The organism is Pseudaeromonas sp. HNCC25DJ180, assembly GCF_055413345.1.
The window spans coordinates 1-57,000 of the sequence record NZ_JBVAYF010000002.1 but is presented as its reverse complement, the minus strand read 5'-3'; the positions used below and the strand labels follow the sequence as shown (position 1 = coordinate 57,000).

The 57,000-nt window shown below is 57.1% G+C and carries 55 protein-coding genes (1 of these 55 only partly in view); 22 read left to right on the top strand and 33 right to left on the bottom strand.

Annotated features, from left to right (window positions below; translation table 11 throughout):
- From ACZYTD_RS02190 to ACZYTD_RS02170, 5 genes are all read left to right on the top strand, one after another.
- Positions 1-1,995 carry the 3' portion of a tetratricopeptide repeat protein gene (locus ACZYTD_RS02190; RefSeq protein ID WP_463888623.1) on the top strand. The gene continues 249 nt to the left of window position 1, outside the view, so the window shows 1,995 of its 2,244 coding nt (coding positions 250-2,244); the start codon falls outside the window, past its left edge; it ends in the stop codon at positions 1,993-1,995.
- Positions 1,996-2,051: 56 nt separating this feature from the next.
- Positions 2,052-3,620 carry a GGDEF domain-containing protein gene (locus ACZYTD_RS02185; RefSeq protein ID WP_463888620.1) on the top strand — a complete coding sequence of 523 codons (1,569 nt, stop codon included), beginning with the start codon at positions 2,052-2,054 and terminating at the stop codon, positions 3,618-3,620.
- A 165-nt stretch (positions 3,621-3,785) separates the two neighbouring features.
- Entirely contained in the window at positions 3,786-5,141 is a 1,356-nt protein-coding gene (gene ppnN / locus ACZYTD_RS02180; RefSeq protein WP_463888617.1) for a nucleotide 5'-monophosphate nucleosidase PpnN, read from the top strand.
- An 82-nt stretch (positions 5,142-5,223) separates the two neighbouring features.
- Positions 5,224-6,006, top strand: a complete 783-nt coding sequence (gene xni, locus ACZYTD_RS02175) for a flap endonuclease Xni (RefSeq protein WP_463888614.1) — start codon at positions 5,224-5,226, stop codon at positions 6,004-6,006.
- Positions 6,007-6,094: 88 nt separating this feature from the next.
- A complete protein-coding gene (locus ACZYTD_RS02170) occupies positions 6,095-6,790 on the top strand; it encodes an SDR family oxidoreductase (RefSeq protein ID WP_463888611.1) in 696 nt (231 codons plus the stop codon).
- A gap of 64 nt (positions 6,791-6,854) precedes the next feature.
- Here the strand turns inward: ACZYTD_RS02170 and rlmM are convergent, their stop codons facing one another.
- Entirely contained in the window at positions 6,855-7,955 is a 1,101-nt protein-coding gene (gene rlmM, locus ACZYTD_RS02165) for a 23S rRNA (cytidine(2498)-2'-O)-methyltransferase RlmM (protein WP_463888608.1), read from the bottom strand.
- Between the two features lie 71 nt (positions 7,956-8,026).
- Positions 8,027-8,950: a transcriptional regulator GcvA gene (locus ACZYTD_RS02160; RefSeq protein WP_463888605.1), complete on the bottom strand. Its 924-nt coding sequence runs from the start codon at positions 8,948-8,950 to the stop codon at positions 8,027-8,029.
- Between the two features lie 300 nt (positions 8,951-9,250).
- Here ACZYTD_RS02160 and ACZYTD_RS02155 point away from each other — a divergent pair, with 300 nt between their 5' ends.
- Positions 9,251-9,382 carry a hypothetical protein gene (locus ACZYTD_RS02155; protein WP_463888602.1) on the top strand — a complete coding sequence of 44 codons (132 nt, stop codon included), beginning with the start codon at positions 9,251-9,253 and terminating at the stop codon, positions 9,380-9,382.
- A gap of 237 nt (positions 9,383-9,619) precedes the next feature.
- Here the strand turns inward: ACZYTD_RS02155 and ACZYTD_RS02150 are convergent, their stop codons facing one another.
- From ACZYTD_RS02150 to hemA, 7 genes are all read right to left on the bottom strand, one after another.
- Positions 9,620-10,288, bottom strand: coding sequence for a type 1 glutamine amidotransferase domain-containing protein (locus ACZYTD_RS02150; protein WP_463888599.1), 669 nt, complete (start codon positions 10,286-10,288; stop codon positions 9,620-9,622).
- A gap of 1,502 nt (positions 10,289-11,790) precedes the next feature.
- On the bottom strand, positions 11,791-12,174 hold the full coding sequence (locus tag ACZYTD_RS02145) for a hypothetical protein (protein ID WP_463888596.1): 384 nt from the start codon (positions 12,172-12,174) through the stop codon (positions 11,791-11,793).
- Between the two features lie 114 nt (positions 12,175-12,288).
- Positions 12,289-13,140 carry a 3-deoxy-8-phosphooctulonate synthase gene (gene kdsA / locus ACZYTD_RS02140; RefSeq protein ID WP_463888594.1) on the bottom strand — a complete coding sequence of 284 codons (852 nt, stop codon included), beginning with the start codon at positions 13,138-13,140 and terminating at the stop codon, positions 12,289-12,291.
- Between the two features lie 15 nt (positions 13,141-13,155).
- Positions 13,156-13,977 carry a SirB1 family protein gene (locus ACZYTD_RS02135; RefSeq protein ID WP_463888591.1) on the bottom strand — a complete coding sequence of 274 codons (822 nt, stop codon included), beginning with the start codon at positions 13,975-13,977 and terminating at the stop codon, positions 13,156-13,158.
- The gene (gene prmC, locus ACZYTD_RS02130) at positions 13,956-14,795 is read right to left on the bottom strand and encodes a peptide chain release factor N(5)-glutamine methyltransferase (RefSeq protein WP_463888588.1); all 840 of its coding nucleotides are present in this window, start codon (positions 14,793-14,795) and stop codon (positions 13,956-13,958) included. Before prmC ends, ACZYTD_RS02135 begins: the two co-directional genes overlap by 22 nt.
- Complete coding sequence (gene prfA / locus ACZYTD_RS02125) at positions 14,795-15,883, bottom strand: peptide chain release factor 1 (protein WP_463888585.1); 1,089 nt, start codon at positions 15,881-15,883, stop codon at positions 14,795-14,797. Before prfA ends, prmC begins: the two co-directional genes overlap by 1 nt.
- A gap of 40 nt (positions 15,884-15,923) precedes the next feature.
- The gene (gene hemA, locus ACZYTD_RS02120) at positions 15,924-17,180 is read right to left on the bottom strand and encodes a glutamyl-tRNA reductase (protein WP_463888582.1); all 1,257 of its coding nucleotides are present in this window, start codon (positions 17,178-17,180) and stop codon (positions 15,924-15,926) included.
- 111 nt (positions 17,181-17,291) lie between these two features.
- Here hemA and lolB point away from each other — a divergent pair, with 111 nt between their 5' ends.
- The 3 genes from lolB (at position 17,292) to ACZYTD_RS02105 (ending at position 19,804) form a co-directional block, all read left to right on the top strand.
- Complete coding sequence (gene lolB / locus ACZYTD_RS02115) at positions 17,292-17,897, top strand: lipoprotein insertase outer membrane protein LolB (RefSeq protein WP_463888579.1); 606 nt, start codon at positions 17,292-17,294, stop codon at positions 17,895-17,897.
- Positions 17,898-17,908: 11 nt separating this feature from the next.
- Positions 17,909-18,775 carry a 4-(cytidine 5'-diphospho)-2-C-methyl-D-erythritol kinase gene (gene ispE, locus ACZYTD_RS02110; RefSeq protein WP_463888576.1) on the top strand — a complete coding sequence of 289 codons (867 nt, stop codon included), beginning with the start codon at positions 17,909-17,911 and terminating at the stop codon, positions 18,773-18,775.
- 81 nt (positions 18,776-18,856) lie between these two features.
- Positions 18,857-19,804 carry a ribose-phosphate pyrophosphokinase gene (locus ACZYTD_RS02105; RefSeq protein ID WP_463888574.1) on the top strand — a complete coding sequence of 316 codons (948 nt, stop codon included), beginning with the start codon at positions 18,857-18,859 and terminating at the stop codon, positions 19,802-19,804.
- 607 nt (positions 19,805-20,411) lie between these two features.
- Here the strand turns inward: ACZYTD_RS02105 and ACZYTD_RS02100 are convergent.
- The 3 genes from ACZYTD_RS02100 to hpt form a co-directional block, all read right to left on the bottom strand.
- A complete protein-coding gene (locus tag ACZYTD_RS02100; protein WP_463888571.1) occupies positions 20,412-21,185 on the bottom strand; it encodes an ABC transporter permease in 774 nt (257 codons plus the stop codon).
- The gene (locus ACZYTD_RS02095; RefSeq protein ID WP_463888569.1) at positions 21,182-22,096 is read right to left on the bottom strand and encodes an ABC transporter ATP-binding protein; all 915 of its coding nucleotides are present in this window, start codon (positions 22,094-22,096) and stop codon (positions 21,182-21,184) included. Before ACZYTD_RS02095 ends, ACZYTD_RS02100 begins: the two co-directional genes overlap by 4 nt.
- Before the next feature lie 114 nt (positions 22,097-22,210).
- Complete coding sequence (gene hpt / locus ACZYTD_RS02090) at positions 22,211-22,744, bottom strand: hypoxanthine phosphoribosyltransferase (RefSeq protein WP_463888565.1); 534 nt, start codon at positions 22,742-22,744, stop codon at positions 22,211-22,213.
- A 173-nt stretch (positions 22,745-22,917) separates the two neighbouring features.
- On the opposite strand from hpt, the gene ACZYTD_RS02085 reads away from it, so the two are divergent.
- Positions 22,918-23,532 carry a TetR/AcrR family transcriptional regulator gene (locus ACZYTD_RS02085; RefSeq protein WP_463888562.1) on the top strand — a complete coding sequence of 205 codons (615 nt, stop codon included), beginning with the start codon at positions 22,918-22,920 and terminating at the stop codon, positions 23,530-23,532.
- A 79-nt stretch (positions 23,533-23,611) separates the two neighbouring features.
- Here ACZYTD_RS02085 and ACZYTD_RS02080 read toward each other — a convergent pair whose 3' ends face one another.
- Together ACZYTD_RS02080 and mpl are read right to left on the bottom strand one after the other, a co-directional pair.
- On the bottom strand, positions 23,612-24,223 hold the full coding sequence (locus ACZYTD_RS02080) for a flavin prenyltransferase UbiX (protein ID WP_463888560.1): 612 nt from the start codon (positions 24,221-24,223) through the stop codon (positions 23,612-23,614).
- 12 nt (positions 24,224-24,235) lie between these two features.
- A complete protein-coding gene (gene mpl / locus ACZYTD_RS02075; protein WP_463888558.1) occupies positions 24,236-25,603 on the bottom strand; it encodes a UDP-N-acetylmuramate:L-alanyl-gamma-D-glutamyl-meso-diaminopimelate ligase in 1,368 nt (455 codons plus the stop codon).
- Positions 25,604-25,772: 169 nt separating this feature from the next.
- On the opposite strand from mpl, the gene ppa reads away from it, so the two are divergent.
- A complete protein-coding gene (ppa, locus tag ACZYTD_RS02070) occupies positions 25,773-26,306 on the top strand; it encodes an inorganic diphosphatase (protein WP_463888556.1) in 534 nt (177 codons plus the stop codon).
- Between the two features lie 209 nt (positions 26,307-26,515).
- On the opposite strand, the gene ACZYTD_RS02065 is transcribed toward ppa, so the two are convergent.
- Together ACZYTD_RS02065 and ACZYTD_RS02060 are read right to left on the bottom strand one after the other, a co-directional pair.
- A complete protein-coding gene (locus ACZYTD_RS02065) occupies positions 26,516-27,106 on the bottom strand; it encodes a glutathione S-transferase family protein (protein WP_463888553.1) in 591 nt (196 codons plus the stop codon).
- 85 nt (positions 27,107-27,191) lie between these two features.
- Positions 27,192-27,542 carry a gamma-glutamylcyclotransferase family protein gene (locus ACZYTD_RS02060; RefSeq protein ID WP_463888550.1) on the bottom strand — a complete coding sequence of 117 codons (351 nt, stop codon included), beginning with the start codon at positions 27,540-27,542 and terminating at the stop codon, positions 27,192-27,194.
- A 137-nt stretch (positions 27,543-27,679) separates the two neighbouring features.
- On the opposite strand from ACZYTD_RS02060, the gene ACZYTD_RS02055 reads away from it, so the two are divergent.
- Entirely contained in the window at positions 27,680-28,222 is a 543-nt protein-coding gene (locus ACZYTD_RS02055; RefSeq protein ID WP_463888547.1) for a YtfJ family protein, read from the top strand.
- 296 nt (positions 28,223-28,518) lie between these two features.
- On the opposite strand, the gene pntB is transcribed toward ACZYTD_RS02055, so the two are convergent.
- Positions 28,519-30,012, bottom strand: a complete 1,494-nt coding sequence (pntB, locus tag ACZYTD_RS02050; RefSeq protein WP_463888545.1) for a Re/Si-specific NAD(P)(+) transhydrogenase subunit beta — start codon at positions 30,010-30,012, stop codon at positions 28,519-28,521.
- Positions 30,013-30,023: 11 nt separating this feature from the next.
- On the bottom strand, positions 30,024-31,550 hold the full coding sequence (pntA, locus tag ACZYTD_RS02045; protein WP_463888543.1) for a Re/Si-specific NAD(P)(+) transhydrogenase subunit alpha: 1,527 nt from the start codon (positions 31,548-31,550) through the stop codon (positions 30,024-30,026).
- A 467-nt stretch (positions 31,551-32,017) separates the two neighbouring features.
- On the opposite strand from pntA, the gene ACZYTD_RS02040 reads away from it, so the two are divergent.
- Positions 32,018-32,536 carry a lipocalin family protein gene (locus ACZYTD_RS02040; RefSeq protein ID WP_463888541.1) on the top strand — a complete coding sequence of 173 codons (519 nt, stop codon included), beginning with the start codon at positions 32,018-32,020 and terminating at the stop codon, positions 32,534-32,536.
- A gap of 70 nt (positions 32,537-32,606) precedes the next feature.
- Here the strand turns inward: ACZYTD_RS02040 and fkpA are convergent, their stop codons facing one another.
- Entirely contained in the window at positions 32,607-33,392 is a 786-nt protein-coding gene (gene fkpA, locus ACZYTD_RS02035; protein ID WP_463889058.1) for an FKBP-type peptidyl-prolyl cis-trans isomerase, read from the bottom strand.
- 381 nt (positions 33,393-33,773) lie between these two features.
- Here fkpA and ACZYTD_RS02030 point away from each other — a divergent pair, with 381 nt between their 5' ends.
- Entirely contained in the window at positions 33,774-33,989 is a 216-nt protein-coding gene (locus ACZYTD_RS02030) for a SlyX family protein (RefSeq protein ID WP_463888538.1), read from the top strand.
- Positions 33,990-34,075: 86 nt separating this feature from the next.
- On the opposite strand, the gene ACZYTD_RS02025 is transcribed toward ACZYTD_RS02030, so the two are convergent.
- The 5 genes from ACZYTD_RS02025 to ACZYTD_RS02005 all read right to left on the bottom strand — a co-directional run bounded on the left by ACZYTD_RS02025 (position 34,076) and on the right by ACZYTD_RS02005 (position 40,233).
- Positions 34,076-34,324, bottom strand: coding sequence for a hypothetical protein (locus ACZYTD_RS02025; protein WP_463888536.1), 249 nt, complete (start codon positions 34,322-34,324; stop codon positions 34,076-34,078).
- Positions 34,325-34,834: 510 nt separating this feature from the next.
- Positions 34,835-35,770, bottom strand: coding sequence for an ABC transporter permease (locus tag ACZYTD_RS02020; protein WP_463888534.1), 936 nt, complete (start codon positions 35,768-35,770; stop codon positions 34,835-34,837).
- Positions 35,771-35,772: 2 nt separating this feature from the next.
- Positions 35,773-36,750 (bottom strand): ABC transporter permease, encoded by a 978-nt coding sequence (locus ACZYTD_RS02015; RefSeq protein WP_463888531.1) that lies wholly within the window; start codon positions 36,748-36,750, stop codon positions 35,773-35,775.
- Between the two features lie 150 nt (positions 36,751-36,900).
- Positions 36,901-38,460, bottom strand: coding sequence for an ABC transporter substrate-binding protein (locus ACZYTD_RS02010; protein ID WP_463888528.1), 1,560 nt, complete (start codon positions 38,458-38,460; stop codon positions 36,901-36,903).
- Positions 38,461-38,511: 51 nt separating this feature from the next.
- On the bottom strand, positions 38,512-40,233 hold the full coding sequence (locus tag ACZYTD_RS02005) for an ABC transporter ATP-binding protein (RefSeq protein WP_463888526.1): 1,722 nt from the start codon (positions 40,231-40,233) through the stop codon (positions 38,512-38,514).
- Positions 40,234-40,392: 159 nt separating this feature from the next.
- On the opposite strand from ACZYTD_RS02005, the gene ACZYTD_RS02000 reads away from it, so the two are divergent.
- A complete protein-coding gene (locus ACZYTD_RS02000) occupies positions 40,393-40,626 on the top strand; it encodes a hypothetical protein (RefSeq protein WP_463888523.1) in 234 nt (77 codons plus the stop codon).
- Positions 40,627-40,661: 35 nt separating this feature from the next.
- Here the strand turns inward: ACZYTD_RS02000 and ACZYTD_RS01995 are convergent, their stop codons facing one another.
- From ACZYTD_RS01995 to nrdR, 8 genes are all read right to left on the bottom strand, one after another.
- Positions 40,662-41,150 carry a phosphatidylglycerophosphatase A family protein gene (locus ACZYTD_RS01995; RefSeq protein ID WP_463888520.1) on the bottom strand — a complete coding sequence of 163 codons (489 nt, stop codon included), beginning with the start codon at positions 41,148-41,150 and terminating at the stop codon, positions 40,662-40,664.
- Between the two features lie 28 nt (positions 41,151-41,178).
- Entirely contained in the window at positions 41,179-42,135 is a 957-nt protein-coding gene (gene thiL / locus ACZYTD_RS01990; protein ID WP_463888517.1) for a thiamine-phosphate kinase, read from the bottom strand.
- Positions 42,136-42,212: 77 nt separating this feature from the next.
- On the bottom strand, positions 42,213-42,629 hold the full coding sequence (gene nusB / locus ACZYTD_RS01985; RefSeq protein ID WP_463888515.1) for a transcription antitermination factor NusB: 417 nt from the start codon (positions 42,627-42,629) through the stop codon (positions 42,213-42,215).
- A gap of 13 nt (positions 42,630-42,642) precedes the next feature.
- Complete coding sequence (gene ribH / locus ACZYTD_RS01980; protein ID WP_463888512.1) at positions 42,643-43,113, bottom strand: 6,7-dimethyl-8-ribityllumazine synthase; 471 nt, start codon at positions 43,111-43,113, stop codon at positions 42,643-42,645.
- Positions 43,114-43,248: 135 nt separating this feature from the next.
- Positions 43,249-44,355 carry a bifunctional 3,4-dihydroxy-2-butanone-4-phosphate synthase/GTP cyclohydrolase II gene (gene ribBA / locus ACZYTD_RS01975; RefSeq protein ID WP_463888510.1) on the bottom strand — a complete coding sequence of 369 codons (1,107 nt, stop codon included), beginning with the start codon at positions 44,353-44,355 and terminating at the stop codon, positions 43,249-43,251.
- 41 nt (positions 44,356-44,396) lie between these two features.
- A complete protein-coding gene (locus ACZYTD_RS01970) occupies positions 44,397-45,059 on the bottom strand; it encodes a riboflavin synthase (RefSeq protein ID WP_463888509.1) in 663 nt (220 codons plus the stop codon).
- Between the two features lie 2 nt (positions 45,060-45,061).
- Positions 45,062-46,186, bottom strand: a complete 1,125-nt coding sequence (gene ribD / locus ACZYTD_RS01965) for a bifunctional diaminohydroxyphosphoribosylaminopyrimidine deaminase/5-amino-6-(5-phosphoribosylamino)uracil reductase RibD (protein ID WP_463888506.1) — start codon at positions 46,184-46,186, stop codon at positions 45,062-45,064.
- A complete protein-coding gene (gene nrdR, locus ACZYTD_RS01960) occupies positions 46,187-46,636 on the bottom strand; it encodes a transcriptional regulator NrdR (RefSeq protein WP_463888503.1) in 450 nt (149 codons plus the stop codon). It abuts the gene before it with no gap.
- Positions 46,637-47,064: 428 nt separating this feature from the next.
- Here nrdR and ACZYTD_RS01955 point away from each other — a divergent pair, with 428 nt between their 5' ends.
- From ACZYTD_RS01955 to ACZYTD_RS01930, 6 genes are read left to right on the top strand one after another with little or no spacing between them, the layout of a single operon-like run.
- Complete coding sequence (locus ACZYTD_RS01955; protein ID WP_463888501.1) at positions 47,065-47,562, top strand: GspH/FimT family pseudopilin; 498 nt, start codon at positions 47,065-47,067, stop codon at positions 47,560-47,562.
- Entirely contained in the window at positions 47,549-48,061 is a 513-nt protein-coding gene (gene pilV, locus ACZYTD_RS01950) for a type IV pilus modification protein PilV (RefSeq protein WP_463888498.1), read from the top strand. Before ACZYTD_RS01955 ends, pilV begins: the two co-directional genes overlap by 14 nt.
- The gene (locus ACZYTD_RS01945; RefSeq protein WP_463888495.1) at positions 48,049-48,822 is read left to right on the top strand and encodes a PilW family protein; all 774 of its coding nucleotides are present in this window, start codon (positions 48,049-48,051) and stop codon (positions 48,820-48,822) included. Before pilV ends, ACZYTD_RS01945 begins: the two co-directional genes overlap by 13 nt.
- Position 48,823: 1 nt before the next feature.
- Positions 48,824-49,342 (top strand): hypothetical protein, encoded by a 519-nt coding sequence (locus ACZYTD_RS01940; RefSeq protein ID WP_463888492.1) that lies wholly within the window; start codon positions 48,824-48,826, stop codon positions 49,340-49,342.
- Complete coding sequence (locus ACZYTD_RS01935; RefSeq protein ID WP_463888489.1) at positions 49,339-49,725, top strand: type IV pilin protein; 387 nt, start codon at positions 49,339-49,341, stop codon at positions 49,723-49,725. The genes ACZYTD_RS01940 and ACZYTD_RS01935 overlap by 4 nt, the downstream gene beginning before the upstream one ends.
- A gap of 10 nt (positions 49,726-49,735) precedes the next feature.
- Complete coding sequence (locus ACZYTD_RS01930; protein WP_463888486.1) at positions 49,736-54,217, top strand: pilus assembly protein; 4,482 nt, start codon at positions 49,736-49,738, stop codon at positions 54,215-54,217.
- A 1,254-nt stretch (positions 54,218-55,471) separates the two neighbouring features.
- Here the strand turns inward: ACZYTD_RS01930 and ACZYTD_RS01925 are convergent.
- Positions 55,472-55,765, bottom strand: a complete 294-nt coding sequence (locus ACZYTD_RS01925; RefSeq protein ID WP_463888484.1) for a tyrosine-type recombinase/integrase — start codon at positions 55,763-55,765, stop codon at positions 55,472-55,474.
- 343 nt (positions 55,766-56,108) lie between these two features.
- Between ACZYTD_RS01925 and ACZYTD_RS01920 the strand changes: the two genes are divergently transcribed.
- The gene (locus ACZYTD_RS01920) at positions 56,109-56,855 is read left to right on the top strand and encodes a hypothetical protein (RefSeq protein ID WP_463888481.1); all 747 of its coding nucleotides are present in this window, start codon (positions 56,109-56,111) and stop codon (positions 56,853-56,855) included.
- Positions 56,856-57,000: the final 145 nt, after the last annotated feature.

Here is a 57,000-nt window from a genome sequence, read left to right as displayed (position 1 = left end):
GCGCGGATCATCAATGGAGTTTGTCTTAGTCGCCTGGAGCAATTTGATGCGGCGGATCGAAGCCTGGATCATGCCCAGCAAGAAGCCGGCGTCTTGAAGTTGGCAACGCTTGAAGCCATAGCCCATTACCAACTCGGCAAAAACTTCCTGCTACGCCCGGATGGCCACGAGCAAGCAAAGCAGCACCAGATACAGATGCAGGAGTTGGTCACCCAAGCTCCGCTGAGCAACCCGCAGTTGCCACTCTATGCTCAACTGCTGCGCGCTGCCTATGCCGTGACCACCCATAAAAATGAGTTGGCCGCTCAACTCCTGCGCCGGCTTGATCCCACGCAAAATCCAGGGATCCCTCCCGACCTAGCCGTCACTATTTTTACCCTCTCAGGCGACCTGCAAGACAATCAGCAGCAGGATGAACTGGCTCTGGCCTATTACGCCGATGCGCTGAAGATTGCATCAGCCCTAAATGATGCCTTATCCCAGGCCCAGCTTGCCGATAAGATGAGTCAGATCGTCTTGCGCCGTGGCGATCTCGCCCAAGCCATTCATTATGCCGAACTCTCTTCCGACCAATATCAGCAGGTGGGTAACCCCTCCTGGCTGGCGCAAGAGTTGATCAAATTGGCCAGATTGAACCGGGAACAGGGTGACAACAACCTGGCGCTCTCCTTGCTGTTCAACGCATTGGATCTCTATCACAATCTCAATCGCCCGCTGGAGCTGGCCAACCTCAACCATGAAATTGGCCGCACTTATCTGGCCATGGGCAACACCAACTCGGCACGCGCCTACCTGACTGCGGCCAGCAACAGCTATAAGCTCAGTCAAGATCAGGCTGGGGAGCTGAGCACACTGCTGACGTTGGCGGAACTGCATCTGCAACAACGAGAAGCCGGTCTTGCGATTCTGCTGCTGGAACATGGGCTGCAAAAACTAACGGATGTTCCAGGAGACCCCCGCCTCTACTACCTATTATCCCAAGCCTATGAAGCCAAGGGGCAATATCAACCCGCGCTGGAAAACTTCAAGCGTTTTGCCGCTGACTATCAACTGGTAGAAAAAGATTCCCGCCAGCAGGGGCGCCGCCAGTTCCATGACAGCTACCAACAAGTCGATTTGGAGCGTCGCAATAAGACACTGCTGGCCCAGCAACAAGAACTCGATACCCAGAATCAGCGTTATCGTTGGCTACTCGGTCTGGTCATGCTCGGCTGTATTACGCTGAGTTATCTGCTACTGCGGCTCTGGTCGACTCATCGCCGTGAACAGGTACAGTTCCACACCCTGAAACAGCAAGAGTTTATCGCCCCCCTGACGGGGCTGCCCAACCAACGCCAGTTGGCGGAAACCCTGCTAGGCATGCAGGAACAACCTACTCAGCGACGCCAGCAAACCTGGGATTCAGAGCATGAAGAGTTTCCAGTCGACACCTCGCGCCAACTCATTCATTTTCATCTCCCGGGATTAGCACTAGCCATGGAGCGGCTGGGCCAACAGAAGGCCGCCCTTCTCTTCACCGAGCTGGGGCGCGAGTTGCAGGCACGTTGCGATGACAGCTGTCAACTCTATCACTTGACCACCAGCCGATTTCTGTTGATGCAAAGTGTGAGCCCGACGCAACCTTTATCGCAAGTGGTCGCCAATTTGTTCGAACGTCTGGCCACTCTCATGATAAAACATGGTAGCTCGCCACTCATCGCGGCTGGCTTAGTAGGCTATCCTTTCCTTACACGCTGCCCCTGGGCCGTGCAGGGCGAAGATGCAGTCGAGTTAAGCCTGCTGGCCCTGGCCGCCGCGGAACAGATTTGCGAACAGAGCCAGCAAGCCGCCTGGGTCGAACTCTCGGCCATTGATTGCCAACAAGCCGCGTTCTTTAATGGCGAAGTCCGCATCAATGCCTTGCAGGCCATAGCCATGGGGTTGGTGAAAGTGAATGCTTCACATGACAAACAATGGATTGATTGGTCGCAACTCACTAGCCGTTTAATTAAATAACCTGCTGTGCCCGATTTGAACTTTATTGGCATTATCGCCGTTTCAGGATTACGGATATGAATGATGTATCTGCCGCTGCAGGGCAGTTAGCCAGACTTCGCGAGCGGCTTGAGCAGAAGGAATCTGAATACCGCCACCTGGTGGTGCTGACAGACGAAGAGCGTAACCGGAACATCCAGTTTATGACTCGTCTGATGCAAGCTTGTCGTGGTCATGATCGGGAGTTGGACAACAAGCTGGCGCGTCTGCGTCAACGCTTTGATGAGCGCATTCCCCTGCCTGCCCTGGTCGAGGATATCCAGGCCGCCGAGAAGTTGCTGCAACAACATGCCAACCTGTTGGAAGAGTCCCTGCGCGTCAGCCGCGAGAGCATTCGGGAAGGAGGTCGACTCCTCACCACCACCAAAGAGGTGCCGGATAAGATCCGCAAAGAGGTGCGCGACTTCCTCACCCAGGCTAGTCCCTATGCCCTCGCCGAGCACCAACAGCAGGTGACCCGACTGCTGGAGCTATACCAGCAGGCCGTTCGCTCCCTGCTCCTGCGCCCAGTCAAGCTCAATGACCAAGTCGAATTATCCGACCATGTTTTGCTGCGTAATAAGTTATGTGATGAACTGCAGCGTCTCATTACAGAGCTGGATTTTACCGGGCCTGTGGGCGAAAAACTGGCCGAAATTCGAGCGCAACTGTTACACGGCGTGGCCCTGGAAGCGCTGCCACAACTCTGCCTCGGCCTGATCGAACTCATCATTGAGGGGGCAAGACAGGAGCGACGGGAATCACACCTGTTCCTCACCAGTCTGAATGACAGTATCAGCTCGGTGCATCTACGACTCAACGAGAGTCTGGATGAGGGGCGCGCAATGCATGAACAGCACCAGCGCGCCGGCGACGAGATCCACCGCCACCTAGACAGCATAGGCCAGCAACTGGAACTTTCCCCCCCCTATGAACAGCTGAAGCAGAACATAGGCCAGAGCCTGAGCGTACTGCAAACCCTGCTGCTGGAGCGCAACCAGTTGCTGGCGCGTGAGCAACGCTTCTTGCATGACATGGCCGCCATGGAGCAAAAAATCAATCTGATGAAGGAGGAGACGTCCGAGTACAAGAAGCGGATTGCCCAGCAAAAACACAAGTTGCTGCTGGATAGCCTGACTCAGGTATTTAACCGGGCCGCCTTTGATGAACGGCTGGACCTGGAATACAAGCGCTGGTTACGCTACCAGGCCCCCCTGTGCCTAGCGATCATCGATATCGATCACTTCAAATCCATCAATGACCGTTTTGGCCACCTGGCTGGTGACAAAGCCCTCAAGGTCATAGCCCGGGCCATGAGCCGTACCCTGCGCGAAACGGACTTCATCGCCCGCTATGGTGGCGAGGAGTTTGTGGTGCTCTTGCCCGGCGTGGACGCCAGCAACAGCCTCACGCCATTGGAAAAACTCAGAAATGTGGTGAAGAGCATACCCTTCCGCTTCAAGGATGATAGAGTCGAAATCACCATCTCCATAGGCATGACCCTGTTCCGCAATGGGGACTCGGCCATGGAGGCCTTTGAGCGTGCCGATCAGGCACTATATGAGGCAAAAAATGACGGTCGGGATCGGATCGTCCAGCATGTTTAATCGGTTATAGTGCGAGGGGCCCCCTCGCCTAGCCGCCGATCATCCGGCCTCCGACCAACGCACACTCCTCTTTTTGGCTTCGCCGCTTAAGCACAGAGTCAGCCGATGGCTCGCCGCGCACAGTCTCCAATAAGAGAAAACACCACAGCTGTAGCAAGGGGTTTTATGATCACCTATGTCAATCCAGTCGGCAGCATGGAGCTGTTATCCCAGCTAGAGGTAGACCAGCTAAAACAGACGGCTTCCGGCGCCATCTACCAACTATTTCGCAACTGCTCCCTGGCTGTCCTCAACTGCGGTAGCCACACCGATAGCTCAAAAGAGATACTGGAAAAACACCTCTCCTTCGATATCAACGTGATCCGCCGGGAGCGCGGCGTCAAACTTGAGCTATTCAACGCCCCGGAGCCCGCCTTCGTGGATGGCGAGATCATCCGCGGCATCCAGGAGCACCTCTTCTCCGTGCTGCGCGATATTCTCTACGTCAGCAACCGTATGGAAGCCGACTGCACCCTCAACCTCACCAGCTCGGTACACATTACTAACTGGATCTTCTCCATCCTGCGCAATGCCCGCGTCATCCACTCCGGTGAAGACCCGAATCTGGTGGTCTGCTGGGGCGGCCACTCCATCAATCCCATCGAGTATCACTACACCCGGGAAGTGGGTAACGAACTGGGGTTGCGGGAGCTCAATATCTGCACCGGTTGCGGCCCGGGCGCCATGGAGGGCCCCATGAAGGGAGCGGCGGTCGGCCACTCCAAGCAGCGCCACCATAGTGGCCGCTTCATTGGACTGACCGAACCCTCCATCATAGCCGCCGAGCCGCCTAATCCTATCGTCACCGAGCTGGTGATCCTGCCCGATATCGAGAAGCGGCTGGAGGCCTTCGTGCGCCTGGGCCATGGCATCATCATATTCCCCGGTGGAGTCGGCACGGCCGAAGAGCTGCTCTATATTCTTGGCATCATGATGAATCCGGCCAACGCCCATCAGCCCATGCCCCTCATCCTGACGGGGCCCAAGGAGAGTGCCGACTACTTCGAAACCCTGGACTCCTTCGTGCGCGCCACGCTGGGCGAGGCGGCAACCCGTCACTACCAGATCATCATTGATGACCCCGTGGCCGTGGCCCGCACCCTGAAGCAGGCCATGCCCAAGGTCCGTGAACACCGCAAGGCCACTGGCGATGCCTACTCCTTCAACTGGTCACTGAAAGTGGAGCCCGAGTTCCAACTCCCCTTTGAACCGGATCATAAGACCATGGCGGCTCTCGATCTGCACTGGGACCAACCCCCCGCCCAACTAGCCGCCAATCTGCGCCGCGCCTTCTCCGGTATCGTCGCCGGTAATGTCAAGGAGGGAGGGATCCAGGCTATCGAGCGGCATGGCCCCTTCCAGCTCAGCGGTGACAAGGAGCTGATGACACTGATGGACAAGTTGTTAAAGAGTTTCCTGAGTCAGGGACGGATGAAACTCCCCGGCACCGAGTATATTCCCTGCTACGAGATTGTCCGTTAGCCCAGCGCGCCCTCTGCAGCATGCGTTAACATACCTCCACCCTACCGGGCTCGCTGAGCCCGCTAACTCCTTGATCCAAACCATGGCCCATCTACTGATCTTTGATGCACTTAATCTTATCCGCCGTCTGCATGCCGCCCTGGGCAAACAGCCCCTGGATGGACAGGCCCTACTGCTGGCCACCGAACAACGTCTGGAGCGTACCGTACGGGGGATCTTGCAAGAGGTCACCCCCAGCCATGTGATCGCCGTCTTCGATGGCGAGGCCCCCAGTTGGCGCCATCAACTCTACCCTGACTACAAGGCGGGGCGCAGTCCCATGCCCCCCGAGCTGTACTCAGGTATGCCTCGCTTGCAGGAGACACTCTGGCGCTGCGGAGTCGATGCGCTGCTCTCCGAAGGCGATGAGGCCGATGATCTCATCGCCACCCTCAACCAGCAGATGAGCCAGCACCGTCAGGCCGTCACGCTCATCTCCACCGACAAAGGCTTCTGCCAGTTGCTGGACTCGGGCCTTCAGATCCGTGACTACTTCAACCGGCGTTGGCTGGATAGCGCCTTCGTGCTGACGGAATACGGCATCCTGCCCAGCCAGCTCGTCGACTTTTGGGCGCTCACTGGCATCAGTGGCAGCCATATCAAGGGGGTTCCCGGTATTGGCCCCAAGAGTGCCAAGGAGTTGCTGCAACAGCACAGCAGCCTGGAGCAGTTGCTGAGCCTGGATCCGGCAGAGGATAAGCGCCTGCAGAAGATCCATGCCCACCAACACGAGGCACGTCTGGCGCAAACTTTGGTACGCCTGCGTAGCGATATTCCGCTAGGCTTTAACTTAAAGGAGATCCGCTACTCCCCCACCCCGGTGTGATGATTCGGCAGGAGCGTGGATCACCGCGATGCAACTGCCCGTCCATGGGCCTTGCTGTGAGCTAGCCTGCTGGCACTAAGGAGTCACTATGACGCAAACCGTACTCATCACTGGGGCCAACCGCGGTTTGGGGTTAGCCCTCACCCATGCCTGTCTACGGCGAGACGACAAGGTGTTCGCCTGTTGCCGTGATCCCTACCATGCCAAATCCCTACACCAATTGGCCGAGGTCTATCCTAACCTGCTGATCCATCAGCTGAATGTAGCCCATGGCCAGGATTATCAGGAGCTGAAGCAAGCCGTGGGAGAGGAAGCCATCGATCTGATCATCGCCAATGCCGGAGCATTCGGCCCGCAACTGCAGGGCTTTGGCCAGACCGATTACCACCTCTGGAGCGAAGTGTTTGCCATCAATACCATGGCCAGCTTGCGTCTGGCCGAGCAGTTCATCGACAACTTGAAGCAGGGCACCGACAGCACCCTGCTCTGCATCAGCAGCATAATGGGTTCGATTGCCGATAACCAAGAGGGGGGGTATTACCTCTATCGCAGTAGCAAGGCGGCGCTCAATGCCGTGGTCAAGAGTCTGGCGTTGGACTTGGCCGATGACCATATCAAGGTCTTCGTGATGCACCCGGGGTGGTTGAAAACCGATATGGGGGGCGAAGAGGCACCCATGCTGGCTGATGAGGCGGCCGTGATCCTGCTGGAGACCCTAAGCAAGCTGACGCCCGAACGCAGTGGCGAGTTTTTACGTTACGACGGCAAGGCGCTCCCCTGGTAACCCGATAAAAAAACGGCCTGACACTGATGTGATAGGCCGTTTTTTACCGAAGTAACCGCGAAACTTAGTTGTAGGCGCCCGACATGCGGCGCGCCAGCTGACGGGTATCGTAGATGTGAACCGTCACCTCTTCCCGATCATGGTAGAGCTGTTTGGCCTGGATGACGAAATCCCCCTCCAACTGGGAGAGCCACTCCTTGAGCAGATCCAGATTATGCTCCACCTCTTGATAGCGCTTCTTCATGGGCAGCTTCAGGTTGAACATAGCCTCTTCACACAAGCCATCACGGAACCAGCCGGCGATGAGGTGCGTCACCCGCGCCGGCTTATCCACCATGTCACACACCAGCCAGTAGGTGTTCTTCTTGGAGGGGCGGAAGCGGAAGCCATCATCGCGGATATGCTTGACCTGACCTGAATCCATCAAGGATTCCGCCATGGGGCCATTATCCACGGCCGTTACCATCATGCCACGGCGTACCAGCTGATAAGTCCAGCCCCCCGGGCTAGCCCCCAAGTCGACGGCATTCAACCCGGAGGTCAGACGCACATCCCACTCGGCCTCAGGCACGAAGACGTGAAATGCCTCCTCCAGCTTGAGGGTCGAGCGACTCGGCGCATCACTGGGGAATTTCAAGCGCGGTATCCCCATGTGAAATGGCGAGTTGTTGATGGTGTAAGAGTACCCCACCAGCGCCTTGTCATTGGCCAGAAACACCACATGCATGACAGGGCGTCTATGGGTCTCTTCCTTCGTCAGCTTACCCGCCGAACGCAGCGCCTGGCGTAGTGGTACGCTAAACTTGCGGCAGAAGGTGGTGAGTTCCTTCGCCTCATTCGTATCCGCCGTCTCCACCCGCAGCTCACCGCACTGACCGTATTCAGCCACGGCCTCGACTATGGGCGTGATGCGATCGCTCACCTCCATGCCACTCAGCTCATGCGTCACCACCATCATCTGGCGGGCAAATACCAACTCGCGAAACGGCAAGCGACGCGCCAGCTTATCGGCATCCTCGGAGCCATAGCACTCGTAGATCACATAGCCAGAGTCGTCCTTGACCCGGGAGAAGCCGAAGCACTCCAGGCGCACGGCTTTATCCTGGATCTCGGCTGCCATCTCCTTCTCAAAACCGGGTCGGCAATAAAACAACAGATTATTCATCATATCCTCCGCAATAGTGTGGCAAGGTTGAGCTCGCCAACCTCTTGCTTGTATTCGAAATAGCGGCCCAGCTACTCATGGGCCAGCAGGCGGCTACGCCGCAGTGATTCTTCTTTTTCCACCAGCTCCAGCATCCAGTGGCGGAACGCCGCTATCTTGCCCTGCTCAGCCTGACTCTCCTGACACACCAGATAGTAGGCATTCTTGCTGACCAGAACCTGCTCGAAGGGGCAGAGCAAGCGCCCGGCCTCGATCTCGGGCTGAGCCAGCACACTATGGCCCAGGGCAACCCCCTGGCCATGTACCGCCGCCTGGATCACCATGCTGGAGTGGCTGAAGATGGGTCCCTGATTGAGGTTGGGAATATCGACCCCCACCGCCTTGAGCCAGCGATGCCAATCCCGTCGGGAGCCATCATGCAGCAGAGAGTGCCACTGCAAGTCGCTGGGCTGACGCAACGGACGGCCACTGGCCAACAGCAGAGGCGAACAGACCGGCGTCAAAAATTCGGTATGCAACTTGTCACTGCGCAGTCCCGGCCAATTGCCCCGACCATAATAGATGGCCACATCCACATCATCGGTCAATGAGCCCTCATCCCTATCCACTGCCTTGATCCGCACATCGATCTCGGGGTGGCGCTCACTGAAACGCACCAGACGCGGCACCAACCACTGGATGGCAAAGCTCGGCTGCAGGGTGACAGTCAAAGCCCCCTTGGCACTGCGCGCCACCAGCTTGTCGGTAGCATCGGCAATGGCGGTAAAGATGTCCTTGATATCCAGAAAGTAGCCCTGTCCCTCTTCGGTGAGCAACAGAGTTCGATTCCGGCGGCGGAACAGCTTGATCCCCAAAAATTCTTCCAGCGCCTTGATCTGATGGCTCACCGCCGCCTGAGTAACAAACAACTCCTCGGCGGCACGGGTGAAGCTTAACTGACGGGCGGCAACCTCAAACGCCTTGAGAGCATTGAGAGGGGGTAAGCGACGGGACATGGGGAAATTCGCATAACTTTTCCTAATGCCGCGGATTATAGGGTGTGGCAGATAACCACTCCAGAGAAATCGCGCCCCTACCGCTGCGCATACCAAGCGCGATGCCATAAGAGCCCCTCGCCAGCAGCACGCCCCTCATTAACCCGACCTGAAAGCGAATTCATAAAAATGCAAGCGGTTACCAAAAAATATATGTTGATCCACGTCACACTTTAAGCCTAGCATGATCTCGAGGGTGGTTAGCGGTTTAAACCACCATCCCGTGGCAAGCTGCCACATAGAGACGCAACGAGGTGTACCATGTTAAATGTCTATCACAACTTGAGCGTGCTGCTTGGCACCAAGGGACGTAGAGATGAAGGCGAACTGGCCAGTAATGACCGTTTTACCCCAGCCACCCGCCAATACTACTTCCGCTACGAGCGCCGCTAATGCCCCTTCCCTTGTCCCTCTGGACATCTGAGGGGTTTTCTACCCCGACATACAACTCCAAATCCGGCAATACCATTTGATTGAGCGACATAATGAGAAGCCCCGGATCCCGGGGCTTATTTCTATGCGGCGCTCCTCAATTAGCAACCGCTGGGCCTATGAGCACTCGCGTGGCGGCCAGGCGGCCACAAAAAAGGCAGCACCCGGCTGCCCAACATCATAGGGACCACATTTCACTCACGCTGTCAGCTGAGCCAGCAGCTTCTCGGCCACCAGCTCGGATGAAGCCGGGTTTTGCCCCGTGATCAACTGACCATCCACCACGGCAAATGGCAACCAATCCGCCCCCTTCTGATACTCAGCCCCATTAGCCAGCAGCATCTCTTCGACCAGGAAAGGCACTATCTCGGTCAACTGGACCGCCTCCTCTTCGCTGTTCGTAAAACCTGTGGCCTTGAGCCCCTTCACCAAGGGCGAACCATCCGGCTTACGGGTATGGCGGAACACACCAGGTGCGTGACACACAGCCGCCACGGGCTTGCCTGCGGCATAGAAGCGCTCGATCAGGCCAATGGAGGTCTGGTCTTCGGCCAGATCCCACAAGGGGCCATGGCCGCCGGGATAGAAAACTGCATCAAACGCCTCAGCCTGAATATCAACCAGCTTGTGGGTCGCAGCCAACAAGGCCTGGCTGGCCGCATCTTGCTTGAAGCGCTCGGTTGCCGGAGTCTGGAAGGCGGCTTCATCGCTCTTCGGATCCAGCGGCGGCTGCCCACCCAGCGGAGAAGCCAGGGTGATCTGGGCTCCGGCATCCTTGAATAGATAGAAAGGCGCAGCGAACTCTTCTAACCAGAAGCCCGTCTTATGCCCGGTATTGCCCAGCTCATCATGTGAAGTTAACACCATCAATATCTTCATTGTTCTTCCCTTTCATCATCGAGGCCAACCCAGCCACGCACAGCGCCAACTGGGTTCATCAGTTTTTTGCCCCAGAGCATCATAGCGAGGCAGGATGTCACCTTAAAGCACAACTAGACCGGTCGTCTAGTTGTATTTGACGGTCATAACCTCAGGAGCCCCTCTCTTCTACCGATTGCTGGCTCGCTACAGGGCTTAATTCACTGTAGTCGGTCGGCCGAAAAATGTTCTGGAATAGCCCAGAGCAACAACGTGACGGCGATCACGGAAAATAACAGGCCGAAATGAAGCCCATTGAGTTGCGATTTCAGAGCCTTGAAAACGAATTCATAATAAAAACAAAGGTTTTAATAAATATTTAACTTGAATAACGTGACCTGGATCACTAGCATGATTTGTGAGGGCGGTCACAAAGTTCCGTCAGCAAGCAAGAGAAGACCCAAACCATAAAAGGACAACACCATGAAAAACATCATCAAGAACGTCAGCGAATTGTTAAACGGCAAGGTAAGTGGCGAACGTTATGCTCCTGCTACCCGTCAATACTTCTTCCGTTACGAACGCTAAGCCTGAAGCCAAGCTGAGCGCGATTAGGACGAGATCATCTTTCCGATCAGGAGCTCAATATGAAAAACCTCTTCAAGAACATGAGTGAGTTGTTAAGCAGTCACGCCGATAGCGAGCGTTATACCCCAGCCACTCGCCACTACTTCTTCCGCTACGAGCGTTAATCGCCACTCTGGCCCCAAGCCACTGATGCGCCACCCCCCTGAGCCCATACTCGCCACGCGGTGGCACACTAAAAAATTCCCCCTAGCCGGGCCATACTGGCACCCATTATAAGAGACTGCTGCTTAGCCAAGCTTAAGCCCCAATGGCAGCAAAGCGTGTTATCGAGAGACTCCCAACGGTATGAAAGCTGCGGCTTCGACCTCTTAGCGAGCACGCCGATCCCACCATCAGCCTCTCGCCTCTCGCCTCTCGCCTCTCGCCTCTCGCCTCTCGCCTCTCGCCTGGCATGATGAGCCATAGCGGCCCCCCATTCTCGTGATGTGATCTATTTCACATGAAAGTGGAATCCATAAGAATCCATTTTGTAGCCGTTTTCATTTTCATGAAAACGAATTCATAATGAAATCAACGCGTTTAACAAAACTTTAACTTGCCCATTACCTCCTGGATCCCTACTCTTATTCGTGAGGCAAGTCACAAAAAACGACACCTCAAAACCCCAACCAAGGAGCACACCATGAACACTATCTTCAAGAGCGTTACCGAACTGCTCAATGGCAAAGAGAGTGACAAGCGCTACAGCACCCCAGCGACTCGTCAATACTTCTTCCGCTACGAGCGTTAATTCCTCCCCCTCATCCTGACGGATGTCTAGGGAGATCCCTCCCACCCATAATCCCAATACCGGCAACAAGATCAGAACCATGAAAAAGCCCCGGCATAGCGGGGCTCTTTTTTGTCCAATACAACCCGCCGCGTTACTCCAGATCCAGCCGCCGGATAGCCTGCTGCAAGAAGGCCACGCGCTGCCGCACCGACGCATTAGCCTGGGGATTGGCTGCCAGCAGGCTCAAATCCGCCTGTAGCTGATAGCTGAGCCAGCCGCGCACCATCATATAGGCCGCCTGCTGTTGGCCCAGCTCCAGCACAGCCTGCATGGACTCCGGGGCCTCGGGCTTGGCCAGCGCCTGCCGCAGACGTAGCACCTGTTGCCCCAGATGCAACGCCGCCTGCTCCTGGCTTTGAGCCTGCCCTTGCCGGTCAACCGACTCGGCGGCCGGTAGACGCCACGCCAACAGCGTGGCAACCGCCAGCAGCAATAATTGACACCCAAGCAGGCGATAGCGTACCTGTCTGTTCATTCGGGGCTCCTTTCTTCGCCACACTCACTCATCACTAGCAACACGCTATCCCCCCAGATAGAAGAAAGCCCCGGATCAACGGGGCTTTACCGAAACAGCACACCCAGAGCGGGATTAGCAGCGGGTATCCAGCGGCTCGAAGTTCTTCACCAGCTCATCGATGGCCTTCATCTGGGCCAGGAAGGGCTCCAGCTTGGCCAGCGGCAGGGCACTTGGGCCATCGCAGCGCGCCGCGTCTGGATTAGGGTGCGACTCGATAAACAAGCCAGCCAGCCCCACAGCCATACCAGCACGAGCCAGCTCCACTACCTGCTCACGACGACCACCAGAAGCGGCACCCAGCGGATCACGGCACTGCAGGGCATGGGTGACATCGAAGATCACGGGTGAGCCTTGGCTCGCCTGCTTCATGACGCCAAAGCCCAGCATGTCCACCACCAGATTGTCATAACCAAAGTTGACGCCGCGTTCACACAGTATCACCCGCTCGTTACCGCACTCGGCAAACTTCTCGACTATGTTCTTCACCTGGCCCGGGCTCAGGAACTGGGGCTTCTTGACATTGATGACGTTGCCGGTGCGGGCCAGCGCCTCCACCAGATCGGTCTGCCGCGCCAAGAAAGCCGGCAGTTGCAACACATCCACCACTTCGCCTACCGGCTTACACTGAGCGATCTCATGGACATCCGTGATCAGGGTTACGCCAAACGTCGCCTTGAGCTCCTGGAAGATCTTCAACCCCTCTTCCATGCCCGGCCCCCGATAGGAGTGGATGGAGGAGCGGTTGGCCTTGTCCCAGCTAGCCTTGAAGACGAAGGGGATGCCCAGCTTTTGTGTCACAGTTACATAGTGCTCACACATGCTCATGGCCAGATCCCGCGACTCCAGCACATTCATGCCACCAAACAGCACGAAGGGCTTGTCGTTGGCAATCTCAATCCCGTTCACACTTACCACTTTTTGCATTCTCACAGACTCCGTCTAGTGTAGGGTGGGCGCCGAGCTATCCAGGCGCGCAAGTTGTTCCTTGAGCATCTCGGTCACCGGATCATGGGGACACTGCTCAATAAAAAAAGAGATATCGTCGGCAGCCAACTGGCCACACTCCAGCTGTTCATACAGCAAGCCCCGATCCCGCACTTCATAGGGGTCGTCAGGATCCAGGCAGAGCAACAGCTCGCTGCAGCGCAGGGCCAGCAGATTTTCATCAGCCTGAATGGCCGTGGCCTTGGTGACCGTCAACAGCCGCGTCAGGATCTCCGTCTGAGAAGCCTGATTGAGGTGCTGGCCTTGCAACTGGGCCAGGTCGCCCAGACAACCTCGCAGGCGCAGTGAAAGCTCGGCCCGACTCAAAAATTTGCCGCTGAACGGGTCCAGTATTCTGGCCTGCTTGCCGCGCCCAAAGCGCACCATGAAGTGGCCAGGAAAACAGATCCCCTCCACGGGAAGGGCCAACCAGCGCGCCAGATAGATGATGAGCACCCCCAGAGTAACCGGTATGCCGCTGCGCTTGGCCATCACCCGCTCCAGCAGGCAGTTATCCAAAGAGAAAAAGTGCTCCCAGTCGCCGTGAAAACCCAGCTCACCATAGAAGGCCTGGACCAGCTGCGTGACCCGTTCGGTTTCATCCACGCCCTGTACCAACGGGGCTATCTGCTGCTTGAGCAACGACAACGCCTCCAGACCAGGCAGCAATATGGACTCTTGTTGGATATCTTCTGACGCCATCAGCGCCAGTAAGCCCAGATCCAGGGGCTCTACATCCAGTTCAGGATAAATATTCAGTGCCCTTCTCCTTGCCATTGTCCCAGTGTCACGCGCTCTTGACCACCGTAGTCACGCACCGTTGTTACCTGGGTAAAGCCGCGAGCGAGAAAGAGTTCCCGCACCCGCTCCCCCTGCAGCCAGCCATGCTCCAGCAGTAACCAGCCAGAGTCCAGCAAGTAAGCCGGTGCCTGCGCTATGATGTGCGCCAGATCGGCAAATCCCGCCTCAGCTGCGACCAGGGCCGAACTGGGTTCAAAGCGCACATCCCCTTGCGCCAGATGGGGATCTTCACCATCTATGTAGGGCGGGTTGGAGAGGATCAGGTCAAAACGCTCATTGAGGAGAGGGGCAAACCAGCTCCCTTCCCGCACCTCGATCTCCAGACCCAAGCGCTGGCTATTCTCCCGCGCCAGCTCACAGGCCGCGGCAATGCGATCCACCGCCACCAGCCTCAGCTCAGGATGCTCTTGTTTTAGCGCCAGGGCGATGGCCCCTGTGCCCGTGCCCAGATCCAGCACAGCATGAGCCCCTGCGGGCAGATGAACCAGCGCCTGCTCGACCAGCACCTCAGTATCGGGACGCGGGATCAGGGTATCGGCACTCACCTTCAAGGGCAAAGACCAGAACTCGCGCTCGCCAATGAGATGAGCCACCGGCTCACCCTGGCGCCGACGCTCAGCCAGCAACACCAGCTGTTGCCACTGTTCGGGCGTGAGGGGATGCTCGGGCCAGGTACGCAACCAGGTGCGGCTGCAACCTAGCACGGCACAGAGCAGGCAGTCCGCATCGGCACTCGGCGACTCACTCTGGCTGAAGTGAGCCACCAGTTGCCGCCGCGCCTCATCCAGCCGCATCAATAGCTTTCCGACAGGGCGGCCAGCTGATCGGCCTGGTATTCATGAAGGATGGGCTGCACCAGCGCATCCAGATCCCCTTCCATCACCTCGTTCAGGCGATAGAGGGTCAGGTTGATGCGATGATCGGTCACTCGCCCCTGGGGGTAGTTATAGGTGCGGATCCGATCCGAACGATCGCCGGTACTGAGCAGGCTGCGGCGGGTGTTGGCCTCTTCGGCACGACGCTTATCCTCTTCCAACTGCACCAGACGCGCGGTCAGCACCGCCATGGCCTTGGCCCGGTTCTTGTGCTGGGAGCGCTCATCCTGACACTCGACCACCAGCCCGGAGGGCAAGTGGGTCAAGCGCACGGCGGAATCGGTTTTGTTGATGTGCTGACCACCGGCCCCGGAGGCGCGGAAGGTATCGACCCGCAGATCCGCCGGGTTGATCTCCGGCGCCTGGGATTCCGGCACCTCGGGCAACACCATTATGGTACAGGCGGAAGTATGAATGCGGCCCTGGGATTCGGTCTCCGGCACCCGCTGTACTCTATGCCCCCCCGATTCAAACTTCATGATGCCGTAGACGCCCTCGCCATCCACCTTGACTATCACTTCCTTGAAGCCACCATGCTCGCCTTCGTTGGCGTTGACTATCTCGGTACGCCAGCCTTTACGTTCGGCAAAGCGGGAGTAGAGGCGGAACAGATCGCCGGCGAAGATGGCCGCCTCGTCCCCCCCGGTTCCGGCGCGGATTTCCAGATAACAGTTGTTGTCATCCTTGGGATCTTTGGGCAGCAGCAGGATCTGCAACTCTTCGGCAATCTGCTCGACTCGGCTCTTGGCATCAGCCAACTCCTCTTGGGCCATGGCCCGCATCTCGGCATCATCGCCTTCGAGCATCTCCAGCACCGCCTGCAGATCGGCCGCCGCCTGTTGATAGCGTTGAAACCCCGTCACCACGCCCCCCAACTGGGCATACTCCTTGGTCAGGTTGCGAAACCGCTCCTGATCGCTGGTGACGTTAGGTTCGCCCATCAGGGCCTGCACCTCTTCGTAACGCTCCTGCAAGCCCTCAAGCTTTCTGATCACAGACTCTTTCATTCGATTTCCATTGGTAGTCGGGTCATTACCCGGCAAAAGACTAGCGGGGATCCAACCCCAAGCCCTGGCTCAAAATAGCCAACGCTTCCCGATCGCCCGCTTCGCCCGCTTGGCGCAGCGCCTCGGTCGGGGCATGAATTAGTTTATTGGTCAGCCTATGGGCCAGCGCCGCCAACACCTGCTCGGGATCCTCCCCCTGCTGGAGTTGCAGACGCGCCCGCGCCAGCTCGCTGTGCTGTAACGCTTGGGCCTGGGCCCGGAAGGCTCGGATCTGCTCCTGGGAGGGCAAGGAGTGATACCAGCCCATGAAGGCCGCTTTTTCCTCATCGATCAAGTGCTCGGCCAGCCGCGCCGCCTGCAGCCGGGTGGACTGATTCTCGGCCACTATGCCCTGCAGATCATCCACAGTATAGAGATAGGCATCCGGCAGGGAGCCCACCTCCTCCTCCACATCCCGCGGTACCGCCAGATCGATGAGCAACATGGGCTTATGACGACGCGCCTTGAGCGCCCGCTCCAGCATCCCCTTGCCCAGGATGGGCAGCGGGCTGGCGGTGGAGCTCACCACCATGTCCACCGTTGGCAACACTTGCGGTATCTCATCCAGGGTGATGACATCGGCGCCCCAAGGGCCCGCCAACGTCTGGGCCCGGGCCAGGGTGCGGTTGGCCACCGTCATGGCACCAATCTGCTGGGCACGCAGGTGGCGCCCGGCCAGCTCTATGGTCTCCCCGGCCCCGATGAGCAACACCCGCAACCCGGCCAGATCGGCGAAGATCTGTTTGGCTAAGGAGACGGCGGCATAGGCCACCGACACCGCATTGGCGCCGATCTCGGTCTCGGTACGCACCCGCTTGGCCACGGCAAATGCTCGCTGAAATAGCCGCACCAACAACGACTTGGCATGCCCCTGCTGTTGCGCCCGGGCAAAGGCCTCTTTGAGCTGCCCCAGGATCTGCGGTTCCCCCAGCACCAGAGAGTCCAGGCCACTGGCCACCCGCATCAGGTGGCGCACCACTTCCCCCTCCTGGTGTTGATAGAGGGCGGAGTCCAGCTCCGCCATCGTCACATGGGTCAAGATCCCCCACCATTGCCGCAACCCCTCCTGGCAACCCGGCTCAACCACACAGTAAAGTTCGCTGCGATTACAGGTGGAGAGAATGCACCCCTCGTGCACCCCAGGCAGACTCAACAGCCCCGCCAGCGCCTCATCGATGCGCTCGGGACCAAAGGCCAGACGCTCCCGCAATGAGAGAGGTGCCGTCTTGTGATTGATACCGAGAACCAAAAGCTGCATAGGATGTGACAACTGGAGTGAGAAGGCGGGCCATTTTACGGCAAAAGGGGCAGGCTTTGAAAGCAATCGGGCAAGGCCTATACTAGCGGCCGTCAACTCACCGGAGGAGTTATGCCTTTCTTGCGTTCTGGATCCCCCCTATTTCCCCTCTGCCTGGCCCTGCTGCTAGGCCTCGCCGGTTGCGCCCAACCCTTGCAACCCACCCAATATAATGAGCTGGTCTGGCGTGGCCAGCGCGAAAAGCTCGAACAACTGGATCACTGGAGCCTGACCGGCAAGTTGGCCATCTTCACTCCCCAGCAAAAAGGGTCAGCCAGGCTCAACTGGAAGCAGCAGGGTGATGACTACAAGTTAGTGCTCACTTCCCTCATCGGCACCACTATCATGGAGATCCAGCGCCAGCAGGGCGTGGTCACCATCACAGATGACAAGGGGGTGCGTCGCCAGGACAGCAACCCGCAAGCCCTGGTCTATCGTCTGACGGGCTGGGCTATCCCCATAGCGCAGTTGCCCACCTGGATCAAAGGGCTACCTGGCGATGCCGATTATCAACTGGGCGGCGATGGCCGGGTCACCGAGTTGCGTAAAGGCGACTGGCAGCTGCACTACAAAGATTACGCCCTCACCCGCCTCTGGTTGCTGCCCACCGGGCTGGAACTCAACGGCCCCGAAACCCGTATCAAGCTGGTCATAGATGAATGGCAGATAGACAAATGAGCGATAATCCCATGAGACCGATCCGCTGGCCAGCACCAGCCAAACTGAACCTATTCTTGCACATTAATGGTCGTCGTCCCGATGGCTATCACGAGTTGCAGACCCTGTTTATCCTGCTGGATCACTGTGACGAGCTCATCATCACGCCAGATGAGAGCAACCAGATCCGCATCGAACCCGAGATCACGGGTCTCCCCTTGACGCAAAACCTCATCTACCGCGCCGCCATGTTGCTCAAGGCCCGCAGTGAGCGCCCACTGGGGGCCCATATCCGGCTCGACAAACACCTCCCCATGGGCGGGGGCTTGGGTGGCGGCTCCTCCGATGCCGCCACCACACTGGTGGCACTCAATTACCTCTGGCAATTGGGGCTGACAGAAGAGGAGTTGGCACAATTGGGTCGCACCCTGGGGGCAGATGTCCCGGTATTTGTCCGGGGACGCGCCGCGTTTGCCGAAGGGGTAGGAGAAAAACTGACGCCAGTCGATGTGGCAGAGAAGTGGTATCTGGTGGCTATACCACCCGTTCACGTCTCTACTGCCCTGATTTTTCAGGATCCTGAGCTGCCTCGCGCTACGCCGAAGCAGAGTTGGATGGAACTGCGAGCTGGATCATGGAAAAACGATTGCGAATTGCTGGTGAAAAAGGGTTACCCTGAGGTTGCCAAGGCATTGAGCTGGTTGTTAGAATATGCGCCGTCTAGAATGACGGGCACCGGCGCCTGCGTCTTCGCGGAGTTTGCGGAGGAGTCGTCGGCTCGAAAAGTCTTGGCAGATATGCCGAATTGGTTGCAGGGGTTTGTCGCGAGAGGGTTAAACCTATCACCCCTGCAAGCGGTTTTGCAACAGGTTTGTGATCGGAGCTCTGACCGCCGTTAACATCCCGCACCTCGCCCTCGAGGTGAAGTGGATGGCTCCGTCCGCCTCCCCCCCACAGGACGCAACCCAGAGGTTTATACCGTGCCTGACATGAAGCTGTTTACCGGTAACGCTACACCGGAACTGGCCCAGAAAATTGCAGATCGTCTCTTCATCAAACTCGGCAACGCCGCTGTAGGCCGTTTCAGTGATGGCGAGATTAGCGTACAGATCAATGAGAATGTACGCGGTGGTGACATCTTCATCATCCAATCCACCTGCGCACCCACCAATGACAATCTGATGGAACTGATCGTCATGGTCGATGCTCTGCGCCGCGCTTCAGCCGGTCGTATCACGGCCGTTATCCCCTACTTTGGCTATGCCCGTCAGGATCGTCGTGTACGCTCCTCGCGTGTGCCTATCACTGCCAAGGTGGTTGCCGACTTCCTCTCCAGCGTTGGGGTTGACCGGGTTCTGACCGTGGATCTCCACGCCGAGCAGATCCAGGGCTTCTTCGATGTGCCGGTAGACAACGTCTTTGGTAGCCCAGTGCTGCTGGAAGATATGCTGGCCAAGAAGCTGGAAGATCCTGTGGTAGTTTCTCCAGATATCGGTGGCGTAGTGCGCGCCCGTGCCATCGCCAAGCTGCTGGACGATACCGATATCGCCATCATCGACAAGCGTCGTCCACGCGCCAACGTCTCCCAGGTCATGCACCTGATCGGTGACGTCAAGGATCGTGACTGCATCATTGTCGATGACATGATCGATACCGGTGGCACCCTGTGCAAGGCCGCCGAAGCCCTGAAGGAACGTGGTGCCAAGCGTGTATTCGCCTATGCCACCCACGCCGTCTTCTCCGGCACCGCCGCCAAAAACATCAGCGAATCCGTGATCGACGAGGTGATCATCACCGACTCCATCCCGCTCTCTGCCGAGATGCAGGCGGTAGGCAAGGTCAAGATGTTGACCCTGGCACCTATGCTGGCCGAAGCCATTCGCCGTATCAGCAACGAAGAGTCCATCTCTGCCATGTTTGAGCATTGATTTAGACCCTCTCGTTGCCCAGCAAGCCCCGCCACGCGGGGCTTGTTCGTTTCTGCCATCCGCAACAAACCAGGCCAGCACCACAACCAAACGAATGGCTTAACCCAGAAGCCGTTACCTAGCCAGATAATCACGCCTTTGTCTTAAGTAAAACTTCCTCATCCCATCATCAATTTGTAATTAATTTTCTTTTTTAGCCACTAAACCGCCGCCAACACCTGTCACATCTACCCATTGCCGTAATAAACACACAAAATTGCGTTGCCACCGTCACACTTTAGACCTAGTATCTGGACGCGTTCGAGGATGAGCGCTTAATCACCCAAGGAGTTACACTCATGCATAATTATGACCTGCTTTGCCTCGCGGCCCTGAGCAACCTCTACTTCAATCGTAAGCCACAACCTGCCCAGAACGAGCGCGACTGATCCCAGCCTTATCACCACAAGCAGCAAGCTTTGCCCGATCAGGGCCCATGCCATAGAACAAGATCAAGCACCCATACCAGACGGCCCGAGAGGGTCTTTTATTTTGTCTGCGCCAGCGCTTGGCTGAATGACAGGCAAAAAAAATGGCCCCGTCAGGAGCCATCTGCTTAACCACATTCTCAGTGCCGAATGCCCGTACCCCGCCGGATCAGGCTCCAGGCCGTGCCATAGAGCAGGGCGATACAGAGGAGTATGAGGCTATAGGCTAACCAGAGCGGCACATCGCTCACCCCCAGGAAGCCATAGCGGAAGGCATTGACCATATAGAGAATAGGGTTACCTTGAGAGAGCGCCTGCCAGAAGGGTGGCAGCAAGTTGATGGAGTAGAAAACCCCGCCCAGATAGGTCAATGGCGTCAGCACAAAGGTAGGAATGATGCTGATGTCATCGAAACTGCGGGAGAAGATCGCATTGATGAGCCCGCCCAGAGAAAACAGGGTAGCCGTCAGGATCAGCGTCACCACCACACTCAAGGGGTCATGTACCTGCAAGGGCACGAAGAAGAGGGAAACCGCAGTGACAATCGCCCCCACACAGAGCCCTCGCGCCACGCCCCCAGCCACAAAGCCTAAAATGATCACATAGTTGGGCACAGGAGCGATCAACATCTCTTCCAGGTTGCGCTGAAACTTGGCGCTATAGAAGGAGGAGGCCACATTGGCATAGGAGTTGGTGATCACCGACATCATGATGAGGCCAGGCACGATAAACTCCATATAGCTGACCCCATGCATCTGGCCAATACGGCTACCGATCAGGTTGCCGAAGATGACGAAGTAGAGAGTCATGGTGATAGCGGGCGGCACCAGGGTCTGCACCCAGATACGGGTAAAGCGTGTCACCTCTTTGATGAGAATGCTCTTGAACGCTACCCAGTAGACAGTTGGATTCATTGCCGCCCCTCCTCCACCAGTTTCACAAACAACTCCTCCAGTCGATTGGCCTTGTTACGCATGCTGAGCACCTTGATCTGCTGGGCCGAGAGTTGAGCAAAGAGCAGGTTGAGACCCTTACTCTTCTCGACCTCCACCTCAATGCTGGTCTCGTTAACTCGACTCCACTTGAAACCATCCAGAGTGATGGCCGAGGCACAACAATCCAGATCCAGGATGAAGGTCTCCTCTTTGAGCTTGCCCAGCAGCTCACGCATTGTGGTGTTCTCTATGATGCGGCCCCTGTCTATGATGCCGATATTGCGGCAGAGCATCTCGGCCTCTTCCAGATAGTGGGTGGTCAGTATGATGGTCACCCCCTGCTCATTGAGTTGCTGCAGGAACTGCCACATGGAGCGGCGGATTTCGATATCCACGCCGGCTGTGGGCTCATCGAGGATCAGCAACTTGGGCTCATGCATCAGGGCACGCGCTATCATCAGGCGACGCTTCATGCCTCCGGATAGGGTTCGCGCCTGTTGGTCGCGTTTCTCCCACAGATCCAGCTGTTTCAGATACTTCTCGGCCCGCTCGAAGGCCAGAGCCCGAGGCACCCCATAGTAGCCAGCCTGGTTGACCACTATCTGTACTACCTTCTCGAACTGGCTGAAGTTGAACTCTTGAGGCACCAGGCCGATCTGCGACTTGGCCAGCTCCAGTTCCCGATCGAGATCGTGGCCAAACACCTGGACCGAGCCAGAGCTCTTGTTGACCAGGGAGCTGATGATGCCAATGGTGGTAGACTTACCCGCCCCGTTAGGGCCCAGCAGGGCATAGAAGTCGCCCTGCTCGACACAGAGATCGATCCCCTTGAGGGCTTCGACGCCCCCCTTGTAGGTTTTACACAAGCCTTTAATCGTTAACGCCTGCATTGAAACTCTCCAGTCGGCGAATCCTGCCTCTGGCCTGGGCCAGAGCCGCCAGGATAAAGGGATAAAGCGCAACAGGGTGGCCATGGCCACCCTGTATCACAACGCACTGGCGATTTACTCCTCCAGCAACACCACCTTGCCGACATAACGCAGGTTGCGGTAGAGCTGGGCACAATCAATGCCACACCCCACCACAAACTCGTCTGGAATGGCAAACCCCACCCACTCCACCGCTACCTGCACCTCACGGCGCGAGGGCTTGTCCAATAGCGTACAGATAGCCACGGACTTGGGCTCACGCAGGGCTATGATCTCCCGCACCTTACTCAGGGTGTGGCCGGTGTCGATGATATCTTCGACAATCAGCACATCCTTTCCTTTGATCTCGTCATCCAGATCCTTGAGGATTTTCACCTCTCGGGAGCTACTCATGCTGCTGCCATAGCTGGACGCCGTCATGAAATCGAGTGACACGGGGAGATCGATATGACGGCACAGATCCGCCAAAAAGACACAAGAGCCTCGAAGCAGCCCCACCAAGACCAGATGTTCCGTTCCTTGGTAATGTTCGGTGATGGCACGACCGAGCTCGGCAATCCGTGCCTGGATCTCGTTTTCTGGAATCATGACATCAACTCTGTGGTTCATCACGCTGTACAGCCTCTTTTTGCCTAGGAAAATCGGTTAAAAAATGGATAAGATAGCTGTGGATTTTATCACTAATCGCTCAGATTGGCTTGATCAACTCCGGGATAAAAAAGGTCACCGCCAGACAATAAGGCGGCATCCACAATAAATTTAAGATGAGACAAACTGTAGCCATGTCATATACAACCGAACAGCGTCGCCGTACGCGACTTAGTCCAGACGAACGTAATCGTCAACTGATGGCTCATGCCATCGCCGTATTTGCTCGCCGAGGGATAGGCCGCGCTGGCCATGCCGAAATTGCCGAGCGGGCTGGTGTCTCGGTTGCCACAGTGTTCAACTATTTTAATACCCGCGAAGATCTGGTCGATGCGGTGCTCACCGAAGTGGAAAATTTTCTCTTCAAGCTGGCACGCCAGGCCCATGACTGCAGCAGCCCGGCACTGGAGTGCCTGAAAACACACATTGATCTCTATGTGGATGCCGCCTACGAGCAGAGCGATTACCACCTCATAGCCCTGGAGTGGGGCGCCTCCATCCGCGACGAAGTGTGGCCTCGCTTTGCCCAATGCTGTGAAGGTATGCTCAAGCTGACGGTCAACACACTGCAACGGGGCGAAGCTCAGGGCGAATTCAAATCGGGGCTGGAACACAGGGAGATGGCCATGCTGCTGAACAGCATCTATTACCCGGCCAGCCAGATGATTTACCAGACGCCCCAACCCCCCCGGGATGAGGTGAAGGCCTTCATGCTGCGCAGTTGCCAGGTCACGCTGGGCGTACGCTAACAACCTGAGTGAAGAGCTCACACTGCAGCAACAAATCGACCCGCCTTGGCGGGTCGATTCAATTCCAGAGTGCTTATTATCAACTGGCGGGAAATCCCCAACGCGGGACCAGGCGCTGTTCGATTCGCAGATGATCCAAGATGCGCGCCACCATGAAGTCCACCAGATCACTCACCTGCTTCGGCTCATGATAAAAGCCCGGCGAGGCCGGCATGATAGTCACCCCGAGGCGGCTGAGTTTGAGCATATTCTCCAGATGCAGAGTGGAATAGGGCGTCTCGCGAGGCACCAGGATCAACTGGCCCCGCTCCTTCATCACCACATCGGCGGCGCGCTCTATCAGGTTCTCGGAGGCGCCATGGGCAATGGCGCTCAGGGTGCCCATAGAGCAGGGCACCACCACCATCTGTTTGGGAGCAGCCGAGCCGGATGCCACCGGGCTGAACCACTCCAGCTTGCCACACACGCTGAGCTGTTCCGGGCGGGCGCCGAAGCGCTCCGTCAACCAATGGGCACAGGCGGCGGGGTCCTCGGGCCAGCTCTCCCCCAGCTCGGTGGCAATCACCACTTGGGCCGCGTTGGAGAGCAGTAGATAAACCCGGCACTCGGCCTGCAGCAGACGCTCCAACAGGCGCAAACCATAGGCGGCCCCCGAGGCCCCGGTCATGGCTAATGTCACCGCTTGCGACATGGTATTCCCTCTTTAGTTGGCAGATGGTTGGGCCAAGGCAGTCAGCAATTTGTCATGGATGCCACCAAACCCCCCATTACTCATCACCAGGATCTGATCACCTGGCCGCGCGACGGCAACCAGCTGCCGGATCAAGAGCGTCAAATCATGGCACACTAGCGTCGGCACCGGAGCCTCACTCGCCACCTGCGCTATGTCCCAGCCCAGATCGGCCGGAGCAAACAGGAAGGCGGCATCGGCCTGAGCCAGAGAAGCGGCCAGCTCTGCTTGATGGACGCCTAACTTCATGGTGTTGGAGCGGGGCTCCAGCACCGCCAGGATCCGCGCCTGCCCGACCCGGGCGCGCAAGCCACCGAGCGTGGTGGCAATGGCCGTGGGATGGTGCGCGAAATCGTCATAGACCCGAATGCCCGCCACTTCGCCCTTGAGCTCCATGCGCCGCTTGGGCATGACAAAACGGCTCATGGCCGCCACCGCATCTTCCGGGCGCACCCCGGCATGACGGGCGGCGGCTACGGCCATCAAGGCATTGTGCACATTGTGCAGCCCCATACCTTGCCAGGTGAGCTCACCGACCGACTGGCCATCTAGCAGGACATCGAAATGGGAACCCTCCGCCGACAGCAGCTTGGCCTGCCAGTGGGCTCCCTCGCCATCCACACGCTCCACCTCACTCCAGCAGCCCATGCGCAGTACCTGATCCAGGGCGTCATCATGGGCTGGCACCAGGAGTCGCCCGGTTCCCGGCACGGTACGCACCAGGTGGTGGAACTGGCGCTGGATGGCAGCCAGATCCGGGAATATATCCGCGTGGTCATACTCCAGGTTGTTCATGATGAGGGTGCGCGGCCGATAGTGGACAAACTTGGAGCGCTTATCGAAGAAGGCACAGTCGTACTCATCCGCCTCGATGACGAAGAAAGGGGAGTCGCCGAGTCTGGCGGAGACCGGAAAGTTACCCGGCACCCCACCTATGAGGAAGCCCGGTTGCAGACCGGCATCTTCCAGGATCCAGGCTACCATGCTGGCGGTGCTGGTCTTGCCATGGGTACCCGCCACCGCCACGACCCAACGGGATTGCAATACGTGATCCCGTAGCCACTCAGGACCCGAGGTGTAGGGCAGGTTGCGCTCCAGCATGTACTCCACGCAGGGGTTGCCCCGACTCATGGCATTGCCGACGATCACCAGATCTGGCGCTGGCTCCAACTGGCTGGGGTCATAACCCTGGATCAAGGCAATGCCCTGCTGCTCCAGCTGGGTGCTCATGGGGGGGTAGACGTTGGCATCGGAGCCCGTCACCCTGTGGCCCAACTGTTTGGCAATGGCCGCTATGCCGCCCATGAAGGTGCCACAGATCCCCAGAACATGAATGTGCATCAACCGCTTCCTCGCATTGAGAATAAGAGCCCGCATTCTAGCAACCGAGCCACGACTTTGGCACGCATGCTAACTCTCAGAGCCGAGATTGTTGCGCCAAGGTAGCCATTTAAGGCGCGCTGGCTATAATACGGCCTTACGCTTTTTAACCCTAGTCAAAGGAAATGCCATGAGCCTGAACCTGGTTCCAGCCGGTAAAGAGTTGCCGGAAGATATCTATGTTGTCATCGAAATTCCACAAAATGCCGACCCGATCAAATATGAGATCGACAAGGCGTCCGGAGCCATCTTCGTTGACCGTTTCATGGCGACTCCCATGTTTTATCCGTGCAACTATGGCTACATCAACAACACCCTCTCCCTGGATGGGGATCCTGTCGATGTGCTGGTGCCGACCCCCTACCCGCTGATCCCGGGTGCCGTAATCCGCTGCCGTCCGGTTGGCGTACTGAAGATGAGCGATGAAGCGGGCCAAGATGCCAAGCTGGTTGCCGTTCCCCACTCCAAGCTGACCAAGATGTATGACCACATCAAGGATGTTAATGATCTGCCGGAACTGCTGAAGGGCCAGATCAACCACTTCTTCGAGCGCTACAAGGAGCTCGAAGCTGGCAAGTGGGTCAAGGTAGAAGGCTGGGGCGACAAGGCAGACGCCATCGCCGAGATCGAAGCCTCTGTTGTTCGTTACAACGAAGCCAAATAAGCGAGATCGATTTCTGCTGTGGTTCGTTACAACGAAGCCAAATAAGCGAGATCGATTTCTGCTGTAGTTCGTTACAACGAAGCCAAATAAGCGAGATCGATTTCTGCAGTGGTTCGTTACAACGAAGCCAAGTAAGCCAGATCCCCATCTGCAAAAACGCCACGCGATTGCGTGGCGTTTTTTTGTCTGCGATTTGAGCCGCGACCCGCTTAGCCTAACGGCACATGGCCCGGTTCAGCCGCAACCCGCGTAAGCCAAGCCCGGATCGCCGGATAAGGTGTCAGCTCAAAGCCCCCCTCATGGGCCACATGGGTATAGGCATAGAGGGCGATATCCGCCACCGTATAGCGATCTGCCGCCAGGTAGTCACAGCGTTGCAGATGCTGCTCCATCACCAGCAAGGCCTGCTCGCCTTTACGCAACAGGGCAGGGATCTCTGCCTCCCGGGCCGGAAAGAAGCGGCGAATGGCCCGCGCCACGGCGATAAAGGGCTCATGGCTGTATTGCTCGAAGAAGAGCCACTGCAGTACCTGGGCCCGAGCGAAGCGATCCTCCGGCCAGTAGCGGGAGCCCTCGGCCAGATAGCAGAGAATGGCATTGGACTCCGGCAGAGTGCGACCATCTTCCAGCTGCAATACGGGCACCTTGCCCGACGGATTCAATGCCAAGAACTCGGGGGTATGAGTGGCCCCGGCTCGGGTGTCTCTCTCCTGCCAGGAGAAAGGGAGACCGAGCTGACTCAGCAGCAACTTGACCTTATAGCAGTTGCCGGAGGCCGACATGCCGTAAACTGTATACATAATGCATCCCCGTTGTTTACCTTTGGTTAACATACGGGATACTCAAGAGCAGGTGAAGTTTTTTATCTCGCAGCCTGCTTCCCCCTCAGCAGACAAAACGGCAGCGCCAGTCACCAGAGGGGATGGCCGCCAATCCTCCGCACTCCATACGATAGTGATAGTAGAAAGCCTCCCCCCAGGGGGTCAGCAACATGTCACGGCTATATTCATGGGGCACCTCCTCCAGCGCATCCAGACACAGCAGCGTGCTCTCATCCACCACGTAGATCTCCCCCAGCACCGACTGCTGCCCCTTGATGATGCCGGGGAACTCCCCCAGATCGATCAGATAGAAAGTTGGCGGGCTCCACCACTGCCCCAGATAGGCACACTCCCGTAGCAAACCATGATTGCTCTCACCCCGTCGTAGCGTGCCATATACCCAAACCAGTGCCATATCTCGCCCCCTTGTCACGCCCGTATTGTCGCAGGCCGACCGTGCATTTATTTGTGCCGATCCCTTTGTGTCGGAGCAGCCCGGCTCCTAGAATCCAACCCCACACTTTCCAAATCGCTTACTAGGAAGTCTAGCTCATGCGCTCCGCACTTATCCTGCTCAGCCTGCTGCCAACGCTCTGTCTTGCGCACAACCTCAAACAATTCGAGCAGCCACCTAGCGTATCCATCGCCGATAAGGGGGAGCTGATACTGCATGACCAAACATTCACTTATCATAATTGGAGCAGCAGTCAGCTCACGGGTAAAGTCAGGCTGATCCAGCATATCGCTGGGCGTAGCAGTGCCAAGGCGCTGAATGCGCCGCTGATAGAAGCCATCAAAGCCGCTAAGTTCGATCACCATAGCTACCAGACCACCACCATAGTCGATCTGGACGATACCCTGTTTGGTACCGGTGCCTTTGTGCTCAGCAGCGTCAAGCAGAGCAAGGAGCAGTTCCCCTGGTCCTCTTTCGTGCTAGATAGTGACGGGCGAGTGCGCCAGGCTTGGGGGTTACAGGAGGAGAGTTCAGCCATAATGCTGCTGGATAAAAGCGGTAAGGTGCTATTTTGCCAAGAGGGGGCATTGACCCCGGATGAAGTCAGTCAGCTACTGAGCTCCATTCAGGCAAAACTGTGAACACCCAACGCGGAAGAAAGGAGGTTGGGGTTAAAACAGATAACGCCCCAACAGGACCAGCACCAGCAGATAAGCCAGTAACAGAGCCCAGAGTAACAGACGGCGTGTAGACTTTTTCACTCACTGCACCCACCACAAGCTCAACACTATGTTAACAATACCATAACCTGATGGGGTGGCTCCAGCCGACGAGCCACAGCGGCTCACAGTTTAGCACCGAGCGGCCTTGCATCACCTGACCGAAGCTAAAAAACAGGGAGGCCAATCGGCCTCCCTGGGGTATGCAACACAAGGAGTTACAGCGCCTTGAGAATGCTCTCGACCGTGCCTTTGGCATCGCCAAAGCACATATAAGAGTTCTCTTTGAAGAAGAGCGGGTTCTGCACCCCGGCATAGCCGGTGTTCATGGAGCGCTTGAAGACGATGACATTCTGCGCCTTCCACACTTCCAGCACCGGCATACCGGCAATGGGGCTGCCCGGATCTTCCATGGCCGCTGGATTGACCGTGTCGTTAGCACCGATCACCAGCACGGTATCGGTATCGGCGAAGTCCTCGTTGATCTCGTCCATCTCCAGCACGATATCGTAAGGCACCTTAGCCTCGGCCAGCAGCACGTTCATGTGGCCAGGCAGACGACCCGCGACCGGATGGATACCGAAGCGCACCTTGATACCACGCTCACGCAGCTTGTGAGTGATCTCCGCCACCGGATATTGAGCCTGAGCCACCGCCATACCGTAGCCCGGGGTGATGATAACAGAGTGGGAGTTCTTCAGCAGATCCGCCACATCCTCAGGTTTCATCTCGCGATATTCACCCATCTCCTCATCAGATGAGGAGGAGGAGCTGACGCCATCGGTACCGAAACCACCGGCAATCACAGAGATGAAGGAGCGGTTCATCGCCTTACACATGATGTAGGAGAGGATGGCACCGGAAGAGCCGACCAGGGCACCGGTGACGATCAGCAGATCGTTGGAGAGCATGAAGCCCGCCGCCGCCGCCGCCCAACCCGAGTAGGAGTTGAGCATGGAGACCACCACTGGCATGTCAGCGCCGCCAATGGAGGAGACCAGATGCCAGCCGAAGGCCAGAGCGATCAGGGTCATCAGCACGATGGCAGCAGTTGAACCCCCTACCTTGATGAAGTAAACCATCAGCAGGAAGGAGACCACAGCGGCCAACAGGTTGAGCTTGTGCTTGTGGGGCAAGTTCAGCGGCTTGGAGCTAATCATGCCGTTGAGTTTACCGAACGCCACGATAGAGCCGGTGAAGGTGACAGCACCGATAAACACGCCGAGGAAAATTTCGGTCAGGTGAATATTGAGCATGGCACCGGAGAGATGATGAGCCCCCTGCCCACTCTGCTCAGCCAGTTGGGCCATGGCAGCCTGAGCGGCAGCCATGAACTCTTCCGGGCTGGAGAAGGAGAGCACCACACTGCTGGTTGCAGCAGGGATCATCTCGATATAGCTGTTGAAGCCAACCAATACGGCAGCCAGACCCACAAAGCTGTGCAGCACGGCCACCAGCTCAGGCATCTGGGTCATCTCGACCTTCAGCGCCAGACGGGCACCGATGGCCCCACCAATCACCATGGCGATCAGTATATAGGTCACATTGTGCACGTTCGGGCTAGCTATGGTGGCAACCAGAGCAATCGTCATACCGACTATGCCGAACCAGTTACCATATTTGGCGGTTTCCTGCTTCGAGAGCCCAGCCAGGCTCAGGATAAACAGGACGGCGGCGATGATATAGGCGGCCGTGGCCAATCCTTGAGACATGTGAATTCCCCTTAATCCTTACGGAACATCTTGAGCATGCGATGGGTGACGGTGAAACCGCCCACTATGTTGATGGTCGCTATCAATACGGCCACAAACGCCAACCCCATGATGAGCCCCGACCCTGCGCCAATCTGCAGCAGCGCGCCGACCACGATAATGCCGGAGATGGCATTGGTCACCGACATCAGCGGCGTATGCAGGGAGTGGGTCACGTTCCAGACCACGTAGTAACCGACCACACAGGCCAGCACAAACACGGTGAAGTGGGAGAGAAACTCGGGCGGCGCCACATGACCGACCCAGCCGAAACCAGCCAGACCCGCCGCAGCCAGCCAATACTTGAGGTTGGAGGGCTGCTTCGGCGCTTTAACGACCGGGGCGGCCACCTCTTTCTTCGGCGCGGCCGAGACGCTGATGGCAGGCGGCGGGAAGGTCACCTCACCGTCACGCACCACGCTCATGTTGCGCAGCACCACATCCTCGAAGTTGATGTCGATGTTGCCATCTTTCTCTTTGCTGAGCAGCTTGGTCAGGTTCACCAGGTTGGTAGCATAGAGTTGGGAAGATTGGGTCGGCAGGCGACCCGGCAGGTCGGTGTAGCCGATGATCTTGACGCCACTGGCGGTGGTGATGAGCGCGCCCGGTTGGGTGTACTCACAGTTACCACCGGCCGCCGAGGCCAGGTCCACAATCACCGAGCCTGGCTTCATGCTATCGACCATGGCTTTGGTGATGAGCTTAGGTGCCGGCTTACCCGGGATCAGGGCCGTGGTGATGATGATATCCACTTCCTTGGCCTGCTCTGCGAACAGCGCCATCTCGGCGGCGATAAACTCTTCCGACATTACCTTGGCGTAACCATCGGAGGAGCCGCCCTCTTCATTGCTGAAGTTGAGCTTCAAGAACTCGCCACCCATGGATTCGATCTGCTCGGCCACTTCCAGGCGGGTATCGAAGGCGCGCACTATGGCGCCCAGGGAGCCGGCGGCGCCAATGGCGGCTAGACCGGCAACACCGGCGCCGATCACCAGCACCTTGGCAGGCGGCACTTTACCGGCCGCCGTGATTTGGCCGGTGAAGAAACGGCCAAAGGCGTGAGCGGCTTCGACCACGGCGCGATAACCACCGATATTGGCCATGGAGGAGAGGGCATCCAGGGCCTGGGCGCGGGAGATACGCGGCACCATGTCCATGGCCAGGACATTGATCTTCTTGGCGGAGAGCTTGGCCACCAATTCAGGATTCTGGGCCGGCCAGATGAAGCTGACGAGTGTGGTGCCTTCCTGCAGACGGGCAATCTCGTCATCGCTGGGGGCATTCACCTTATAGATGAGGGGGGCTTGCCACAGGGTGGCGGAGTCCACTACCTGGGCGCCGGCCGCGGTGAAGGCGGCATCATCAAAACTGGCCAGAGCACCGGCACCGGCTTCGACTATGACGTCAAAGCCGAGCTTTTTTAGCTGCTCGACGGTCACCGGGGTGGCTGCCACCCGAGTTTCACCGGCGAGACTCTCTCTCGGTATTCCAATCTGCATCTCTTTTCCCTGATATTAAGTAAAATTCGCCGTTGTGCCTTCGGCTCGTCTGACGAGCCAAGCGGCCACTACGCGGGCACCATTGCGCCACTCGCTAAGGGAGTGCGCAGCCAACTGAAGGAGGAGCGAAACGAGATTTTTACCAAAAATCACCCTCTTTTAACACCAGACCAGTTACCCAATCCGTGTCCTCAATGCCGATCATCCCGGTCTAATTGCCGGCTACGAGGGGTATCGTCACGCCATTCCACCTTCCCTGGCGGCCCCACAGAGGCCACCTGGTAAAATGGGCCTCACACTGTAGCTGGTATGTTACTGAAAAAAAATGCTTCGAAGTAAGGACCTTAGAATTTATTCGCCATTCTTGTGCATTTTGGTTCTAAATTTTGACGCTTCTATGATGCGGGTGATCAAAAAGCGGGCAGTATGAGTAATTAACTCACTGGAAACCTTTATTAAGGATAGTCATGCACACTCCCAAACCATTAATCCTTATGCTCAGCCTGCTGCTGGGCTGCACGGGCACTCCGGCAGGGCTGCACCCTGTGGCGCCCTTCGATGCCGAGCGCTATTTGGGGCGCTGGTATGAGATAGCCCGGCTAGATCACAGCTTCGAGCGAGGATTGAGTCAAGTGACCGCCACCTATAGTCGCAATCAAGAGGGTTCCATTAAGGTGCTCAACCGTGGCTATGATGCCAAGCGGCAGGCGTGGAAAGAGGCCGAAGGCAAGGCCTGGTTTGTGGAAGGAGTGGACAAGGGACATCTGAAGGTCAGTTTCTTTGGTCCCTTCTATGGGGGCTACAATGTGCTGGTGCTGGACAAAGAGTATGACCATGCCCTGGTCAGCGGCCCCAACCGTGACTACTTGTGGATTTTGGCCCGCACCCCCACCCTGCCCGAAGCAACGTATCAAGCACTGGTGCAACAGGCCAAGGCCATGGGCTTTGCCAGCGAGCAGCTATTGCGAGTAGAGCAACGCCCATAAAAAAACCAGCTCAGCGAACTGAACTGGTTTTTTATGGGCTGATCCGCCCATCCGCAGATGGGCTTAACCCTTATTTCTTAGCAGGTGCTTCGGCAGCCTTGCTGTCGCCTACGCTCAGCAGTTCCACTTCAAACACCAGAACGGAGTTTGGCGGAATGGAGCCAGCGCCTTGGGCACCGTAGGCCAGTTCAGAAGGCAGGAAGAACTTGTACTTGGAGCCGACGGTCATCAGCTGTACGCCTTCGGTCCAACCCGGGATCACTTGATTCAACGGGAACTCAGCTGGCTCTTTACGATCCACAGAGCTGTCGAACTTGGTGCCGTCGATCAGGGTACCAACATAGTGAACCTTCACCTTGTCGGTAGCCTTGGGCTTGACGCCCTTGCCTTCGGTGATCACTTCATACTGCAGGCCAGACTTGGTGACGGTGACGCCCTTCTTCTTGGCGTTCTCTTCCAGGAACTTCTTGCCCTTCTCCTGGCTAGCCTTGGCATCCTCGGCCGCCTTCTTGGTAGAGGCTTCATTGATCTTCTGATCGTAGTCCTTCAGCGCCTTTTCCAGTTGCTTGTCGTCAAGCAGGGACTTCTTGACCAGGCCATCCTGTACACCCTTCAGGATCATGTCATTGGTCAGGGTAATACCCAGATTCTTCTGACGTTCAAGGGTAGTAGCGATGTAACGGCCCATGGATTGGCCAATGGCATAGGCTGAAGTCTCTTCGAAAGTCTTCAGCTGTTCACTCTGGGCTCCGGCAGCAGCTTTCTCTGTGCCCGCAGCTTTTTCATCTTTTTGGCAACCGGTGATCACTACGGCCATGGCGGCGGCCAGCAGGGACATCTTCAGAATCTGTTTCATCATGTTCTCCAAAACACCAATCCAGCTCTCTGCGTTAATAGGATAGAGAGGCTTATGTAACAAAGCGTTTTATACTAACCGCTATAGGGGCAAGAGTCATAGGGTTCGCTTGGCAATATTGAAAAAAAACTACCTGACTCAGCAGGACGACTGATGGCCCATTAACCACTGTCAGTCTTTAAAAAATCCCGCTAAAAAGCAGTTAGTTAGGCCTGGCATATCGGCTAGCAAAAAACCTGACCCAAGCAGAGCCGATATCGCGTTAACTTCGATGTTTTTTTCCCTCTTCACTCTTGTCCCTGACGGCTTAACCGTTATGATGCCGCCCACTATTGGGTGAGAAGCCTCTCGCCCGACCCGCCACTTGATCCTGAGGTAGCCATGCCCAATGATGTGATACAGCGTCTCGAATACCTGGAGAGCCGGGTCGCCTTCCAAGATGAGACCATAGAGCTACTGAGCCAGGAGTTGGCCGAACAACAAAGAGTGCAGGAAAAGATGCGCATGCAACTGGATGCCGTCATTACCAAGTTACGCGAGGCGTCGCCCTCCCCCATGGCCAGTCAGTCCGAAGAGACCCCGCCCCCTCACTACTGACTAGGCAAACAAACGAGCCCTCATCATGAGGGCTCGTTTGTTTGGGTGATGACGTGGGCAGGAGCGTGCGCGCCCCTGCCTGCGCCCTATCTGGGTCTGGGCCATCTGTGCCGCTGACGGGTGCAACAGACCAGACGCAGAGACTCACGGTGACGGGATTCCAGATCCCGAGCCAGGCTCGCCTCATCCAGACCCACATCACGCAACAGGTGACCAGAGAGATGGCCCATCTCGACCCGGGCTTGCTGCACGGCACCACGCAGGCGGGCCTGCTCCAGGGCAACATCGGCTTTGACACACCACAGGGCCAAATTCATCAGAACGGAACGACGCATACACACCTCCAAAAACTCAGATTAAGGAGGCCGGGGACAAGAGAGTGTGGGGTATCAGAGAGTGCCACAGTCCGCTTGTACCGCGGCCTGTGAACGATAAGATCAGGCAGCGGACCGAGGGGCGGTTGTATTATCGGCTTTGGCGGCAAAGAAGAACGCCACATGATGTGGTCGAGAGTGGGTACTCATCATAGTTCTCCTTCCTTAGCTGATAAACCGCGTCGATCCTGACTGCCGGAGCAGTATGCACCATAAACGTTTGCGCAGACAATCTACCCACGAGCCAAGAAGCAGCACCTTAGTGACCTACTATGGTCTGGGCGCCATCATAAATCTCACTCCAAAGAAAAATAGCAGAGTAAACATCCAGCAACGGGCTCATCAGGTCCGGCGGGGTAGCATTTTGCTGCGTATTTAGCCAATCGGCATAAATGATGAACTTTTCCCGAACAATAAAAACGGCGGAGTCATACTCCGCCGTTGCTGCTCACTATCACCCCACGCCGGGGCTTACCCCTTGTAGATCTTGGGGTTGAAAACATCCCGCAACCAATCGCCTAGCAGGTTAATGACCAGCACCAGCAGCACCAGACACAAGCCCGGGAAGGCGGTGATCCACCAGGAGCCGGAGAACATGTAGTTGAAGCCAATGCTGATGAGCGAACCCAAAGAGGGCTTATCTACCGGCATGCCCAGTCCCAAAAAGGAGAGCGCCGCCTCAGACATGATGGCATTGGCTACCTGGACCGTGGAGATGACCAGAATCGGCGACAGGCAGTTAGGCAGAATATGGCGGAACATGATGCGCGGCGCCTTGAAGCCCATAACCTTGGCCGCCTCCACATACTCTTTCTTTTTCTCCGCCAGCACAGAGGCGCGAATGGTCCGCGCATACTGGGGCCACTCGGATACACCAATGATCACCACCAACATCAGAATGGCGTACTGGGAATAGAATTCGCCGCCCAACGCCGTCTGGAAGATGGCCGAGACTATGATGGCCACCATCATGGTGGAGAAGGAGAGCTGCACATCGGCAAAGCGCATCAACAGATTGTCGAGTCGGCCGCCGGCATAACCGGCAAACAGGCCGATGACTATGCCCAACGCCAACTGCAAACCGACGGCGAACAAACCGATACTCAACGAGACCCGCGAGCCATAGAGCATGGTACTCAGAATATCCCGCCCCTGATTATCTGTGCCCAACAGGAAGCGTTCATCCCCCCCCGCCAGCCAGGCCGGTGGCAACTCGGCATCCATGATGTCATAGGAGGATTGATCGTAGGGATCATGGGGCGCAATCCAGGGCGCGGCGAGAGCCAACACCACATAGGTGAGGAAGATGGCCATGCAGCAGATGGCCACCTTGTCTTTGAGAAAGTAATAGACCAGATCCGATTGGCGAAAACGGGCCCAACGGCTGAGAGTTTGGCTTTGGCTCATGGTCAGGCCCCCTTGCCAGTCAGGTTAACAGTGGGGTTGATCACCCCGTAGAGCAGATCCACCAGGGTATTGGTGACCACAAACACCAGGCCCACAAAGATGACATAGGCGGTGATGAGCGGGGTATCTACCCGGTTGATGGCCTCCAGAAACAGGAAGCCGGTGCCAGGCCACTGGAAGACGGTCTCGGTGAGTATGGTGTAGGCCACCATGGTACCTATCTGTACGCCGCCGACCGTGATCACCGGCAGCATGGTGTTTTTCAGCGCATGCTGGTACCACACCTTCTTCTTGTCGAGCCCCTTGGCCCAGGCAAATTTCACATATTCGGAGCTGAGCACCTCCAGCATCTCGGCGCGCACCAGGCGAATAAAGAGTGGCAACATGATGGAGGAGAGCGCCACCGAGGGCAGGATCAGGTGCTTGATGCCATCCCAGGTGAAGAAGCCAGAATCCCAGCCCAATAGATTAAGGGTCTCGCCACGACCATAGGAGGGCAACCAGCCGAACTGCACCGAGAAGATAAACATCAGCAGTATGGCGGTGAGGAAGACGGGCACAGAGATGCCAATGATGCTGGCCCCCATGATGCATTTGGTCAGAAAGCTGCGCGGATGGATGGCCGAATAGACCCCCAGCGGTATGGAAAACAGCACTATGATGAGGCTGGCCCCAAACACCAACTCCAGGGTAGCTGGCAGCTTGGCCAGGATCACCTGCAGCGCGGGCTTCTTGAAGATGAAGGAGGTGCCCCAATCACCATGCACCGCCCCCTTGAGGAAACGGACATACTTGACCAGAAAGGGATCGTTGAGGCCGAGTTGAACACGCAACGCCTCGCGCTGTGCCTCGGAAACACTCTGCCCCACCATTTCCCGTAACGGGTCACCCAGATTGTCCTGAATGGCAAAGGCCACCAGACTGATGACAAACATGACTATCACGGCCTGAAACAGCCGCTGTACCAAAAACGTAAACATGCAGGTGTGTCCTTGCAACCTCGAGCCAACACGGCTGGCCCGTTCAACTCGCTATCATAACGGCGCGTCCTGCCCCCCCTCCCCCCCCCTGAGCTGGGGGGGGAGCAAAGAGCAGGACGCACTGGGCATTACATCGGGAAACAGCCCCGACTATTTATCGTTAACCTTCAGATCACCGTAGTAGGGATAGTCATAGCTGTTAACTATCTCCTTGATGCCTAAATTGTTTTTCGCAGCCCACGCCAGGTTCTGCCACTGGATCGGCAGCACGGCTGCATCCTCGGAGAGCAACTTCTCGATCTGTTGCAACTGAGCAGTACGTTTGGCCACATCCACTTCGGCATTGGAGGCATCGATCAACTTGTCCACTTCCGGATTGGAGTAGCTACCGCAGTTGTACTGACCCTTACCTGTCTTGTCATTGCGGGTTTGCAACAGGTACTCGAAGTAGTTGCCAGAATCCTGGGTATCTGACTGCCAGCCGATGAGCTGCATGCCACTGGCGCACTTATCGAACTCAGGCCAGTACTGGGCCTTCGGCATGGTCTTCAGCTCCACCTTGATATTGATCTTGGAGAGCATGGCGGCCACGGCCTGGGAGATCTTGGCATCGTTGATGTAACGGTTGTTGGTGGCGATCATGGTGACCTTGAAGCCCTTCTCGAAACCGGCTTCCTTCATCAGCTGCTTGGCCTTCTCCAGATCATAGCTAGGCTTCAGATCGGCCACATGGCCCAGGTAACCAATCGGGCTCAGTTGCCCCGCTGGTGTGGCAAAACCCTTCATGATCTTGTCGACAATCCCCTGCTGGTTCACCGCATAGTTCACCGCTTGACGCACGCGCTTGTCGGCAAAGGCCGGTTGCACCTTCTGGTTCATCTCAAACAACACAATCCGGGTGCTAGGCTCGGTCACCAGTTGGATGTCAGCCGCCTTCTTGACGCGATCCTGATCGTTGGGAGCCACCGGAGAGATCATGTCCACATCGCCGGAGAGCAGAGCCGCGACGCGGGTCGCATCTTCCTTGATGGGCACCAGCTTGAACTTCTCGACGTTACCAGGAGACTTCTTGTCCCAGTAATCGGCATTGCGTTCCAGCTCCAGTTTGACACCCTGCTCACGGGTCACCAGTTTGAAGGGGCCGGTGCCGGAGACGTGGGTGGCCGCATAGGTGCCAGCGGCCTTGACGATTTCGGCCTTATCCTTGCCATCCTCTGTCTTGCCGGTATAGAACTTGGAGTCCATGGGGAAGATATAGGTAGCGTTTTGCAGGGCCAGCGGATAGGGCACCTTGGCCACCAGATCGACGGTATAGTCGTCGACCTTCTTCACCCCTTCATACACCTCAAACAGCCCCTTGTAGTCTTCAGACTTCAGGATGCGGTTATAGGTCCAGACCACGTCATCGGCGGTGAAGGGGTTACCAGAGTGGAACTTGACCCCCTTGCGCAGGTGGAAACGGACCGTCTTGGGATCCAGCTGTTCCCACGTTTCGGCGAGACGCCCTTCAAACTTCATATCCTTGGTCAGTCGGACCAAGGGATCGAACGACATGTGCGCGTATTGCAAAATGCCGCCCGAGAGTTGCTCGTAGATATCCAGTGATTCAGGGTCAGCATCCAGGGCGACCGTGATATTGGCGGCGGCCAGGTTGAAGCTTAAGCCGGCAGCAAACAGCGCGGCTGCGATCTTGGTAAATCCGTTCTTCATTGCTTACTCCGTGTTGCTGTGGTGGTTTCTTGATTAGGGTGGTTAACCGTTTTAACCGGCGATCTGCAGACCATCTCGGCTCATCCCCTTGAATTCCGGCATCAAGGAGATCAATTTACGACTGTAGTCATGTTGGGGGGCGGTAAAGAGTTGCTCGGTGGGCGCCACTTCCAGCAGGGCCCCCTTCTGCATCACCCCGATGCGATCGCACATCTGGCGGATCACCGGCAAGTCATGGCTGATAAAGAGCATAGTCAGTTGCAGCTCATCCTGCAGATCCTTCAACAGATTCAGGATCTGGGCCTGCACCGAGACATCCAGCGCCGAGGTGGGTTCATCGCAGATGAGTAGCCGTGGCCGGGTGGCCAGGGCGCGAGCGATGGAGATCCGCTGGCGTTGGCCGCCCGAGAATTCATGGGGATACTTGAGGCCTGCCAGACGACCCAGCCCCACATGATCCAGCAGATCGGCGACTATCTGCTCGATCTGCCGCTCATTTTCCGCCAAGCGGTGAAAGCGAATGGGCTCGGCAATGATCTCCGCCACCTTCATGCGCGGATTCATGGAGGAGTAGGGATTCTGAAACACCATCTGCATCTGACGACGCAGGGGGCGACGCTCCTTCTCGCTCTTGAGCGCGGTCAGATCTATCCCTTCGAAGACAATCTTGCCCTCATTGGGGGGATAGAGGCCGGCGATCACCCGGGCTATGGTCGATTTGCCGGAACCCGACTCGCCTACCAGACCGAAGGTCTCCCCCTCCTGGATCTCGAAGCTCACATGGCTGTTGGCCTGCACATACTGGCGACGGGAGTCGAAAAACGAGTCTTTGGTGATGAAACGCAGGCTCACATCTTCCACCCGCAGCAGGGCACCCTGGTAGTCGCGCTGGCTCATGGCCTGCCCCAGCCAGTGATTCTTCAGATCCAGCGGCTTACTCTCACCGGCATCCTCGATGTAGCTGACCAGAGGAAAGCGCACCAACTTGATATCGGAGCGCGGCACGGCAGCGATCAGGCTCTGGGTATAGGGATGTTCCGGCTGGCCCAGCACCTGGGCGGTGGGGCCTATCTCCATCAACTCGCCGCGGTACATGACGGCCACTCGGTCGGTGACATTGGAGACCACCCCCATGTCGTGGGTCACCAGCATGCAGCCAACCTGGCGCTCCTTACAGAGCGCCTTGATAAGCTCCAGTATCTGATCCTGGATGGAGACATCCAGCGCCGTGGTCGGCTCGTCGGCAATGATGAATTCGGGGTCGCCAGAGAGGGCGATGGCAATAACGACCCGCTGACGCATGCCACCGGAGAACTGATGCGGGTACTGTTTGATGCGGATCTCCGGCTGGGGGATCCCCACCGAAGTCAGCAGTTCGATGGCGCGTTGGTAAGCCGCCGCCCCCCGCAACTCTGTGTTGGCCTCGATGGTTTCCACCAGCTGACGCTCGACGGTGAAGAGCGGGTTCAGCGAAGTCATCGGATCCTGAAAGATAAAGCCGATATGGGCGCCACGCACCTTGCGCATCTCTTGTGGGCTCAGGCCGGAGATCTGTTTTCCGTTGAGAAAGACATCGCCCCGGGCAATACGGCCTGGCGGGCTCAACAGATCTATGATGGCATTGCCAATGGTGGACTTACCGGCACCGGACTCCCCCACGACCCCCAGTATCTCCCCCTTCTCTATGGTAAAGGAGAGATCCTTGACCGCCGCCATGACGCCACGACGGGAGGGGTATTCGATCCGCAGGTTCCTGACTTCAAGCAAGGACATGACTCAACCTCGGCAGGGCGTTGGCCCTTTGCTGTTTTACTTCCTATTTATACCTTGGGATTGGCATTCCAAAGGCGGTTTATGCTGTTTTTTGGCAATCAAACCAGACTAAGTTACTTCGTTTATTCTGCTGTGTAAATCGTAATTCCGCGGATACATATGCAGTTAATCGCTATAAGCCAGGCTGTTTTCAGTTTTTTATTTTGCATAAATGATCAAATTCAACATCATAAGCAGGCTTGTTATCAACTACGCCATCATATCTATTGGTGTGACCAGTTGCTAACAGCCATTTTCCCTGTTTTAGCAAAAAGACTCGAACAGGCACAAATCGCCACTTATGCGTCAGAATTGAATACTACTGCTATTTTGCTTGGCAAAAGTGGGAACTAACCGAGATAACGGCTAGTCCCTACCTAACAGCTTGATTAGAGCGGAAGCACGAAATGTGCCAGAAGTTGCAGGCAAAACCAGGCGAAGATCCCGGCGACGATATCATCCAGCATGATACCCAGACCGCCGCTGACCTGGCGGTCAAACCAGCGAATAGGCCAGGGCTTGAGAATATCAAACAGGCGAAACAGCAGAAAACCGGTGAGGATCCAACCCCAACCGCTAGGTGCCGCCAGCATGGTGATGCCAAAGCCCATGAACTCGTCCCAGACTATGCCACCATGATCTTCTACCCCTATGGCCTGAGTCGCCGACTGGCAGATCCAGACCCCGGCGATCGAACCAACGACCAGCAGGGAGCCGTAGGCCCAGAGCGGCCAGTGCATCACCAGCAGGTAGAAGGGCACGGCCGCCAGGGTACCCAGAGTGCCAGGGGCCCAAGGCGAGAGGCCCGAGCCAAACCCCACGGCCATCCAGTGCAAGGGGTTACGCCAGGAGAGGCGTTTAAGTTCGGGTTTAATCATATTTGCTCCTTGAATTTCATCATGTTAGCTACTGGAAGTGGTCCCAACCCTGCAGAATGAGACTATGTGCTAGCCCCTGCTGCAGCCACTGGATAACCGGCTCGCCCGCCACCACTCGACCAACCTCGGTCACACTCACCCCAGTGCCAAGCAGAGCCGTGGCCAAGGCAGCGCGATGCGCTTCTGGCAGGGTGAAGCAGAGTTCATAATCATCGCCACCGGCCAGAGCCAACTGCCAGGCCAGCTCACTGGGCAAGGCCGCCAGCGCCGGTGATAACGGCAGTTGGGTCAGCTCCACCTGGGCACTGACGCCTGAGGCACGCAGTAGGTGGCCCAGATCCGAGGCCAGGCCATCGGAGAGATCCAGGCAGCTACTGGCCAGGCCACGCAACGCCATACCCGCCAGGATGCGCGGCTCCGGTTGCTCCAGGCGGTCACGCAGGGCTGGCCACCATGGGCTGGCTACCTGAGCCTTGCCCAGTAACTGCTGCAGCGCCAGGGCACCATCGCCCAAGGTCCCGGTCACAAAGAGCGCATCCCCCAGCTGGGCCCCACTTCGGCGCAACACGCCCTGCTCGGGCACAAGCCCCTGGATAGTGACCGTGATGGAGAGCGGCCCGCGAGTCATGTCCCCCCCCACCAGCTCCACATTATAGAAGTCGGCCAGGGCGAGGAAACCACGGGCAAAACCCTCCAGCCAAACCTCATCCACCGCAGGCAGGGTCAGCGCCAACGAGGCCCAGCGCGGCTCGGCCCCCATGGCCGCCAGATCGGAGAGATTGACCGCCAGCGCCTTGTGACCCAGTTTGACCGGGTCCATGTCGGCAAAGAAGTGCACCCCGCAGACCAGGGTATCGGTACTCACCGCCAGCAGGCTCTCTGCCGGCACACTCAGCAGGGCACAATCATCCCCCGAGCCTAGCACCACATCCTTGCGGCGTACCGGTCGCTGAAAATAGCGCCGGATCAGGTCAAACTCCCCCATCTACTACCTCGATCCATTTCAAAGCCAAAGAAAAAGCCAGCTTACGCTGGCTCTATGCAATCAGAACGAAACCGGCGTTACTTGCCCAGCCCCCGCTCCTTGATCAGCTTGTCGAGTACACCGTTGACAAACTTATGGCTGTCTTCGGCGGCGAAGGCCTTAGCCAGCTCGATCCCTTCGTTGATGACCACACGGTAGGGAACATCCTGGCGGAACAGCAGCTCGAAGGTAGCCAGACGCAGAATAGCCTTATCCACCAGATCCAGATCCTCCAGCTTGCGCGAGAGGAAGGGGGAGAAGGCAGAGTCCAGCTTGTTGACGTTGCCAGCCACGCCGAACAACAGCTCACGGAAGTAGCCCAGATCGACGCCCTTCATGTCCTGATCCAGCTTGAACTGCTCTTCGATATCAGCCACGTTGTCCTGGGTCATCTGCCACTGGTAGATGGCCTGGACGGCAAAATGGCGGGCCTTGCGGCGTTCAGACGGTTTCAATCTCTTACTCCTTTCAAACGCCCAGATTCTTCAGGACGTTGATCATTTCCAGCGCACTGAGTGCCGCTTCGGCACCCTTATTACCCGCCTTGGTACCCGCACGCTGAATCGCTTGTTCAACATTATCAGTAGTCAACACACCAAAGGCGACCGGGATTTCATATTCCAGCATGACCTGAGCCATGCCCTTGCTGTTCTCATTGGCCACCAGCTCGAAGTGGTAGGTATCGCCACGGATCACGCAACCGAGCGCGACTATGGCATCAAAGCCACCACTCTTGGCCAGCTTTTTCACCACCAAGGGAATTTCTACGGCACCGGGCACCCGCACCAGGGTGATTTGATCGTCCGGCACCAGACCTTGACGCTTCAACACGTCCAGGGCCCCATCGACCAGATTCTCGTTGATGAAGCTGTTGAAACGAGCCACGACTATGGCAACGCGCGCCTCGGGGGCGGCAATGTTTCCTTCGATAACCTTCATGGGAAATCCTTTCTACGCTATGGGGTGAAATTTTAAGGGGCGAAAAGTGGGCGTATTCTAGCACAACCGGGCTGTGACAAAAGCCCGGTTCCGCAGCACTGCGCCTTGACGGCGGACAAATGGCCGCCCCACAGCTTAATCCGCCAGGTACTCCACCACTTCCAGACCGAAACCGGAGAGCGAGTGGTAGCGCTTCTGACCACTGAGCAGACGCATCTTGCGCACCCCCAGGGACTTGAGGATCTGGGAACCGACCCCCACCCGACGCGAGGCCTCCTGGCGCTTGTTCTGCACCTGACGCTCACCGCTATCCTCGGCTGCAAACTGCTGGATGCGGGCCAACAGTTCGGCCTGCCCTTCGTTGCCCAGGATAACCAAGACGCCCCCTTCGGCACCAATGCGCGCCATGGCCTCGTGGATGGGCCAGCTGCGCGGGGCATGACGATCGGTGAGCAACACATCGCTGAAGTAGTCATGCAGATGGACCCGCACCAAGGGTGCCGCATCGCCGCCCAGTTCGCCCTTGCACAGGGCAAAGTGCAGCTGGTTGTCTATGGTGTCGCGGAAGGTGACCAGTTCAAACTCGCCATATTCGGTAGGCAGCTTGCACTGCGCCACCTTAACGACCGTGGTCTCGTGCTGGTTGCGGTACTCGATGAGATCGGCAATGGTGCCCAGCTTGATGCCATGCTCGGCGGCAAACGTCTCCAGATCCGGACGGCGGGCCATGCTGCCATCTTCGTTCAGGATCTCGACGATCACGGCCGCCGGCTCCAGACCCGCCAGACGGGCCAGGTCGCAACCGGCCTCGGTGTGACCGGCGCGGGTCAAGACCCCGCCCTCCTGGGCCATCAGCGGAAAGATATGACCCGGCTGCACCACATCTTGGGCCAGGGCCTCTGGCGCGACCGCCGCTTGCACGGTGCGAGCGCGATCGGCGGCCGAGATGCCGGTGCTAACCCCCTCCGCCGCCTCGATACTGACGGTGAAGTTGGTGGAGAACTGGGCGCCGTTGTTGCCCACCATCAGCGGCAGGTTCAGGCGCTGGCAGCGGGCCTTGGTCAGGGTCAGGCAGATAAGACCCCGGCCGAAACGCGCCATGAAGTTGATATCTTCCGGGCGCACCATGGAGGCGGCCATGATGAGATCCCCTTCGTTCTCTCTATCTTCGTCATCCATCAGGATCACCATCTTGCCCTGACGAAACTCTTCAATAATCTCTGCGGTACTGCTCAATGCCATAGTTCTAATCCTTCTATTTCAGTACTCTGCTATTTCCGTACTCAGCGCAAAAAACCCTGTGCGGCCAGCATCGCCATGGTCACACCCGTGGCTGGGGCCACATCGGCAGCCTTGTCACCCAACACCAGGCGCTCCAGATAACGGGCGATCACATCCACTTCCAGATTGACCCGGCTCCCCACCTTCCACTCCCCAACTGTGGTCTCGCCACTGGTATGGGGCACTATGGTCAGGCGAAAACGCGCCCCTTCCACACTGTTCACCGTCAGGCTGATACCATCTACCGTGATGGAGCCCTTCTCGGCAATGTAACGGGCCAGCTCGCGGGGCGCCTCGACCCAATACTCCATGGCCCGGCCCAACGGCTTGATGGCCACTATCTTGCCCACGCCATCCACATGGCCGGAGACCAGATGGCCCCCCAGCCGACTGGTGGGCATCAGCGCCTTTTCCAGATTCAGTTTGCGTCCGGCCTGGTAGTCGGCAAAGCCGGTGCGGGCAATGGTCTCGCCAGAGACATCCGCCACATAGCCATCCCCCGTCAGTTGCACCACGGTCAGGCAGACACCATTGGTGGCGATCGAGTCACCCAATTTGACATCGTCCAGATCCAGCTTGCCGGTGCGTACCCGCACCGAGACATCCTGCCCCTTGGACTCCATGGCCACTAGCGTGCCCACGGCTTCAATAATTCCGGTAAACATGCTTACTCCTCCCCGACTCGGGGCTCTAGCGTCAGACGCAGATCGGCACCGATCTGCTGCACATCACGCAGGGTAAATTGCCAGGCCTGGGCCAGGGAGTCCAACGGTGGCAAGGCCAGCAAGCCTTGGGCTCCCTCACCCAACAACTTGGGCGCCAGGTAGAGGATGAGCTCATCCACCAAGCCCGCTGAGACCAGAGCCCCCGCCAACTGACGACCCGCCTCCACCCACAGCTCATTGACCCCACGGGCACCCAGCTCCATCAAGAGTGCATGCAGATCCAGCTTACCACTGGCGGCCAACGGCAGGCTCACCTGTTCCACCTGGCTGGGCCACCCCGCTTGGGGCTGTTGGCGCGCCAGCAGCACAGGCCCAGGTAGCGAGAAGAGCTGGGCGTCCGGTTGCAAGCGCTGGCGGGAATCCACCAGCACCCGTAGCGGCTGACGCAGGCTGGCTTCGGGATAGATAGCCTGGATCTCGGCTGGCAGTTGTGACCAGCGCACATTCAAGGCGGGATTGTCGGTGAGTACGGTATCGGCGCCACTCAAAATGGCACTGCTGCGCGCCCGCCAGACCTGCACATCGGCACGGGCGGCGGGGCCGGTGATCCACTGGCTCTGGCCATTGGCCAACGCCGTGCGCCCATCCAGGCTAGCGGCCAGCTTGACGCGCACCCAGGGCCGGCCGGTTTTCATGCGCTGAATGAAGCCGGGGTTGAGGGCTTGTGCCTCGGCCTCACGCAGACCCGACTCGACCGTGATGCCGGCCTCAGCGAGGAGACGCAAGCCGCGCCCCGCCACCAGAGGGTTAGGATCTGTCATGGCCGCCACCACCCGGCTGACCCCGGCCGCCAGCAGAGCCAGGGCACAGGGCGGAGTGCGGCCATGGTGGGAGCAGGGCTCCAGCGTCACATAGGCCGTGGCCCCTCGGGCCCGCTCACCGGCGGCGCGCAGGGCATGCACCTCGGCATGGGGCTCACCGGCCTGGCGATGCCACCCCTCGCCCACTATCTCTCCTGCGTTCACCAGCACACACCCCACGTTAGGGTTGGGGTGGGTAGTAAAACGCCCCAGAGCCGCCAGCTCCAGGGCCCGGCCCATATAATCATGATCCATGGCGCTGAACACTTATTTCTCCAGACGGGCGATCTCTTCGCCAAATTCGCGGATATCGGCAAAGCTGCGGTAAACCGAGGCGAAGCGGATGTAGGCTACCTTGTCCAGCACCTTCAACTCCTCCATCACCAGGTTGCCAATATACTTGGCATCCACTTCCCGCTCACCGGTGGCACGTAATTTGGACTCAATGCGGTTGAGGCTCTCCTCCACCGACTCCATGCTCACCGGACGTTTCTCCAGCGCGCGTTGGATACCTCCGCGCAACTTGTCTTCGTTGAAGGGCTCGCGGCTACCATTGCTCTTGATAACTCGCGGCATCACCAGCTCGGCGGTTTCAAAGGTGGTGAAGCGCTCATGGCAGAGTACGCATTCACGGCGCCGCCGCACTTGATGTCCTTCGGCCACCAGTCGGGAATCGATGACCTTGGTATCGTCGGCATTACAGAATGGGCAGTACATGCAGAGCTCCTGGCAGGACGGGCATCGAGGAAGTGTACCAGAGAGATCCTGACATGTTGAGCGAGCCGGTGGCTTTTCCAGCGAGCCCAGGGTTGGCTGACCCTAATAGCTGCTTCTGCGGCCGCTCACTCATTCATACGATATAACCAGAAACGTGCTAGTAAGCACATTTTTTATGGTCAATTGGCCTACGCTGAGACTGTCATAACTACACGGCATTAGGCGAAAAAAAGCACAAACGATCTTCATTACTTGCGCTAGATCACTTGTGCGCCCTGGGGTCGGACCAGTATCATGTCAACCATAAATTCTACCTATTGCGTTTTCATAAAAAGCCTGAGAGTCATGCGAGACATGTAACTCCATTTGTACTTTTTGATCCTGCAGTGTTCGGTACTTAACCATCTGGATTGAGGAGAGGAATCGTCATGCGACATGTCGCTGGTCTAACCCTAATTGAACTACTCGTTGCCGTCAGTGTGTTCGCCATCATGGCCACCACAGGCCTGCCTGCCATGGCCAGCTTCATCGCCTCCCAGCATCAGCTGGCCACCAAGGATGCCCTGTTAGAAGCCCTGCGCTCAGCCCGAGATGAGGCGCAACGCCGCAGCACCCCCATCCGCCTCTGTCCTACCGCTAACGGTACCAGCTGTGGCTCAAACTGGAACCAGGGCTGGTTGGTTTTCATCGACAAGAATAACGATGGTCAGTTCACTGCCCAGGATCAGCTGCTAAAGCAAAAGCTCAACAGCCAGGCTGCGGCCATCAGCACCACGGCCTCCTCACTGCTGTTCCGGGCCAACGGCATGACGGCTCAAACCCAATTCAATATCTGTACCGATAACAAGCAGGCCAATGCCTATCAGATCTCGGTGACCAGTACAGGGCGAGTATTTGCCCAGGAGAAGAGCGGTGTCTGCAGCTAACCTGGCCCGAGGCTCGGGTCTGATAGAAGTGCTGATCGCTCTGGTCATCATGTCGGTTGGCCTGCTGGGGTTGGCCAGTCTGCAGGTTTCCAGCATGCAGCGGCTGCAACAGGCCCGGCATCAGGAGGCGGTTACCGCCGCCCTGGATGACCTGTGTGGACGCATCTTAGCCAATGCCAGCCTGGCCAAGGATGGACTCTTTACCTTTACCAATCTGGCGAATGCCAGCGCGCCGAGCAAAGACAATAATTGCATCGCCAACAACAACTGTACGACCCAGCAGCAGGCGCTGAATGAGCTGGCTAGCTGGTATGCCCTGGCCACCACCAACATCCCAGCCCTGCGCTTTGCTATCAGCACAGCGTCTAGCGCCACCAGTGTCAGCGGCGCACGGGTCACCCTCAACCTGACCTGGGATGCCGAGCTAACGGGCAACGGCAGTGCAGAGTGCAGTGATGAGAGCCATCGCTGTGTCGAGAGTCAGCTATGGATCTTCTAATTCATCGTCAACCCCAAGCCCACACTGGCTTTAGCCTGGTGGAGCTGATGATAGCCCTGACCCTGGGGAGCCTGCTGGTACTCGGGCTCTACTCCATGCTCAGCTCTCAGCGTCTCACCTACAGCATGACCCAGGCCAATGGCAGCCTCACTGAGCGCACCCAGCGGGACAGCAACTTTATCAAATCCATGGTGAATCAGGCCGGATACATGGATTACACCTCCATGCGCGACAGCCTGCTGGGTAACACCCCATTCATAGCGTCAGGATCCTGGCTGAAGGGGCAGGTAGTGCGGGCCGACAATAATCTCACGACCGCAGGCTTCAAGAGTGGCAGTGATCGCCTGCAACTGCGTTTCCTGGGGGATGGCTCTTTAGTATTCAACTGCGCCGGTGGCACAGTACCGGCTCAGTCGCTGTGGAACGTCAGCCTCTATGTGGATGGTGACGAGCAACTGATCTGCGCCGATGCCAATGGTAATACTGTGCTGGATCAGGGGGTCGAAACCCTGCAGTTGCAATTTTCCAACCCGGCGGCCCCCTCCAGCCAACTACGCGCCGATCAGGTGAGCAGTGCTCTCTGGCTTACCATCAACCGTTTGAGTTACGGCCTGCTGCTGACTGAAGCGCAGACACCGACCACAGGCGTACTGAACGGGAGCAGTTATCAGATACTGGATCAGAGCGTAAGCAGTGCCAATGATTCGCAGCTACGCCAACCCCTTACCGAATCCCTGGTGCTACGCAATAACCGGAGTTGATATGCCCAAGTCACAAACTGGTCTCGTGCTCATCGCCTCCCTCTTGATGCTGCTCATCATCTCTCTGCTCGCCTTGGGGATTGGCGGATCGGCGCTGGAGGGGCAACGCCAAGCCAATCGTCACTACACCAAGGTGCTGGCCTACAACACAGCGGACTCCGCCCTGGCGGCAGCTGAGGCCGATCTCTGGAACCACCGTAAGGAATCCAGCTGGCTCACGGCCAGCACTAACATAACCGCCCTGGACAGCAGCCATAGTGGCAGTTGGTGGTTGAGCACCTGGAGCGGTCTGAGTGCGGTGCACACCCTGACAGGCTATACGCACGGCAATGGTATGTATCGCATAGAGAGGCGGCAGTTCATCCCCATCAACGCCTCGGCGGGGCAAAACCAAGGGGTAACCCTCTTTCGCATCACCAGCCGGGGGGAAGGTCCCGACTATGACAGCACCCTAGGGGGGGGGCTGAGCTTCATTCAATCACATTTTGCCCTCTTCACCACGGCTCAGAGTCAATCATGAAGAGACGAAACGGCGGTTTCACCCTGCTAGAGTTGATGATGACAGTCATAGTGGTGGCCATACTCGCCAGCATAGCCGTGCCCTCCTATATGCAACACATTCAGAGTGCCCGCCGTGAGGCGGCGAAGAAGAGTTTGCTGGAGTTGGCCCAACATCTGGAAGGTTACTACGCTAATCACATGAGCTACTCAGGTGCCACAGTACCGAGCAAATTGGCCAGCGAGCTGCCCTACTACCAGTTGCAGGTGAGTGGCGCCAGCGCCGGAGACTACACCTTGCTGGCCGTGCCCCTCTCGAGCGGCGCACAAGCCTCGGATAAGTGCGGCACCCTGAGCTTGAGTCATAACGGCACGCGAAGTGCCACCGGCACCCAGTGCTGGTAAGGAGAGAACCATGCGTTCGCAATATCTGCGCCTGATGTATATCACCCTGTTGCTCACGCTCTGGCCACAGAGCGCCCCCCAGGCTGCCCCCCTCGCCCTGAGTTCCGCGCCCCTGTTTCTCTCCCAGCAAACTATCCCCATGGTGATGCTGGTGATGTCCCGGGATGAGAGCCTCTACTATGAAGCCTACAACGACTACAGCAATCTGGATGGTGATGTTGCTGGCACAGTCGATGTCAACTATCTGCCCACTTACACCTATTACGGCTACTTCAATCCGACCACCTGCTATGCCTACAGCAGTGATGTGTTCGTGCCCAAACAGAGCTCCAGCACCCAGATCTGCAGTGGCTTCAGCGATGCCCGCTGGAGTGGTAACTACCTCAACTACCTGACGACCAGCCGCATCGATGCCCTGCGCAAGGTGCTGTACGGTGGCAAGCGCTCCACCGACAGCGCCGGCACCACCATACTCGAACGCAGCTATATCCCGCTGGATGCCCATAGTTGGGGTAAGAGCTTCGAGAGCGAAGCCAAACAGGGGTTCAAGGTAAGCGACTACACCCCTTATGACGAACCCGCCAGTGGCAAGAAGCTCTTCTTTGCCAACACCACCACCAGTAAGAGTAACGAAGCCTGCCCGGATTCCTGCCCCCCCCTGCTGGAGGTAGCCACAGTCGCCAGCAGCCACTATATCTGGGACTGGGTGAGCAAGGAGCGTCCCGTAGCGGGCGATGAGATTGGCGTACTCAATGAAACCAACCATACCTACACCAATGTCACCCTGAACCCTTTGCCCACCAAATTAGTGGTGCGGGTCAAGGTGTGCGACAACAGCAGTGACGGCCCCGGCGTTGAAGATAACTGTGTGGCCTATGGCAGCACAGGTTACAAGCCCGAAGGCATGCTGCAAAAGTACATGAACAAGATGAAGTTTGGTCTGCTCAGCGGCAGTTATGACAAAAACACCAGCGGCGGCATGCTGCGCCGCGCCATCAGCACCATAACCGATGAGGTGAGCTCAACAGACGGCACCTTTACTTCAGTCAACGGCATCATATCCACCATTAATAAGCTGAAGATCATCGGCTTTAGTTACAAAGCCGGTGAACGCAACTACACGGATAACTGCGGCTGGCAGGCTGCCACCCTGAGTGACGGCGTCTGCAGTAACTGGGGGAATCCGGTGGGCGAGATGCTGTTTGAAGCCATGCGTTACTTTGCCGGGGCAACCGCCAGTTCAGGCAGCTATGACTACGGTAGTGGCAATAATACCCGGGATGCCAAACTGGGGTTACCGAGAGTCAACAGCTGGACCAACCCCTTTGGCAGTGCTAACTGGTGTGCCAAACCGATCAATCTGGTGATCAGTGACCTCAACCCCTCCTTCGATTCCAACAACCTGCCGGGCGCCCACGTCTACCCCGACGCCGTGGCCCCCAGCTATGCCGACGCAGTGCCAACCAGCCTCAGCGGCTTCAGCGCCGAGAGCGCCACCAACCTTATCTCCACCAAGGAGCAGATCAGCGGCAACTACTTCATCGGCCAGACCGGCAGCCAAAATAACGTGGATACCGGTGTACCGACCGCCAAGAGTATCTCCGGCTTTGGGGTGATCCGTGGCCTCCCTGAGCGAGCAAGCCACCAGGGGAGCTACCACTCGGCCGGAGTGGCCTACTATGGTCGAACCCACGATCTGCAAAGTACGGTAGCGGGTGAACAGAAGGCCAATACCATGGTCATCGGCCTCTCCACCCCCCTGCCCCAGATCAAGATCAAGGTCGGCGATGCCACTGTCACCCTCTTCCCCTTCGCCCGCTCGGTGCAGGGCTACGGCAACGGTTTCATCCCCAACGATGCCATAGTGGACTTCTATGTGGAGTCACTGGACGAGAGCAGCGGCTCCTTCCTCATCAACTTCGAAGACAGTGAACAGGGTGCCGATTATGATATGGATGCCCTGGCCCGTTATCGCTATGCGGTCATAGATGATGGCAACGGTGGCCAGCAACTGAGGATCACGGTCGAATCTGTCTACGCCGGTGGCACCTCGGAGCAGCATATTGGCTATGTGATCTCGGGCACCACGGCCGATGGCACCTATCTAGAGGTAATGGATAGAGATGGCACGACCTTGAGTGGCACCCCTACCGATGCCAGTAAGGCGCGCTACCTGCTGGATACCGTCACCGCCACCGATCCCCCCTACCCCAACAATGCCCGCAACTCGCGAACCAATGCCAGTGACTACAACAGTTGCACCAAGGCAAACTGTAAGGATGCCCTGACCCGTGACAGCCAGACCCGCATCTTCAGTGTGGCCAGCAATGCCACGGCGGCCGGATTCCTGAAGTCCCCCCTCTGGTATGCCGCCAAATACGGCTATTTCAACGACAAGAATAATAATGGCGTACCCGACAGTGGCGAGTGGGACAGCAAGGTGAGCGGCCAACCCGACGGCTACTTCCCGGTCACCAATCCGGGGCAACTGCAAGAGCAGCTGCAGAAAGCCTTCAATCAAATTGATAGCGACACCAAGGCTGCCAGCCCGGTGGCACTGGACGCCGCCGCCATCAGCTCGGTGGGCTACCTGTATAAGGCCAATTTTGAGGCCCAACGCTGGAGTGGTGAGTTAGGCGGCTACCAGATCAACGGCTCAGGCGTGGTTGCCACCACGCCCAGCTGGCAGGCCAGCAGCAAGCTGACCCAGCAGGGCAGCAGCGGCCGGCTCATCTTCAGCCGCAATCCCACCTCGGGTAAGCCGGTCCCCTTCACCTTCACCGCCAACACTCTCAATGGTGAGGAGAATGGACTCAGTGCCAGTCAGCTGACCGCCCTGTTGAGCAACACCAGTTACAGCAATGGCTCTACCGCCAGCAAGCTAGCCTATCTCAAGGCGCTGGTGGCCTACCTGCGCGGCGATCGCAGCCAAGAAGGGACTGGCTACAAGTTCCGCGAACGGCTCAACCTGCTGGGAGATATTGTCCATTCGGCGCCCACCTATGGCGTCTCCCAAGATAGCAGCCCCATCCCGTTCCTGCTGGTGGGGGCCAACGATGGCATGGTGCATCTATTCCAGGCTAGCGGCAGCGATGCGGGCAAGGAGTTGATGGCCTTCGTGCCCAGCCCCCTGTATGGCAAGTTGAACAAGCTGGCTAGTACCACCTATGCCCACGACTACTACGTGGATGGGGGCATCACGGTTGCGACCCTCAAGAAGAGTGATGGCAGCCTGGTCACCATGGCAGTGGGCGCCCTGGGCCAGGGCGGACAGGGAGTCTATGCGCTGGATCTGAGTACCCTAAACGGCCTCAGCCAGACCCAAGCCACGGCCGCCAGCCTGGTGAAGTGGGAGTTTACCGATAGCAACGATGCGGATCTGGGCTATGTGGCCGGCACCCCCACCATCAGCCAACTGCAGGATGGCACCTGGGTCGCCATCTTCGGCAATGGCTATAACAATACCGAGAGTGATGGCAGGGTCAGCACTACGGGCAATGGCGCCATTTATGTGGTGGATCTCTTCACCGGTAGCCTGCTCAAGAAACTGGAGACCAAGAAGGGCACCACAGCCGATCCGCTGGGCACGGCCTCTGCCCGCCCTAACGCCGTGATGCAGCCCGCATTGGCCGATGGTAACAGCGATGGCAAGGTGGACAACCTCTATGCCGGTGACCTGTTTGGCAATATGTGGCACTTCGATATCAGCAAGAGTGACCGTACTGAGTGGAAGTCCCCCATCGGCAGCCTCACAACCCCGGCTCCGCTGTTTAGTGCCAAGGGCAAGAGAGTGGGCGGTACCACTTGGATAGCTCAACCTATCAGCAGCACTCCCTCGGTGGGCATTCATCCCAAGGGCGGCATCCTGGTCTTCTTTGGCACGGGTAAATATCTGGAGGAGAGCGACAAGATCACCACGGATCAAGTCACCCAAACCTTCTACGCCCTGTGGGACAAGAGCGCGAACAGCAGCGCCATCAATAGCGATCGTAGCGAGCTACTGCAACAGCAGATACTGCGCGAAGATAGCAACCGCCGGGTGATCAGCAACAACACCATAGATTGGAGCAGCAAGAAGGGTTGGTATCTGGATCTGGTCAATACCGGGGTCAGCGCTAGCCAGAATAATCAGGGCGAACGGCAGATCACCAACAGTACCCTCTGGCTTAACAGCGTGCTCTTCACCACCCAGATCCCCAACTCCGACGCCTGCGCCGGGGGCGGGACGGGGTGGATCATGAAGTTGGATGCCGCCAGCGGCGCCGATCTCGATCCTCCTGCTACCCTGCCGGAGATAGGGGCCACCCTCTCCAGCAGCCAGCAAAACTATAAGGTGAATGGCCTGCCTTCGGCCCTCTCCACCGTGGTACTGGAACCCACCCCAGGTAGCCTGCAACGTCAGGACCTCTGTCAGACCAGCAATGGCGAGGTGTGCAACAGCGCGGCCAGCAGCCTGAAGATGGGGCGCTTAAGCTGGCAGGTGATCAACTAGCCATGAGTGGTGTAACGCCAGTTTCTTATACAGATCTTTGGCGTTGGATGGGATAGATGCCGAACGACGGCGCTGTTCCCGTTATGTGTTGGTGCTCGTGCGGCATCGGAAGACCTTACGCCGACACGCCGTTAATTCATCCAAGGCTCGAAGGCCTCATCCCTGAGGCCTTCGGTCGGCTTAAAGGTCATCCCGTCACCGCATCATTAAGTCATTAAGTCATTAAGTCATTAAGTCATTAAGTCCATATGGAACCTGTAGGTGCGAATAGCGTAGCGTATTCGTACGCATGAATAGCCAGGCGATATCCGTACGCATGGCGTCGCAGCCTTGATGGTCTCTACGCCACCGTTGGCTGGGGTTTGTTTTTCTCCCTCCCCCTTGCCCGAGAGGGCGCCGTTTGGCACCTGCCCGCTTGGGGCTGGCGTACGGCAGTGGCTCGCCATCGGTGACGGTAACAACCCCCTGGGGCCTAAGGTCGATTTAACGGTGATATCGTCACCGCATCCTTAAGTCATTAAGTCCATATGGAACCAGTAGGTGTGAATAGCGTAGCGTATTCGTACGCATGAATAGCCAGGCGATATCCGTACGCATGGCGTCGCAGCCTTGATGGTCTCTACGCCACCGTTGGCTGGGGTTTGTTTTTCTCCCTCCCCCTTGCCCGAGGGAGGCGCTGTTTGGCACCCGTCCGCTTGGGGCTGGCGTCCGGCAGTGGCTCGCCATCGGTGACGGTAACAACCCCCTGGGCCTAAGGTCGATTTAACGGTGATATCGTCACCGCATAAGATAGAGTGTCAACTCAAGTTGCGATTTCTATCAGGTCAAGGGCGTAGCGTCAGGCGACGCCTTCCATTACCATGCTTAAACACATGGATTGTGTGCTTTTATGCCACTGGATAGTGCTCCCCCCCCCAGTGCGGTAGCCTGCCTGTCATTTCTACTAAATAACCGATCCTAATTTTGCGACATCGACAAGCCAGCACACGCTGACACGCCGTAAACCCCTCCCTGGGCTGTCTCTTATACACAACACCCATCGCGTTAATGAGAAATCCAGGGAAGCTGAGGCTCCCTCCCCTTTTTTCAAGGGGAGGGTTGGGGTGGGGTTTGCTTTATAGCTTGTGAAACATCAAAAGCATCACCATCCCTGGCGCGGAGGGTCAGCTTAGTGCTACCCCGTCATTGTGATGGTTAAGCGGCTATTCGGAACCGCTAGTTAGCCTCATGCCACCTGCCCTACCCTGCGTTTTATTAGAGATCGGATAAGGGACTGCGCACGCCACTGGCTCCCTGCTGCAACACATGGGTGTAGATCTGGGTTGTCCGCACATCACTGTGGCCTAACTGCTCCTGCACTGTGCGAATGTCAGCGCCACGCGCCAGTAGATGGGTGGCAAAGGAGTGACGCAGGGTATGGCAACTGACGGGTTTGTGGATAGCTAACTGCCGAGCCGCCAGCCGTACTGCTTTTTGTACCGTAGAAGGGTCCAGGTGATGGCGGCGGATCAGGCCGTCAGCCGGGTCGGCACTGAGCCGGGTCGGCACTGAGCCGGGTGGCAGGAAAGAGGTAGTGCCAGCCTACGCCTCGTATGATGTTCTTGTTCATCAGCTCGCAGATTTGCGTTCCGGCTTCCTTCAGACTGCTCCTCGCGGATTAGCCCTTGCCATTCGCTAGTAGTTAGCCTCAGCCAAAGTGCCGAGGGTGATCTTCCTACAGGGGACTTTCACCCCATCAGTTCATGCCCATGCTGGGCGTACACAACTATATCAACCGGACGCTTTGACGCTTGCCGGTCTTTTTTGGTGTCAAGAGGCGCCGGTTATATAAACGTTCGGTGGCCTGTATTCTTAGTTAAATAGACGGTATCTTTATAAGGGACAGAAAAATATGAACGAAATCGAAAAGAAAGGCATCGAAAGATTAAAGCAATGGCTTACATCGAACAACAGGAACTATAAAGTTAGTGATAACAAAACATTCGATTTAATTGTTGACGAAAAATATGCCGAAGTAAAAACAAAAGGGAAACCATTTAGCGAACTTGACTTCATATCTTTTACATCAAATCAGCAAAAACAAATTGAGGAATCATCCTTTAAAATATTTTTAGTTTGTAATGTTTCAGGAGAAAAATCTGAAATATTCGAAATAGATTCTAGTGAACTTTTAACAAAATCACCAAATGAGATTAAGTCATACGAATATTCTAAGAAAATATTTCAATCAATTTTAAAAGCATCATCAGAAATAAATATTGAACGCGATGTATATAAAAAGGAAGCTATTCAAAACGATTGTGATAATGTAATAGCCTATATTAGGGAACCCAATGTTAACCAGGAAATTGGATTTTCAAAAAAGCAAAATACAGAGAGACGGCTTGATTTGCTTCCAGAGGATGGAAATGAAATAATAATTGTTTTTCCTGATTTTTCATTATTTTCAATTTTTAAAATTAATGGAAGCACAATTTATGTTCAAAGCCCAAAATATTTAATCGATAATGATCAAAATAAATTTAAAATAACATACAAATCATTATGGGGGAAATTAGGTTTCAATAGCGGTGACAAATTAGTTTTGAAAGTAATATTAAATAAGAGAAAATATGAATATATCGGAAAAAAATCATAAGGCCACCGAATCGGGTAGCCGGGGGTTTCTAGCCCCCAGCCCCCACAACACCCTGCGTGCGGGTCCGCACAGGGCGTTTCACTTAGAATGGTGAAGCCGTATCCAACCATCGCGCAGCGCAAACAATCCTTGGGATTTCAGATAC

Bases quoted from the DNA above. Each gene is read 5' to 3' on its own strand.
- nrdR (WP_463888503.1), bottom strand. From the start codon at position 46,636: ATGTACTGCCCATTCTGTAATGCCGACGATACCAAGGTCATCGATTCC.
- ACZYTD_RS01945 (WP_463888495.1), top strand. From the start codon at position 48,049: ATGGATCTTCTAATTCATCGTCAACCCCAAGCCCACACTGGCTTTAGC.
- thiL (WP_463888517.1), bottom strand. From the start codon at position 42,135: ATGGGGGAGTTTGACCTGATCCGGCGCTATTTTCAGCGACCGGTACGC.
- ACZYTD_RS02010 (WP_463888528.1), bottom strand. From the start codon at position 38,460: ATGAAGAACGGATTTACCAAGATCGCAGCCGCGCTGTTTGCTGCCGGC.
- ACZYTD_RS02100 (WP_463888571.1), bottom strand. From the start codon at position 21,185: ATGAATCCAACTGTCTACTGGGTAGCGTTCAAGAGCATTCTCATCAAA.
- ACZYTD_RS02145 (WP_463888596.1), bottom strand. From the start codon at position 12,174: ATGAACAGACAGGTACGCTATCGCCTGCTTGGGTGTCAATTATTGCTG.
- ACZYTD_RS02170 (WP_463888611.1), top strand. From the start codon at position 6,095: ATGACGCAAACCGTACTCATCACTGGGGCCAACCGCGGTTTGGGGTTA.
- ACZYTD_RS02150 (WP_463888599.1), bottom strand. From the start codon at position 10,288: ATGGTGTTAACTTCACATGATGAGCTGGGCAATACCGGGCATAAGACG.
- ACZYTD_RS01940 (WP_463888492.1), top strand. From the start codon at position 48,824: ATGCCCAAGTCACAAACTGGTCTCGTGCTCATCGCCTCCCTCTTGATG.
- xni (WP_463888614.1), top strand. From the start codon at position 5,224: ATGGCCCATCTACTGATCTTTGATGCACTTAATCTTATCCGCCGTCTG.
- ACZYTD_RS01995 (WP_463888520.1), bottom strand. From the start codon at position 41,150: ATGATTAAACCCGAACTTAAACGCCTCTCCTGGCGTAACCCCTTGCAC.
- ACZYTD_RS02020 (WP_463888534.1), bottom strand. From the start codon at position 35,770: ATGAGCCAAAGCCAAACTCTCAGCCGTTGGGCCCGTTTTCGCCAATCG.
- ribBA (WP_463888510.1), bottom strand. From the start codon at position 44,355: ATGGCATTGAGCAGTACCGCAGAGATTATTGAAGAGTTTCGTCAGGGC.
- ACZYTD_RS02160 (WP_463888605.1), bottom strand. From the start codon at position 8,950: ATGTCCCGTCGCTTACCCCCTCTCAATGCTCTCAAGGCGTTTGAGGTT.
- ACZYTD_RS02095 (WP_463888569.1), bottom strand. From the start codon at position 22,096: ATGCAGGCGTTAACGATTAAAGGCTTGTGTAAAACCTACAAGGGGGGC.
- ACZYTD_RS01970 (WP_463888509.1), bottom strand. From the start codon at position 45,059: ATGTTTACCGGAATTATTGAAGCCGTGGGCACGCTAGTGGCCATGGAG.
- mpl (WP_463888558.1), bottom strand. From the start codon at position 25,603: ATGCACATTCATGTTCTGGGGATCTGTGGCACCTTCATGGGCGGCATA.
- ACZYTD_RS01930 (WP_463888486.1), top strand. From the start codon at position 49,736: ATGCGTTCGCAATATCTGCGCCTGATGTATATCACCCTGTTGCTCACG.
- ACZYTD_RS02030 (WP_463888538.1), top strand. From the start codon at position 33,774: ATGCCCAATGATGTGATACAGCGTCTCGAATACCTGGAGAGCCGGGTC.
- ACZYTD_RS02060 (WP_463888550.1), bottom strand. From the start codon at position 27,542: ATGGCACTGGTTTGGGTATATGGCACGCTACGACGGGGTGAGAGCAAT.
- ACZYTD_RS02025 (WP_463888536.1), bottom strand. From the start codon at position 34,324: ATGCGTCGTTCCGTTCTGATGAATTTGGCCCTGTGGTGTGTCAAAGCC.
- ACZYTD_RS02015 (WP_463888531.1), bottom strand. From the start codon at position 36,750: ATGTTTACGTTTTTGGTACAGCGGCTGTTTCAGGCCGTGATAGTCATG.
- hpt (WP_463888565.1), bottom strand. From the start codon at position 22,744: ATGAACCACAGAGTTGATGTCATGATTCCAGAAAACGAGATCCAGGCA.
- ACZYTD_RS01935 (WP_463888489.1), top strand. From the start codon at position 49,339: ATGAAGAGACGAAACGGCGGTTTCACCCTGCTAGAGTTGATGATGACA.
- ACZYTD_RS02085 (WP_463888562.1), top strand. From the start codon at position 22,918: ATGTCATATACAACCGAACAGCGTCGCCGTACGCGACTTAGTCCAGAC.
- hemA (WP_463888582.1), bottom strand. From the start codon at position 17,180: ATGCAGCTTTTGGTTCTCGGTATCAATCACAAGACGGCACCTCTCTCA.
- ispE (WP_463888576.1), top strand. From the start codon at position 17,909: ATGAGACCGATCCGCTGGCCAGCACCAGCCAAACTGAACCTATTCTTG.
- ribH (WP_463888512.1), bottom strand. From the start codon at position 43,113: ATGAAGGTTATCGAAGGAAACATTGCCGCCCCCGAGGCGCGCGTTGCC.
- rlmM (WP_463888608.1), bottom strand. From the start codon at position 7,955: ATGAATAATCTGTTGTTTTATTGCCGACCCGGTTTTGAGAAGGAGATG.
- ACZYTD_RS02135 (WP_463888591.1), bottom strand. From the start codon at position 13,977: ATGGCAAGGAGAAGGGCACTGAATATTTATCCTGAACTGGATGTAGAG.
- ACZYTD_RS02055 (WP_463888547.1), top strand. From the start codon at position 27,680: ATGCGCTCCGCACTTATCCTGCTCAGCCTGCTGCCAACGCTCTGTCTT.
- ACZYTD_RS02005 (WP_463888526.1), bottom strand. From the start codon at position 40,233: ATGTCCTTGCTTGAAGTCAGGAACCTGCGGATCGAATACCCCTCCCGT.
- ppnN (WP_463888617.1), top strand. From the start codon at position 3,786: ATGATCACCTATGTCAATCCAGTCGGCAGCATGGAGCTGTTATCCCAG.
- prmC (WP_463888588.1), bottom strand. From the start codon at position 14,795: ATGCGGCTGGATGAGGCGCGGCGGCAACTGGTGGCTCACTTCAGCCAG.
- ACZYTD_RS02155 (WP_463888602.1), top strand. From the start codon at position 9,251: ATGTTAAATGTCTATCACAACTTGAGCGTGCTGCTTGGCACCAAGGGA.
- pntA (WP_463888543.1), bottom strand. From the start codon at position 31,550: ATGCAGATTGGAATACCGAGAGAGAGTCTCGCCGGTGAAACTCGGGTG.
- ACZYTD_RS01920 (WP_463888481.1), top strand. From the start codon at position 56,109: ATGAACGAAATCGAAAAGAAAGGCATCGAAAGATTAAAGCAATGGCTT.
- ACZYTD_RS02000 (WP_463888523.1), top strand. From the start codon at position 40,393: ATGCAGTTAATCGCTATAAGCCAGGCTGTTTTCAGTTTTTTATTTTGC.
- ACZYTD_RS02080 (WP_463888560.1), bottom strand. From the start codon at position 24,223: ATGTCGCAAGCGGTGACATTAGCCATGACCGGGGCCTCGGGGGCCGCC.
- pntB (WP_463888545.1), bottom strand. From the start codon at position 30,012: ATGTCTCAAGGATTGGCCACGGCCGCCTATATCATCGCCGCCGTCCTG.
- lolB (WP_463888579.1), top strand. From the start codon at position 17,292: ATGCCTTTCTTGCGTTCTGGATCCCCCCTATTTCCCCTCTGCCTGGCC.
- ppa (WP_463888556.1), top strand. From the start codon at position 25,773: ATGAGCCTGAACCTGGTTCCAGCCGGTAAAGAGTTGCCGGAAGATATC.
- ACZYTD_RS02185 (WP_463888620.1), top strand. From the start codon at position 2,052: ATGAATGATGTATCTGCCGCTGCAGGGCAGTTAGCCAGACTTCGCGAG.
- ACZYTD_RS02065 (WP_463888553.1), bottom strand. From the start codon at position 27,106: ATGTATACAGTTTACGGCATGTCGGCCTCCGGCAACTGCTATAAGGTC.
- ACZYTD_RS01955 (WP_463888501.1), top strand. From the start codon at position 47,065: ATGCGACATGTCGCTGGTCTAACCCTAATTGAACTACTCGTTGCCGTC.
- ACZYTD_RS02040 (WP_463888541.1), top strand. From the start codon at position 32,018: ATGCACACTCCCAAACCATTAATCCTTATGCTCAGCCTGCTGCTGGGC.
- prfA (WP_463888585.1), bottom strand. From the start codon at position 15,883: ATGAAAGAGTCTGTGATCAGAAAGCTTGAGGGCTTGCAGGAGCGTTAC.
- kdsA (WP_463888594.1), bottom strand. From the start codon at position 13,140: ATGCAAAAAGTGGTAAGTGTGAACGGGATTGAGATTGCCAACGACAAG.
- fkpA (WP_463889058.1), bottom strand. From the start codon at position 33,392: ATGAAACAGATTCTGAAGATGTCCCTGCTGGCCGCCGCCATGGCCGTA.